This is a genomic window from Peptoniphilus sp. HMSC062D09 (assembly GCF_001811425.1).
In the GTDB taxonomy this organism is placed as follows: domain Bacteria; phylum Bacillota; class Clostridia; order Tissierellales; family Peptoniphilaceae; genus Peptoniphilus_A.
This window is the reverse complement of record NZ_KV804745.1, coordinates 25249-82364: the sequence shown is the minus strand read 5'-3', so window position 1 is coordinate 82364 and position 57116 is coordinate 25249. Positions and strand designations below refer to the sequence as shown.

Sequence of the window (57116 nt, the reverse complement as noted above, 5' to 3'; positions counted from 1 at the left end):
TGACATTATTTCTATTGGACCAGATATTAGAGGAGCTCACTCACAAAAGGAAAATCTTTCAATTTCATCAACAAAGAGAGTTTATGACCACCTTGTAAAAGTTTTAAAGGCTCTTTAATAAAAAAATTATGGCTGTCATGAGGCAGCCTTTTTTATTGCAAAAAAAGAAACCCCTAGGGGTTTTCTATGTAGTAAATATGTATTGGTTTATAAATTTTTTATGGCTATGACTTCGTTGTCATTTAAAATCAATTGGTCAGTAAGGGCCTCAACTATTAAAAGTCCCCTGCCATTGCATCTTTTTTGAGTACAGTCATATAGAGCCGTGTCGAAGTCCACGCCCCTGCCCTCGTCTTTTACAATTATTTTTAAAGAATCCCTGTCCAAAATTAATTTTAAACAAACTTTTTTGTTTAGGTCTTCTTCGTTGCCATGCATTGCTCCATTGACAACTAATTCATTTAAAATAACTTTTATATCAAATAATTTTTCTTGGTCTCTTATAAAGGGATTTAAATCCTTCATAGCTGAATCCAAAAAATTTTTTATTAAAGATAAATCGCTATTAACAAATCCTTTAAATTTATATAAAGTATCCATAGTTCTCACTCCATCTACTTAGAAATTACCCAATACTTCTGCCCTTTAAACTCAAAAGATTTTGTCTAATTTTATTAATTTTAAAATTTTACTGTATTATATTTATCAATTTGTTATAATTGAATTAGGCTTGAAAGAGCAAGAATTTTATTAGGAGGAAGATAGAATGAAAAAATACGAATGCTCACTTTGCGGATACATTTACGATCCTGCAGTAGGCGACGAAGACAATGGAATCAAAGCAGGAACACCTTTTGAAAAACTTCCTGAAGATTGGGTATGCCCACTTTGTGGAGCTGAAAAATCTGATTTTGAACCAGCTGAATAATAATATTAAAGGAGGCTCATGCCTCCTTTTTTTGTGTAAGATTTTATAAATTTATAAAATATTTTAGAATTTTGCAAAAAGGAACCTCTCTACATATTGTAAAGAGGTCCTTTATTAATCTTCTTCTAAAATTTTTTTCCATTTGTCTAAGCTATCTAGCTCTTCTTTTGATAGTTCTGGAAACTGTGGATCCATTTCCCTTAGTTTTTCCACAATAACTTCTGAAACTAAATATCTTGAAAACCATTTTCTGTCGGCTGGCACAATATACCATGGCGCTCTCTTTGTAGATGTGTTCACAAGCATGTCGGCATAGGCCTTCATGTAGTCGTCAAAATATTTTCTCTCTGTTATGTCAGAGGAGGCAAACTTCCAATTTTTTTCTGGTCTGTCAATTCTCTCCATAAGTCTTTCTTTTTGTTCTTCTTTGGAAACATGGAGAAAGAACTTAACAATCTTTATTCCATTATCGGAAAGATATTCTTCAAAATTATTTATCTCTTCAAATCTCTTTTCCCAAATATCCTTAGTGACTAAGTTCTTTGGGAAGGGTTGGTCTAAGACAAGCTTGTGAACTCTTGATACAAGAACATCTTCGTAGTGACTTCTGTTAAAAATTCCAATTTCGCCTCGTGGAGGAAGTTCCTTGGCAACTCTCCAAAGATAATCGTGGTCTAGTTCATTTTCACTTGGCTTTTTAAAGGATACAACCTTTGTGCCCTGTGGATTTACTCCCGTCATAATATTTTTTATGAGGGAGTCCTTGCCTGCAGCGTCCATGGCTTGAAGGACTATGAGTAGGGATTGATTGTTTTCTGCGTAAAGCCTTTCGTGATATTCACGCATCTTTGCAATATTCTCCGGAATTAAAACTTCCTTTACCTCTTCCTTTTGTAGTTTGCCATTGTAGGAAGTTGGCACATCGTACAAGTTTAATTTTTTATTTTCACTTACTAAATATTTTTCAGTATTCATTAGAAGCCCGCCCTCTCCTTTGAAAATATAATTGCTGCTTCCAGCATTTGCGTCGTGATTTGATGGGAAGTCATTTCAAAAATTTGAAAGTCTAAAAGTTTTTTGTCCCTATAAAATTTTTCGATTTCCCTTACAAAGGACTCTTGCCCTCTTGGATCAATTACATCGTCATCTTTCCCGTTGTATAAAACCATGGGTCTGTCCTTAAAAATTTCTGGGCTAGCCATGGGATCCATGTCTAGGAAAAATTCATTGATCCTAAATTCTTCTTCCTCTATTTTTTCTTGGTCCTTAATTTTATTTACTGAATCAACAAGGGTCTCCCAATTGTTTACGCCATTAAAGATAAATGCCATCTTCAAATCCTTCTTAAAGGCATAGAGACCACCAGCAGTTATGGCACCCATAGAATGACCGCCCACTGCAATTTGGCTGTCAGGATATTTTTCCTCTACATATTTAAAAATTGAGGGAGCCTCTTCAATATTGTGCATGATGACCCTTAAAATATATTTTGCCTCCATGGACTTGTCCTCGTAATCCAGGTCAATGTCATTTCTCTCTCCGTGATATCTTGCTTCAGGAAGGATTACCCTATATCCATAGCTGGCAAGAATATTGCCGCGAAAAATTTGATTTTTCATTGAAGACCCCCAGCCGTGATAAAAAATTATGGTCTTATCTGTTTTTTCTCTAGGCTCAATTATAAGGGCTGGCACATCGCCTATCTTTACCTTGTCTATATTTGAATAATTCATTTTTAAATACTCCATAATACACCTCACCTACATTATAACCAAAATATTCTTAAAATAAAATTTTTCCATATTTTATTTTAAGGACCCCCATTAAGTGATATATTATTAGCGGTGATATTTTGAAATACGAATTAAGATATGATGAAATTCATGAAATGATAAAAGGCGGGAAAAAAATAATCTTTGTGGACATGAGAAGTCCCAAAGAGTTTTGTGACTATAGAATTCCTGGCGCAATAAACCTTCCCATACTTGAGGATGACGAAAGAGAAGTTGTTGGAAGGACTTATGTAAAAGAAAGCGTGGAGAAGGCAAAATACCTGGGCATAAATTATGCCAAGGACAAACTCCCAGCCTACTACGAAAAAATTATTGATTTGAAAAAATCTTGTGACGACCTAGTCCTTTACTGCTCTCGCGGTGGCTACAGATCCAATGTATTTTTTACTTTTCTTAGAGCTTTAAATGTTGATGTAAAAAAATTAATTGGAGGCTACAAGTCCTACAGAAAATATATCCGAGAAAATTTAGATTCTTTAATAAGAGAAAAAGAATTGATAGTTCTTTGCGGCAAAACTGGCGTGGGAAAAACTGAAATTTTAAATAAATTAAAAAGTGCTTATCCTGTCCTTGACCTTGAAGAGCTTGCCAACCACAGAGGCTCAAACTTTGGTGGCATAGGACTTAGTAATCAACCTTCCCAAAAATATTTTGAGTCCCTACTATTTGATTCCTTAAATGGATTCGGTGAAGATGAAAAAATTATTTTCACTGAAGGAGAAAGCTCAAAGATTGGAAATATTCAGCTGCCAAAAACTTTAATAGAAAAAATTTCTTCTGACAGAAAAATAATTATTGAAGACCAAATAGATAGTCGCATAAAAAGAATTAAGAGAGACTACAATTTATCAGATAGAGATGAAATTTATAAGTCCCTTTTGGAAATCAAAAAATTTATTTCTCCTGAAAGGGAAAAATTATATTTAGAAAAATTCCAGGAAGACGACTACGATTTTTTAATAAGAGATCTTTTAGTCAATTATTACGACCCCCACTACAAAAAAAATTACAGCAAGGATGACTTGCACTTGGCAAATGATTCTGCTGTAATAGAAAATATTTTAAATTTTAAAAATTCTATTTAACTTCCCATGAAGGTGGCGTAACTCCTCTCTCCAATAAAAATTTATTGGCACGGGAGAAAGGCCTTGAGCCAAAGAAACCTCTGTTGGCAGAAAGTGGTGATGGGTGGACGCCTTCTATTATGAGATGATTTTCATTATTTATAAATTTTTTGCGAGCCTTGGCATGATTGCCCCAGAGTATATAGACCACAGGCTCTTTTTTTTCGTTTATTTTTTCTATAACTGAGTTGGTAAAAATTTCCCAGCCAATTTTTGAATGGCTCATGGGTTCATGTGCCCTTACAGTTAAGGTTGTGTTTAAGAGCATGATGCCCTCATCTGCCCAGGACTTTAAGTAGCCCGTTTGTGGTATGGCTAGTCCTAAGTCAGAATTTAATTCCTTATAAATATTTTGGAGTGAAGGTGGAATCTTCACTCCTTCCTTTACAGAAAAGGCAAGTCCATGGGCTTGACCCACATTGTGATAGGGGTCTTGACCAAGTATTAGGATCTTTAAGTCCTTGTAAGAAGTGTAGTGAAAGGCGTTAAAAATATCTTGAGCTTGTGGAAATATTTGGTGATGTCTGTACTCTTCTATTAAAAGTTTTCTCAGGTCCTTGTAGTAGTCTTTTTCAAATTCTTCTTCCAATATTTCTTGCCAGTCATTTTTAAAAATTTCCTTCACAAAATCACCTCCTGAAAAAATCAAAAATACTTTTCTTTAAAGTTGGGTCAATGAGCTCTTCCAATTCCTTTCTGCTTTCATTAGTTGAGAAGATGACAAGTCTATCGCCCTTTTCAATTTTTGTGTTGCCCCTTGGTATTACTGCTGAATTGTCGTACCTAATTATACCGCCAATAATAATTTCTCTGTGAAGATTGATTTCAGATAATTTTTTGCCAATGTAGATAAAGTCGTCGGGGATTTTTATTTCATAAACCTGTGCCTTGCCGCCAAACATATAATTTATTGAGACCTTCATGTCAGTGTTAATTGCTTTTATAATTTCATTTGCCACAATGACCTTTGGGTCCATGACCCTATAAATACCCAGGCTCTCTAAAATGCTGTCGTAATTGTTGTCACCTTGAATTATTATATTTCTTGAAATGCCGTGGCTTCTCGCCAAGAGTCCAAGAACTATATTTAACTCGTCAGAATCCGTCATGGAAATAAAAACTGCATCCCTTGAAATACTTTCTTCCTCAAAAATTTTGTCATTCTTTAAACTTTTATTGACAACAAAGGCTCTTGGAAGATTTCTTCTAAGGTCTTCAAATTTTTCTCTATTGGATTCGATTATTTTCAAATTAATATTTTCAAGGTTAGAGATCATTCTGTTAAAGGTCATGTCACCTGATGCAATGACTACATCGCGCACATCTTTTTTTTCCTTTATCTCAAAGTGAGAGTATTTGAAGTTTCTTATGTCAGAAGAAAGACCCATGAGATACATATAATCGCCGCTCTTTAGAGTAGTTTCACCATCTGGCACAATTAAGTCTCCCTCTCTTAGTATTCCAACGACTAAAATTGTGGATAGAGATCCTATGTCCTTTATCTTTAAATTTTCAAACTCTTCGTCCATGTCAATATAGTGACCTGTGACTTCAATCTTGCCCTTACCAAAATAATCTGCCTCATAATAATTTGAAGATCCAATTAATTTTGTGGCAAGTTTTGCTGACTCAAGGCTTCTGTTAAAAATATTTACAACATTTGGAAGAGAATTTTTTATAATGCCAATTTCAGAAATATTTTCCATTTCGTCAAGACGCAAAATAATTTTTACATCAAGGCCCTTAAAAATTGATGCCATTATTAAATTTGTCTTGTCGCTATTTGTTGCTATAATTGCGTAATCATATTTTTCTAAATCAAAATTTAGCATAAATTTTTCGTCTAATACATCGCCTTTTATTTTTGTCACAGTGTTGGTGATGGTGGCAAAATTTAACTCATTCCTATCAACTATATCTATGTCAAACTTTTCTAGGCTAAGAGTATTTGCAATTGTAGAGCCAACTTTTCCTGAACCGATAATTAAAATTTTCATTATAATTTAATAATTTCCTTTCTTCTTCTGCCCTTGGAGAATAGTGCGAGAATAGTAAAGAATTCAAGCCTTCCAAGTAGCATGAGAGCACTAAAATATAATTTAAAAAAGTCATTGTAAAAGGCAAAATTTTTCGTTGGACCAATGTCGCCAAAGCCTGGTCCCACATTTGAAAGTGTAGTTGCAACAGAAGAAAATCCTGTTATTACATCTACACCAGAAAGTGTAACTACTGCAGTGGAAGCTAAAGCTATAACAAAGTAAGTCCCAAGATAGGCGTTTATGCCAAGGACAACTTCATCGGACAAGGTCTTTCCATCAGCAATAATAGGAAGGACTGCCTTTGGGTGTGTCGCCTTTCTCATTTCCCTTTTGATTAATTTTAACAAAATAGAAATTCTCGTAACTTTAATTCCACCGCCTGTGGAACCTGCGCAGCCTCCAAAGATCATGAGGATTAGCAAAATAAATTTAGAAAAACTTGGCCACAATTCATAATCTGCATTGGCAAAACCAGATGTAGATGATATGGATGTAACTTGAAAGGCTGAATCTCTAAAGGCCAATAAAAGTGAAGGATAACCCTTGGAGAATAAATCAAGAGTAATAAAAGCAATGGCAGCGAGAGTTATTAAAATCCAAAGTTTTAGCTCGTCGTTTTGTAAAACTTCCTTAAATTTTTTTCTCGAAATAAGAGAATAAATTGTAAAGTTTGTAGCACTTAAAAACATAAAGAAGGCGAGGATAAAGTGAACTGCATTGCCTTCATAGGACATGAAGGAGTCGTTGTAAGAGGAGAATCCTCCAGTTCCAAGTACGCCAAAGGTATGGACAAGGCTGTCAAAAACTGACATGCCTGCAATTTTTAAGCAGGTAAAAAGTGCCGCTGATAAAATAATGTAAATGATGTATAGTCTTTTTGATGATTGAGAAATTGTGGACTCAATCTTTCCTGCCACTGGTCCCGGTGACTCTGCCTTAAAGATTTGAAAACCACCTACGCCAAGTTTTGGAAGAAGACCTACTGTAAAGACAAGTATTCCCATACCGCCGATCCAGTGGGTAATAGATCTCCAAAACACCACTGATCTTGGAAAGGATTCTATACCTGATATAACTGTGGCACCGGTCGTCGTAAATCCTGATACAATTTCAAAAAAGGAATCAACATAGGTCATATTTGCTGCTATAAAAAGAGGAATTGCGCCAACAAGAGATACTAGTACCCAAGATGCAGTTACTATTAAAATTCCATCTCTTGGAGATAGTGATCTCTTCTTAACTTTTAAGTTAATTAAAATTAATCCCAATAGGATAGCTATTGCCATTGGGATTAAAAAACCAGGGGCACTTCCATCCTTCTCCACTAAAGAAAGTATGAGTGATGGCGCCATAAAGGCTGTCTCTATTAATAAAATATAACCCAGTAATTTTGAAATAAGTTTATAATTCATAAGAAGAGCCTCGATTCCTAATTGAATTTAGAGCATCCTTAAATTTCCCTTCTGAGGTAAAAATCTTTTGCATCTTAGGTGCAACTTCGTGCATTGAGAATAAAACTATTCTATCGCCTGCTTCAAGGACTGTCTTTCCATTAGGAACTAACATTTCATTATTTCTTATAACTGCAATAATTAAAATACCTTCAGGAAGATTTAAGTTTTCAAGAGCCTTGCCGCAAACCAAGTGTTTTTCCTTTATAATTAATTCAATACATTCCACTTGTCCATTTAAGAGAAGATTAAGTGAAAGGGAAGACTTACCCCTAATTTCCTTTAATATTTCTGCAGCTGTTATATAAGCAGTGTTAAAAACTGCGTCTATGTCTAATTTGTCCAAAATCTTGTCGTAATTAGTTCTGGAAATTTTTGCGACAGACTTATAAATCCCCGTTTGCTTTGCCACAAGACTCATAAGTAAATTTGCCTCGTCAATACCTGTAGATGCTACAAAGGCATCGTAAGTGTGGACCATTTCCTCTTCAAGAATGGCAAGGTCTGTTCCGTCGCCATTTATTATTTCTGCACCTGGAACCATTTCCTTTAGCTCCAGACATCTCTCTCTATTTATTTCAACTATTGTGACGCGGATATTTTCCTTTAATAAGAGCATGGCAAGGTAAAGACCAGTCTTTCCTCCCCCTAAAATCATTGTGCTTCTAAGGGGTCTAGTCTTACTTACGCCTGTATGCTCTTTGTCAAAAATTTCTATATTTTCTGATTTGCCTGCTAGGATTATTACATCATTTTCTTCAAGAACTGTACGACCATTTGGGATGATTGCATCTCCACTTCTTGAAATTGCAGAAATAAGTAGGTCGTTAATCTTTTCGATGTCCATAATTCTCTTGCCAATAAAGTTTGGGTCCTTGCCAATATTAAATTCAACAAGAGAAACTTTCCCGCCGGCAAATTCGTCAGAGTAAAGTTGGTATCTCTTCATGAGATACTTTACTATGGACCTGGCAGTGGCATTGTCTGGATTTATAATTTTATCTATCTCTAATTCTTCAGATATAAAGTCTAAATGCTTTCTGTATTCTGGGTCTCTGACTCTAGCTATGGCATATTTTGCGCCAAGTTTTTTTGAAATTGTGCAAAGTATTACATTTGCCTCGTCATTAGTAGTAGTTGCTATGACATAATCAAATAGGGAGATGTCAAGCTCTTCCAAGACGCCAAAGTCTAGTGCATTTGCACAAATACTTAAAACATCTAGTGAGTTTGAAATATATTCAATTACATCTTCATCATTGTCTACTACAGTTACTTCATAATCTTCATCTATAAGTGAAGCTGCAAGCCTATAACCTAATTTTCCAGCACCTACAACTAAAGCCTTCATATTTCCTCCTAAAAAATCGCATCAAGAATTATTTCGAAATCATAATCCTTGTAAATTGATTTTAATTTATCAATAAGCTCTTTTTTCAGAGCCTCTTTTTCCCTTGCATTGGAAACAGCATCGGCATTGTAATCAATGTCGATGTAAATTTTCTTATCTTCAAGCACTATGTCGTGAAAAGAATAAATATTTAAACTTTCCCTAATAATTTTTTTGAGATCTCGCGAAACTGATCTAATAATATCTGAGCTAGATCCCAGTGGGTCAGCGTGAATAATGAGTTTTATGCCCAAAAGTTCAGATACTTCTCTTTCTACCTTATCTACTATATTGTGTGCCTCTTCCAGTGTCAAATTATAATCTAGGGCTGCATCAATTAAGACGATAATATTGTCTGGTCCAAAGTCTGTCACCATCATATTGTGGACATTGGAGATTCCATCATAAGTTGAAACCTTGGACTTTATCTCGTGCTTAGTCTCTTCACTTAAGCCCCTGCCAAGTATAATGGAAATTGTTTCGTAGATGAGAGAGATTGCAGTGTATAAAATAAATAGGGCAACTAGAACTCCCACATAGCCATCTAAAATTTTTCCAGTAAACTTTTCTATAACTATGGCGACAATTACAACGAGAGTTATAAGAGTGTCGCTAAGTGAATCCTTCTCCTGTGCCTTTAGGGTTGTTGAGTCAATTGCCCTTGCCACTTGGGCATAAAATGAGGCTTGCCAAAATTTTATAAATACAGTAATTATTAAAACTACTATTGTAGATTTTGGATAAGTTATGGCAAGAGGGTGAAGAATTTTTCCTACAGAAGTCCTCAAAAATTGAAAGCCCACGCTAAGCACGATTCCACTTACAACAAGTGATATTAAATATTCAAGCCTGCCATGACCATAGGGGTGGTCTCTATCTCTTGGCTTTGAGGCAAGTTTTATGCCAAAAATTGAAATAATTGAGCTCATGCAGTCTGTAATATTATTTACTGCATCGGACAAAATAGAAATAGATCCTGTAAAAGTATATAAAATAACTTTTAAAAGAGCTGCCATTATATTTGATACAAGTCCAAGAAAGGAAGTCTCCTTGGCAATTTTTGCCCTGTCATAGCCATAGGCGTTGTGACCTCTTTTTAAAATTAGCTTTGCTAACATTAATCCTCCATAAATAAAAACAGGCTGTCCGCCCATATTTAAAGATTTGTTTTAGTTACAGTTATTATAACACTGAAATATGAGTAATAAAAGGAAAAGAAGACACTTTAGCTTTTGATAAAGTTTTATATTTGAAAGTTTTAAAAAATTTTTGCGAAAAAAATGTACCAAAAATTTTCTGGTACATTTAAAATATTTTTTTAATTTATTTTCGTCTCTTAATTTTAACTTACAGCTTAAATAAATTTTTTAATCTTAGGTAGAAGTAGTCCCTCTGAAACTTCTTCTGCCTTCTCCTTTGAGCCTAAAATTTCTACTAGCTTTACTCCAAGTAAAATTGCAAGGGCTGGACCCATGGCTGTTATTATATTATCTTCCACTACAACAGCTTCATCTAAGGGATTGTCCACCTTAAGTCTAGCTTCAACGCCTGGGTAACAAGTGAACTTGCCGCTCTTTAAAAGGCCTGCTGCATCAAGAACTTGTGGACCTGCACAAATGGCAGTGACAATTCTTTCGTCGTCGTTAAATACATTGGCACACTCAACAACTTTCTTGTCTCTCATTAAATTTGTTGCGCCAGGTTGTCCTCCTGGGATGTACATTGCCCTGTAGTCTTCAATGTTTATTTCGTCAAAAGTTTTGTCAGCAAGGACTCTTACATCGTGAGCTCCTCTCACTTCATTTCTGTCTGTAATTGAAACTGTATCAACTACTAAGTCAGCCCTTCTCAAAACATCTACAATAGTTAGTGCTTCAATTTCTTCAAAACCATCTGCCAAAAATACTAATAAATCTTTCATGTCGACCTCCTATTTATTCATAATAGAATCCACTGCATTTATAATTGCAGATCTAAAACCGTCTCTTTCTAAAGATTTTACTCCCTTAATAGTTGTGCCAGCAGGTGTAGTAACTTGGTCCTTTAACTCACCTGGGTGAAGACCAGACTCTCTTACCATCTTGGCAGAGCCTGCCACTGCTTGTGAAATTACCCTATAAGCCATATCTCTAGTCATGCCATGAGACACTGCTGCATCTGCTGCCGCTTCTATGTACATGTAGACATAGGCTGGCATGCAACCAGAAACTGCCTCATAAATTTTTATATTTTTTTCTTCCACGATTTCAGTTTCGCCAAAGGAAGATAAAATTTCCCTAAGCTCACTTAGTTCATCCTCAGAAATATTTTCGCCAGGACAAATTCCCGTCATTGAAGATAAAATTTTCGCAGGCGTATTTGGCATTGCCATTAAAAGTTTTTTGCCTGGAAGTTTTGCCTCAAGTTTTTTCAAATCGTAACTTGATGTAACTGAAATTATAATTTGATTTTTAACTTCATTTTTAATTTTATCTAGGACCTCGTCATAGACATAGGGCTTAATTGTTAAAATCACTGCGTCAGCATTTTTCACTACATCAACTTCTGAATCCATTATTTTTGCCTTTTCAAAATCCTTAAAGGCTTCTCTCTTTTCCTCACTCCTATCGTAAAGAAAAGTTTCTATATTATTATTTAAAAGACCATGTGCCATGGCAGAACCCATATTGCCAAGACCTATTATTCCCATCTTCATCTCTATCACTCCTTAAGTAGATTATACACGATATTACTTAAATTTTCATTTCTGTGCTATAATTAATGCGGTGATTTAATGAAAAATATTTCAATCTTAAAATTATTTTTAACATTTTTTAAAATAAATGCCATTACCTTTGGTGGCGGCTACACAATTGTGCCTGTCATAAAGGATATTTTTGTACAAGACTTAGAACTTATTGAGGAAGATGAAATGATGGACATAGTTGCCATCTCCCAAGGTGGACCTGGCGCCATGGCAATTTCTTGCTCAGTATTAACTGGCTACTACCTAAGGGGACCTCTTGGGGCGATAACTTGTCTTGTGGCATCATCCCTTCCCTGCCTAATAATTCTATCTGTGATTTCAAATTTTTATCAAGAGTTTAAAAGTAATTTTTTTATAAACTCTGCCCTTGAAGGCATAAGTGGAATAATCTCTGCAGTTTTATTCATCACAGTTTTTCGCATGGGAAAATCTTCCTACAAAAAGAACCCAAGATTTAGTGCTGTTATGATTATTCTGGTCTTCTTAGTTGCCTTCTTCACAGATATAAACACAGGACTTATTATTTTATTCTGTGCCCTTGCAGGAATTTCTTATTTTAGTGTGATGGAGAGATACAAAAATGTTTGATTTGTTTTTTATTTTCTTTAAAATTGGATGCTTTGCCTTTGGCGGTGGCTACGCAGTAATCCCTCTCATATCAAAATATGTAGTGGAAGAAAATGCCTGGATATCCACCAGAGAATTTATAGACTTAATTTCAATTTCACAAATGACTCCAGGACCCATTGCCATAAATTCTGCAACCTTTGTAGGTCAAAGCGTAGGCGGCATTGTTGGCTCTATTGTTGCTACAACTGGCCTCGTCCTACCACAGTTTATACTCATGATGATCCTGGGCTACTTTCTCTTTAGCAAAAATAAAAAATTTAAAATTATGGACTACTCCCTTCTTGGCATAAAGGCAGGAGTTGTTTCCTTAATTTTTATCACTACCTTAAAACTATTTCATTCATCAGTTTTTCCTCAGGGAATTAATTTAGATGGCATAAGCCTTGCCGCCCTAATTTCCTTTGTCCTTGGCTTTCTTTTATACCTAAAAAAAATAGACCTATTTAAGTTAATAGGTCTCGGTGCAGTCATTGGCATCGCCGTCAATCTTGCCCTAAATTATGTTTAAGATTAATCCTCCTTTTTATTTCAGGAGGATTTTTTAAAATAAACAATCTTCAATTAAGTCTTTATTTTTTAACTTGTCTATCCAGTCCCTTGGAATTTCATCAAAGCCATAAATTATTCCAGCAAGTCCACCAGTTACAGCTGCCGTTGTGTCTGTGTCGTCGCCAAGGTTCACAGCCTTAAGGACTGCATCTTTATAATTATTAGTCTTTAAGATGCACCACAAAGATGCCTCTAGGGTGTGAAGGACAAAGCCAGTGGATTTAATTTCATCTTCACTTTTATTTTTTAAATCATCAAGTCCCAAGCTTTCTAATTTTTCTCCTTCTATTAATTTTCTAGCAAGATGAACATAATCAAGACAAGCCTTCCTAGAAATTTCGTGAGCGTGAGTTATGCTAGAAACTTTTTCGATTTCTTCATCACTGGCATCAGTAAAGGCAAGGGGTAAAATTCTCATGAGAGACCCGTTGCCATTGGAATAAAAATCATCCATGCCACGATTTAAAGTAAGGGCCTCTCTAGTTGTGCTGCCAACATCAAAGACCTTACCATCAGCTGTAAAGTCATCATCAAAGAGCCAAGCCTTAAAATTTTTCCTAATGTCTTCGATGTCAACCCTGCCTTTGTCCTTAATTGACTTGCAAGTGGCAAGAGTCATGCTGGTGTCATCAGACCAAGTGCCTGCTTCCTTATTCCAAGTTCCAAAACCAACACAGTCACTGCAAATAAAAGTTCCCCGCTCTTTAAATTCAAAGGGAACGCCAAGGGCATCAGCAACAGCAAAGCCATATATGGCATCTCTTAACTTAGTCATAAAAACTCCTTTCATAAAAATTTTTCCATAAAAAAAACTAAAACTCAAAAAGAATCTTACTTTTTAAATATTTCTTCTCTGTCTCCTGTTAATGGCAAAAATAATTAATTTGTCGTCGTCAATTTTCGCAAGAAGCCTATAGGAACCTATCCTATAACGCCAAACCCCCTTAAAATTTCCTGTGAGGGGCTTTCCAGAAAATTTAGGCTCTTCACAATTTAGTAAATTATTTTCTACCCAGTTAGTTATAATTTTTTGAGCTTGTATATCTAACTTTCTTAAACTTTTTAAATATTTTTTATCATAAATTAAATCATACATGTCAGAAATCTAGTTCCTTCATCAACTCTTCATGAGTAATATATTCAACTTCGCCCCTAGCTTCCCTTTCAAGAAAATCTTCAGCCACCTTCATGTCGAACTCATCTTCAAGCTTCTCTTCCATTAATTTTTTAAAAAGAGTAGAAAGAGGTTCCCCCATAAGATCAGCATAGGCAGTAAAGGCCCTCTCCTCTTCAGCATTAAGTCTTACAGATACAGTTTTCATACCATCACCTCTAAGCTAATTGTATTACATTGTGTTACACAAATCAAGAAAAAGCTTCATTTTTCTAAAACTATCTTTGCATAAACTTTTTCTGTGAATTTGTATATACCAAGATAAATAATTATATAAATCAACATCACAAAAATCATTGATTTTATAAATAATGGAATATTCATAAGCCCAATTATCATTAGCATATTTTTTAAGCTTGGAAATGCAAAAGATGTGTGAACTATACAAAAAATTATTGGTAAAAATAATAATGTCGCCATTTGTTTCTTTATACTTCTCTCTGCCTCAATATCTCCAAGACCAAGCTTTTTTAAAATTCTAAATCTTTCTACATCCTCATATCCCTCTGTTAGTTCTTTATAATATATTGAAAGCCCCATTGTAACTAAAAATGCTAAAGAAAGTATTAAACCAACAAAAAATATTACACCATACATTCTCAAAAATTCTAACTTGGTTTCTCCCCTATCTATGACTTTTATTTTTTGATTTTCATTTACTTTTAACTTTTCTATGTTTTCTTTAAGACTTTCTGCAAAGTTTTCTTCATTTGCTCCATTAATCATTGTCTTAACTGATGGCTCTATGCTAAATATATTAGAATTTTTCACTTCATACTTTTTAATTATCTCTTCTGCAATTTTGTAGTCTTTTACAAATATTTTATTCTTTTCAAATATACTTATTAAATTCTCAATGGGTACGTCATTTTCTTCTTCCCTTATGCTTTTTGCTTTATAATCTAATTCTCCTATCCAATCTTTTATTCCCTCGTCTTCAAAATACAGTATATCTGCATCATCAAATTTTAAATTGCCATCTCTTGTATAAATAACTTGTAGGTCGACTAAATTATTTTTAAATGCTGCCTTATCTATATCTTCACTTTTTAAAGATTCTACTCCACTCTCTGTCTTTAAAAGTGGAACATTCCATTCCATTGTAGTAAATGGTTTTGCATTAAATCCATTTTCATCAAGATATTTGTTTACCTTATTTCTATATTTTTCTAAGTTATTTATAGCTATAGAATTATCCTCTATCTCTAGAGTATAATCTGATGGAAATAATCTATTTACTACATCATCTATTCCTACATATAAACTTATTCCCGAAGTTAAAACTACGGTAAAAGCTGTAGAAAGTATAGCAATACTTGCCAGGGACCTTGAATTATTTTTCACTCTATACAAAAGCCCTGATATTGCAAAGAAATTATCTTTTTTGTAATATAAATCTTTTTTATTTTTTATTATTTCTAAAATCAAACTTACAATAACAGAAAAGGCACAATAAGTTCCTATTATAACAAGCAAAACTGCTAAGAAAAATTTTATAAAGGCTTCCATTGGATTTTTTGTTGTAATACTAATTGCATAACCTGACGCAATAAAAATTATCCCCAATAGAGCAATTAATTTTGTAAATTTATTTTTCTTCTCTCCTGCCTTGGACTCATTTACTAAATCAATTGGAGAATAATTTCTCATCTTAATAATTTGAATTGCAAATACAAAAATTAATATTGCAATAAATATTAAAGCTATGATGGTTGCTGCTAAAATATTGTTAAAAAATCCACCCTCAAATATATTTATAGGAATATTTATTAGCTTTACAAAAATGCCTAGAGACAATTTATAAAGTACAAGACTAAAAATGCTTGCTGGTACTATGGAAAAAATAATAATAAAAATTATTTCCCAAAATAAAATTATTCGCAAATGTCTTTTCTCAAGTCCAAGTATTAAATAAAGTCCTTGCTCCTTTAACTTTCTCTTTTGAATAAAGGAATACACGGAAGATAGCATTATAAGTGAAAAAATTGATAAAACTACAACTCCATAAAATAGAATTATCTTCATCGTATCCATTCCACTTGCTCCTGCAAGAGATTTATCTAAGACAAGGCTTAAACAAATTGAATTAAGTACAATTAGAAAAATTATAGTTCCAATGAGGGGCATAAAAATATTTTTATTTCTCTTTATACCAGACAATGCAAAATTCCTATAAAGTGATTTCATCTTCATAACTCCTTTGCAACATTTGCATTGTGTCTGCAATTTTCTTTTGCATATCAAAACTTTCTAAATTTCCTTTATAAAGTTGATGATAAATCTCCCCATCTTTTATAAATAAAACTCGATTTGCTTCAGATGCTGCCATAATAGAATGTGTAACCATTAAAATAGTCTGCCCCTCAAGATTTAATTCTTTAAAAACTTTTAAAAGTTCTCTCGTACTGTTGCTATCAAGTGCACCTGTAGGCTCATCTGCAAAAAGCATCTCTGGTTTTGTTATAAGTGCCCTGGCGATTGCTACTCTTTGTCTTTGCCCACCACTTATTTCGTAGGGATATTTACTTAATAAATCATTAATATTTAGTCTTGCTGCAATCTCTGATAACTTTTTTTCCATTGATGAGACCTTTTCATCTGCTAATACTAAGGGCAATAAAATATTTTCTTTAACAGTGAAGGTGTCAAGAAGGTTAAAATCTTGAAAAACAAATCCAAAATTTTCTCTTCTGAATTTTGCCCTTTGGCTGTCCCTTATCTCTTGTAAATCTTTGCCTCTTAAAATAACTTTTCCAGAAGTTGGTCTGTCAAGTAGTGCCAATATATTTAATAAAGTTGTCTTTCCACTTCCAGATTCTCCCATTATGGCAATATATTCTCCCGCTTCAACAGTGAAATTAATTGACTTTAAAGCCTCCAGGTCATTTTTACCAAAGCGACTTCGGTATATCTTTTTTATGTTTTGAACTTCTAACATCTTCCACCTCTTTAAAACTAATCTTCATAAATCACAGCAATTGGCTTTGCATAATAAACAAAAATCATTGCATCATATAAATCTTTTGGGACTTCCTTTACTCTATAACTTGTTGGAATAAATTTCATAAGTGGAGAATATCCTTCGCCCAAACTTCCCATATTAATCTCTCTATTTATAAATTCAAATGTTTCGCCATCTTGAACTTTTGTAAAATCTAAATAATATTTGCCCTTAAATTTTCTCGCACTGTAAGCTAAAGGATCTGCAGATATAAAAACATGGTTTGCCCTCTTATTATCTGGACCAATCTCATTAATATTTACAATGCCCTTATAAAAGTCTGTGCCAATAATAAAATACTTTTCTCCAAAAATTTCCTTTAAGTGAGAACCCATGGGCTCATAAAACTTTTCACTTTTCGCAAGATGACCATTGTGACCAGAAATTAAAAGCAGATCATTTCCCTTTGATTTTTCAAAATCACTTATCCACTTAACATTTTCAGCCATTAATTTATCTCTTAAATTATTCACTTTTCCATAGTCATTAAAATCCAATTCATAATATTTTACGCTGTCCAAGACATTTGTAAGAGCTCTTGAAACAAGCCTTGCAGAGTTAGAAGATAGGCTGTCGACATGAGCTTTTATTTCTAACAACAAATCTTCTCTACCTTTTATCTGTGAAATCTTAAATTTTTCATCTTTAATAAAGGAAAATTCCCTTTGCAAGTCTTTATCTTGTAAAATATTATTTTCTTCGCAAAAATCTAAAATTAACTCCATAGATTTTTCGGGGTTTTGCATATCAAAGCCGTAAAAGGAAAGTTTATCCTCTTCCTTTGCCCTTTGATTGTAGTCAAACATATAATTTATGAGGTCATTCATATTCCTTGTGTGATAAATATTAAAAGAAAAAACACTAGAAATATTTTCAACTCTTTTATTTCCATGAATGTAATTATTTATAATCATGCCCTCGCCAAAATCTGCTTCAAGGCAAAAACTTTTTAAATTATTTTTTTCAACTAAAGTCTTTAGAACTTCTAATCTTAAATCTTGAAAATCAGAATTCCCGTGAGTAGCTTCCCCAAGTCCCACAACTTTTATATCATCATTTAATTTTATTTGGCTTACTTTTTTGCCATAGTCCTCTATATCTGAAATATTTTTTCTTGCACTTAACTCAGGTATTTTAATCCATAAAAAATCTCCAAGCCCTACAAGAAAAATAATAGTTAATATAAAAATTAAAATTCCCTTAAAAATTTTCTTTATCATTTTCTCACCTCTTTCTACATTATAAATTGTACAAAAAAATAAATCCTTTTATTTACATAACAAATCAAGCTTTAATGTGACATTTTTGTAAGATATAAAAAAAGAGTGCTAAGCACCCTAATCTAAAATATTTTTTAAATTAATATACATCTTTGTGCCAATCTTTGGCTCTGATTCACATCTAAGTGTCACTCTTAAAGATTTACCAATATTCTTTGAAAGGGTAAGTCCCAATCCCGTTGACTTTTTCTCCAATCTTCCATTGTAACCAGTGTATCCCGCATCAAAAATTCGCGGTAAATCTTCTGGCATTATTCCAATTCCATTGTCCTCAATTACGAGTTCATCTTTCTTTAAATAAATTGCTACTCTTCCATTTTGCGTGTACTTTATTGCATTAGAAATAATTTGCTCTAATAAAAAAGAAAACCACTTGGCATCAGTTAAAATTATTTTCTTAGTTTCACAAAAGTCAAGGCTATTATTTTTTCCAATAAACTGAATTGAATATTTTCTTATTACACCTCTAATAATTTCGTCTAAACTGTATTTGCTAAAAACATAATCAGTGCTATCTGCATTCAGCCTTGCATAGCCTAAAATATTTCCCACATATTCTTCGATTTCAAAAATTTCTTTCTCGCATTCTATTTTATTTATTTCATCTTTTTTGAGTAGAAGCCTTAGTGCAAATATTGGGGATTTTATTTGATGAGTCCAAATGGTCAAATAATTTTTTACATCAGATCTTCTCTTTTCTTCACTATTTCTAAATTTTTTATTTTCTTCTACGCTTTTATAAAGAGCTCTTGATAATGGAGAATCCTTTATTTCTAGAATTTTTTCGTAATTTTTTTGATTTAAAAGAGCAATTTCTTCTCTGAATTCTCTGTCTCTTGTGGAATAAAGAAAAACCATATAAATAAAAAATAAAAATAGATATAAAAAAGATATGTAAATAGTCTTTACTCTTTCAAATTCAAAAACTAAATAAACTCCTAGAATATAAAAAAATATAAAAATCCCAAAAATTATTGTGAATTTTTCTCTCTTTAAAAAACTTTTAATTGGCAGGTGAGACATAATAGCCTACTCCTTTCTTAGTTTTTATGAGTTCAAAAATATTTATATCTTCTAACTTTTTTCTAAGACGCATTACATTTACTGTTAAGGTGTTATCGTCAATATAAGAGTCCGTTTTCCAAATTTTATCAATAATTTCATCTCTATTAACAACTTTGCCTGGCTTTTCCAAGAGAATTTCTAAAATTTTAAATTCATTTTTCGTAAGTTCTATCTCTCTGTTTTCTCTTGATATAATCATCTTGTCGCAGTCAAGCCTTATGTCTTTATAAAAAATATTTCTTGTCTCAACATATTCGTAAGCTCTTCTAAGTAAGGCTCTTATTTTTATTTGTAATAGCTCTAGTTCAAAGGGCTTAGTCAAATAATCATCTGCTCCAAGATCCATTGCCATTATCAAATTTAAGTTTTCATCGGCGGCTGAAATAAATAAAATCGGAACTTTAGAATTTTTTCTAATAATTTTGCACCAGTGATAGCCATTGTAAAAGGGAAGACTTACATCCATCAAAACTAAATCAGGATGAAAGTTTTTAAAGTCATCAAAAATATTTTGAAAGTCCTCGGCTATTTTTATTTCATAATTCCAAAAATTGAGGTGTCTTTCAATTTCTTCAGCAATTACTTTGTCATCTTCTACTAAAAAAATCTTCCACTTTTTGTTTTCCATATCTTTACAACCTACTCTTTTCACTAAAAATTACTTGACATCATTATATATATTAAGGGCAAAAAAATAAAGACTCCCCTAAGGAAGTCTTTAAGTCAAAATTTAATTTATAGAACTGCTTGTGCTGCTGTTATGATTGCTAGTGAATATACTTCGTCTTCTGAGCAACCACGAGATAAGTCGTTTACTGGGGCATTAAGTCCTTGAAGGATAGGTCCAATTGCTTCAAAGCCGCCAAATCTTTGAGCGATCTTGTAGCCAATGTTTCCTGCTTCAATGTTAGGGAATACAAATACATTTGCGTGTCCTGCAACTTCTGAACCTGGTGCTTTTTTCTTTGCAACGGATTCTACGAAAGCTGCGTCAAATTGTAATTCTCCGTCAATTGCCATGTCAGGATTTTTTTCCTTAGCCATTTTTGTTGCTTCTGCAACCATTGTTACTCTGTCGTGAGATGCTGAACCCTTAGTTGAGAAAGAAAGCATTGCAATCTTTGGATCCATGCCAAATTGTCTTGCTGTTTCATTTGATACTACTGCTACTTCTGCAAGTCCGTCTGCATCAAGGTCAATATTAATAGCACAGTCTGCCATTAAATACATTTCTTCGTCTCTAAGCATGATAAAGGCTCCAGAGCATCTCTTGTATCCTTCTTTTGTCTTTATGATTTGAAGGGCTGGTCTAACTGTATCTGCAGTTGTGTGTGCTGCACCTGATACAAGTCCCTTAGCTTTTCCCATGTAGATAAGCATTGTTCCAAAATAGTTGTGGTCTTTTAAGATTTCTGCTGCTTGTTCTTCGTTTACTTTTCCTTTTCTTCTTTCTACAAAAGCCTTAACAATTTCATCTTTAGCTTCATAGTTAGCTGGGTCTAGAATTTCAAGGTCTCCTAGTTTCACACCTTCTTTTTCTGCTAAAGCTTCAAGTTCTTTTTTGTCTCCAAGAACTATTGGTTTAATATCTCCATCTTCATTAAGTCTAATTGCTGCTCTTAAAATTCTTTGGTCATCGCCTTCTGGAAATACTATTTCTGGTTTTGATGCTCTTACTTTACTTCTCAAATTTTCAATTAATGACATAATGTCCCCCTTTTTTATTTATGCTTATATTATATATCTTATAAAAAATAATTTAAAGTGAATAAGGTTTGAAATTTACATCTTCTATAACTTCATTGAGCCTTACAGAGTCTGCAACGAGCTTTGCAAGTCTGTGATGCTTCATTGTGTGGACCCTCAAAACTTCCACGCCCTTGTAGGCTGCTAGTGTCGTAAGAGCAGCCGATGCTTCGTCTCTATTTTCAAAGCCTTCTTCATTATTTCCATCAGCGTCAATATTATTTTCTGTCAAAATATTTGTGATAAATCTCTTTCTTGATACTCCTAAAAATGTGAAGCAGCCCATTTCTCTTATGGCGTCAATTTTGTCTATTAATTTTAAATTTTCCTTTTTAGTTAGGGCAAAGCCAATGCCTGGGTCAAGCATAATTCTATCTCTTGTAATGCCATTTTTTTCTGCCCTTTCAAGGGATTTTTCTAGATACTTTTTCATGACTTCCACTATGTCCATGTCTTCAAAGGATTTTAATTCTTCATCAGTAAAGGCTCCCTCTCCACCAAAGGATGGAAAGTTGGCAGATGACTTGTGCTTTGGCCTTGCAATCTTTGGATTAAACATTAAAATTGCGCCCACATCACTTTTTCCTACCACTTCAGCCATTTTAGGGTCGCCCATAAAACCTGTTATGTCATTTACAAAGTCAACGCCTGCTTCTATTGCAGCCTGTGCCACATCTGCCTTCCATGTATCAATGGATAGGGGCACATCTGTCATAGTCTTTAATTCTTTAATAACTGGCACAACCCTACTAATTTCTTCTTCAATTTCTACATAAGTAGAGCCTGGTCTAGTAGATTCGCCGCCAAGGTCAATCATTTTTGCACCGGCATCAATGAGTTCCATTGCCCTCTTGATGGCCTTGTCCTTGCCATACCATTTGCCGCCGTCAGAAAAAGAATCTGGTGTAACATTTACAATGCCACATAAAATTGTTTCCTTGCCACTTTCAAAAACTTTGTCTTTATACTTACAAATTAAATTATTCATTTTTCACTCCATTTTTATTTTTCTCGTCATCATAATTCTATGTCTAATAACTTTTTAAATCAAATAAATTTTAAATCGCGTAGTAGTGCAAAACTCCATCCTCATCTTTTTCAAAATCAGCCTTGCCTAGGGCCCTTAGGTGTTCTAGATGAGCGTGAGCTTCTCCTGCTGCGAAAAACTTTTGCGTGTTTGGAAATTCAGAAAAGTCCCTTGCCCTCATGTCCCAGGACATATTCATAGCAATGTCACGAACTGTGCACTTGCCCCTAGCCTCTAAAGTCTTTAACGCCTCGTTAATTCTCTTTTCGTGATGAGCCTTTAGCTCGTCAATCCTCTTTGGCACATCTTCAATAAGTGCCCTGTGAGATGAATAAAGGTGGTCAATTGGAAGATTTCTTAATTTCTCAATATTTTTAAGATATCTGCCAAGGCTGTCGCCCACAGTAAAATTCCAAAAAGTAATATTTGGAGTGATGTCTCCCAAGAGGTGGTCGCCGCAAAATAAAATTTTTCTCTCCTCTTCATAGAGGCCAACCATGCCAGGAGTGTGACCAGAAAAATCCATGCCCTTAAAGATAAAGTCTCCAAGCTTTAGGGTGTAGTCAGGATTAAAGGAAGTGTAGGGAAACTCTGCCTTGGGTCTATACAGAAAGCCTGCATGCTCTTCAATTTTTAAATTGTCCTCATCCAGCCCTTGAAGGTGGGTAGTCGCCATGACATCTTTCCACCTCTTAGAATTTGCATCAGCCATAGAAGACATCATGCGGTAGTCAATGTCTCCCATATAAATTTCCACGCCAAGTTCTTCATGAAACCAAGTTGCAAGACCTGTGTGGTCAGAGTGAAGATGAGTCAAAAATAACTTTGTCCTCTTTAAATCAATTTCCATGTCTCTTATAAAAGATAACATTTCACTCCTGATCTCTTCAGTGTTAAAGCCTGTGTCGATAATAAGAGCTTCGCCCCTGGACTTTACCATATAAATATTTATGCTCTTTAGGGGATTTCCCTTTAGGGGAATAATTTTACAATAAACGCCATCAGAAAGTTTTTTAATACTAGACATATTTCCTCCCACAGCTCATTTCATGTATAATAAATACGAGGTGAATTATGAGCGATTTTTTATTAAAACTTTTTAAAGTTGAAACCATTAACAAACTGCCTATTGATAAATTATACCCTATTATAGAGAGTTTAGACGCTGACCAAAGACAACTCATTGCATCTTCCTATGACTTAGACCTTGAAGGGCTAAGTTTGTCAGAAGAAGTAGAAGAAATACATAAAAAAATTACCAGTGAATTTAAAAACACTCTCATGAACTTTGACGAAAAAGAGCATAAGTCCTTTTACGATTTTTATAATGGCGCTGTAGATTATTCCGACGAAAATGTCTATGTAAACATGAAAAAATTCACATCCCTGGGACTCATGTATCTCTTCCTATCAAAATCAGGCACCTACTTTAACTTCGTCATACCAGAAGAACTAATAGAGATGTATGAAGAACTTTTACAATCAAGCTAAAAAATTAAGAGGCGAAAGTCTCTTTTTTTATTTGCCAATAAAATAATTTCCAGCAAAAATAAAAAGCCATCCATAAGCATGAATGACTTTAAATTAAAATTTTGGTGGAGGCGGCGGGAGTCGAACCCGCGTCCGAAGACTTCTTACAGAAAGATTCTCCGAGTGCAGACTCCTCTTAAATTTCCCCTGTATTACTAGAGTGTCAAACTCATACAGAGTATCGCCATTAACCCCCTCTGCTATGGCGCATTACAGAGTTCGTTTGCCCGCTAATTTGAAACCCGGTTACAGTTCGCGGCGTCTGGCCGGATTGCTACCTAATTAGGCAGCTAGTGCGAAATTATTTTCGTCGTTTATTTTTTATAGACCATTTTAGCGTTGTGTGATCCATCAACGACTCGCTACTTAAAGCTCAAAATCCCCGTCGAAACCATTTTCGCCCCCATATGAAGTTAGACTAAAATTATACTAAAATTCCGCCTTTTTGTCAATTTTAGCCCATCTCAGTCTTCTTCAATTTTTTTCTCTTTTTCTTGGCAAATTTAAATCTTAAATTTTTCTTCCAAATAAAATATCCAATCACTGACCCAAGGACATTTAACATCAAGTCGTCAATGTCAACAGACCTTCCTATAAAAAATTGTATGAACTCAACAAAAAAGGAAGTGGCAAAAGTAATGCCAAGGATCTTTAAAATATTTCTCGCCTTTGAAAAAATTTCTGGAAGTAAAATTCCAAAGGGCACAAATATTATTACATTGCCCATTATATTTATCATTGTGTGAAGGAAACCTGAATATTTTATGTAATTTTTTATAGTTCTAAAGGGAACTAGGTTTACGCCCCAGGCTCCTGATGTTATCCTGTCTTTAAAATTTCCAACGAAGTCAAAGTTTTCGTTAGTTAGATTTATTCCTGAGTTGGCAATATAGGAGTTTGGTGTAAATAACATTATTACTAGAAAGGCAAGGTAGCCTGCAAAAAGACTCAAGAGAAATTCCCTAAAGCCAGAAGAATTTATTTTTCTGTGGGAGAAAAATTTTACTCTCACCATGGAAAAGACTACAAAGGTAATTATGAAGGCAGGTATTGTCCTTGCCGCAAAAAATAAAAATAATCTCATATATTTTTTAGTTCTATTAAATTTGTTATGGAATATTTATTTTCTTCTACAACTAAGTGCCACTTGTCCTTGGAATTTTCATCGTAGACGCCCACTGTCTCAAGACCTGCACTTTTGGCAGTCCTCAGGGCAAGATAGGAGTCGTCAATTAAATATACATCCCTTGGATCTTCCTTTATTTCAGAAGTTATTGTAGTGAAAAATTTTTCTTCGCCCTTTATGTGGCCAACTGAATCTGCTGTGTAAAGTCCTTCAATGTAATTGTCTATGCCGTATTTTTTTATTACTATGTCTGCAAAGTGCTTTGCTGTTGATGTTCCTATGACAATTTTTTTATCCCTGTCCTTAAAATATTTTAAAATTTCAAGGGCATTGTCCTTTAACTTAACTTTGTTAGAATAAAAATCTATAACTGTGTCGCTAAAACCTTTATAAAGTTCTTCAAAGCTTTCGCTTAACTTGTAATAGTCCTTTAAATACCTAAGGGAAGTGTTAAGGCTCATGGTAGTCATCTTGTGTTGCACACTGTCTTCTATGTCTATTCCCTTTGTCTTCATAAAATCGCGAGAAACTCTTCTCCAATATCCCATGGAGTCCACCAGGGTTCCGTCTAAATCAAATATAATAGCTTTCATGTTACCTCCTTCTTTAATAATACTTATATTTTAGTTGTAATCTTTTTATAAATCAACTATAATAGTTTTCTAAGTGCTTTTTAAAATTTTTTTAAAAAGTCTTTGACAAAAATTTTTTTCATGTTATAATAATATCTGTTCGAAAATTAAATAAAAAGAATATAAAATTCTTGTAAAATTTTCATTGTCGGGGTGTAGCGCAGTTTGGTAGCGCACGTGGTTTGGGACCATGGGGCCGGGGGTTCGAATCCTCTCACCCCGACCAATTTATTTTAAGGCGTAAGCCTTATTTTTTTGTCTAAAAACATCTTTATGGACCTATGTCCGTTAATCCTCTTAAGATTTTTCTAATTTTTCAAATTATTAAATGTTTTAAGTTCCAATAATATTTTTAATAAAATTTTACTTTTCTATAAGTTTTTTCATAAAAGCTCTCACAAAACTTTCCAAATAATATTAATAATTTTTAAATAAAGATTTTAAATTAAAACTTTGTAAAAACATTTTTACAAAATGTTCTGCAAACGATTGATGCGTTGAAATTCTTTAATGTTATTTCCTTGTATTTATAAGTTCATTGTTCTATAATTAAACTAAGAATAATAAAAGTAAAGGAGGATTTATATGTTACTATTTATTATTGGACTTATAATATTGCTTGGTGGCGGATTTTTCTACTCAAAATATGTAGAAAGTCAATTGGCACCAGACGACAGAGAAACTCCAGCTGTTAGAAAAGCTGACGGAGTTGACTATGTAGTAATGAGCGAAAAGAAAAACTGGCTCATCAATCTACTAAACATTGCAGGTATGGGACCAATCATTGGACCTATCCAAGGTATTCTTTTTGGACCTATTGCTTTTCTAGCAATTCCACTTGGATGCGTATTTGCAGGATCAGTTCATGATTACATGACTGGATTTATTTCAATGAGAAATGGTGGATCACAAGTTCCTAAGCTCGTTGGAAAGTACATTGGCGATGGAGTTCGTAAATTCTACAATATTGTTATTGCAATCTTACTTCTACTTACTGGTGTAGTTTTTGTCTACACTCCTGGGGACTTAATCGCAAATGATATTCTTAAGGTTGGAGCTGATTCAAATGTTATTTGGATTATCTATGCAGTAATTTTTGCTTACTACATCGCTTCAACTGTACTACCTATTGATAAATTAATCGGTAAAGTTTATCCAATCTTTGGTGGTTTCCTAATTGTATCTGCTATTGGAGTATTTATTGGAATCTTTATTAAAGGTTCAGGAAACTTAGCATTTGAAAATGCTGGTCTTCTTGCAGAACACCCACTTGGACAAAGATTTATACCATCATTCTTTATAACAGTTGCTTGTGGTATCTTATCAGGTTTCCACGGTTCTCAAGTAACACTTATTTCTAGAACTGTTAAATCTGAATCAGAAGCTAGAACAACTTTCTACTCAACTATGATCGCTGAAGGTTTCATCGCCATGGTTTGGGCAGCAGGCGCAATGGTAATTTTCTCATCTGGTATTGCTCCACTTGACACTCCGGGAACAATTATGGTTGGTCAAGTTTCTAAATACTTCATGGGTAATGTTGGTGGACTTCTTGCAGTTCTTGGTGTTATTGCACTTCCTATCACTTCTGGTGATACTGCTTTTAGGTCTCTTAGACTTATCATCTCTGAAGAATTAAATATTGACCAAAAATCTCCTTCAAAGAGAGCAGGACTTTCTGCTGTACTATTTATCCCAGCTTTTGCAATCCTATACTTTGCAAAGACAAATCCTAATGGATTTAACCTACTTTGGAGATACTTTGGTTTCACAAACCAATTCGTAGCAATATTTGCACTTGCAGTTGCTAGTATTTATCTAATCAACAACAACAAAAATTATATTATTACTTTGATTCCAGGTACTTTCTATACATTTATTGTATTTGCATTTATTATAAATGTTAAAGGTCTTGGACTAGGAATGCCATTCTCAATTGCTTACCCTGCAGCAGGCGTTTTAGCAGCACTATATGCTTACTTCGTTGTTAAGCTTGGCAAGAAAAATCAAAGTAGAATTCAATCTATTGTTTTAGATTAATTTTTTTAAAGTAAGAGGTGGCTGGACATGCCACCTTTTTTTATTAGGAGGTTTTATGAATTTTATACTAAGTGATAAGGCTCTAACTTATCTTAAAAATAAAAATAAGGATAAAATTTTTATCAATCCCGACCTTGATGCTAAGGCTTGTTGCTGCGGCGTGGGCACCTTTGACTTTGACATAAGCATAAGGGAGGATGAAGACATAAGTAGGTATAAAAAAGTTGACGTGTCGGGCATAGCTGTTTTTTATAATCCCACTATTGATCTTTACCTGGAAGGTCGAGAAGACATGGATATAATAATATCTGCAGTTGGTCTTGGAAGTTTTAAAAAATTATATGTTGAGAACGAAATAAATTCAATTGACCAGTGAATCGATGAGTGATTAGATGAAAAATAATAAAATTGACGAATTTATAAAAAATTATGACTTAGATGAAAAATATAAAAATAGAATACCAGATCCTCACTTCTTTTACTCTGGCGACGAAATTTTAAGGGAGGCAATCTCTGCAGTCTTGGCAGGCAAAAATATTCTCTTAGTTGGCGACAAGTCCACAGGCAAAAATGTCTTGGCAGAAAATCTCGCCTACATTTTTAAAAGGCCTCTTTGGAATTTGTCCTTTCACATAAATATTGACTCTTCCGTTTTAATTGGCGACGACACCCTAAAAAATGGAAATGTCCTCTTTCGTGAAGGACCAATAACAAAGGCCGCAAGCTGTGGCGGCTTTGTTGTCCTAGACGAAATCAATATGGCAAAAAACGAAGCCATGGCAGTCCTCCACTCCATCCTTGACTACAGAAGAATCATCGACATACCAGGCTACGACATCATTAAACTTCACCCTGCAACGAGATTTATTGCCACTATGAATTATGGCTACGAGGGCACCAGAGAGTTAAACGAAGCCCTCCTCTCTCGTTTTGTAATTATAAAGATGCCCCTTATCTCTCGCGAGAGACTTGTTGAGCTTATTAAAAAAGAATATCCAAAGATGAAAGATGAATATGTGGGAAACATTGCCTTTTTCTTTTACGATTTAAAACTAAAGGCAGAGGCAGGAGAAATTTCAAGAAATGCACCAGATCTTAGGGGGATCTTTGATGCCATTGACCTTGTGATAGAGGACTTAAGTCTAACTTCTGCTCTTGATCTCACTATTGCAAATAAGCTTTTTGATCCCTATGAAGAAGAAATTTTAAAGGACTTAATAAAGACGAGATTTAAAGAAAATTTATATTTTAAAGATATTTTCCAAGAGTGATTTTTACTATGACAAATAAAAATTCAAGAAAAGAAGAAAATCGAATAAAAAATATAATTTGGGACGGGTCCATGGACTATGATAAGGAGCCCTTTATCACTGGCGAAGACATCTCTGGCAATCCCGACTTTTATCTAAATTTAATAATTGGTCTTTCTGCAAAATATTTTGGCAGCGAAAATTTAGAAAAAATTTTTAATAATTGGCAGTACAATCTCTACAGAGATAAGTTTGATTTATTTGCCATTTTTCTCCTAGAAGATTTGGTCTATGAAAAAGAAGTTCAGTCTCGACAAGTCTTGACATCTCTTCGCAAGCTTTACGCAGAAAAATTTTTGGAAGACAAATATGATTTGCAGAGAAAAAATTTGGCTCTAAAAGAAAATTTATTTTTCGAAATGCAGCTTAAAAAGGTCCACAATATTTTAGGCATGCCCTACAAGTTAAACGACAAGAGAGAAAGTATTTTTGAAAATTTAAGACTTCCGGAAGACACTGATGAGAAAAATTTAGAAGAGAGAATCTTAAATATTTTTCGTGAAAATTTAAATTACAAGGAAAATGAAGTCTTAAAATTTTCTCCCATAAAAAATTTCGCCCTCTTTGACAGCCTGGGCTTTGTCAAACTGGAAAGGTCCAATAGTCCAACTATTTTCGGCGATTTTCAAGCTAAAAAGACTTCTGGTCTTACAGGTTTTTTCTATTCCCTTGCCCTAAAAAGGCGAAGAGAAAAGGAAAAATACATTGAAGACACCTTTGGCAAGTCAATTTATTCTGATGATGAGATGAAAGTAATCCAGGAGAAATATTTATATGGAGCCCACAAAAAGTCAAGGCTTCACTACACAAGAGGGCAAAGCCACAAAAATATTGATGAGGAAAATTTTGACGACCAGGCAATAAATAGGCACCTCTTAAAATTTAAGGAAAACAGAAATTTTTACAACAATGAAATTAAAAGTCTATCCAAAAAAATTAGGCTGGCTCTTTCCAATCACTCTGGCATAGAAGAAGTGGTGACTAATAGCGGCAAACTCATTTCAAAGCTCGCCTACAAGTCCATGATTTCTGACAGGGTAAATATTTTTTCCAAGAAAATTTTAAATCTCAACTCCTACTTAAAGGTAGACCTAGTCCTAGATGCCTCTGCCTCCTTAATGGACCTAGAAAGCGACATTGCCATTGAGGCATACATCGTGTCCAAATCTCTTGAAAACAACGAAATATTAAATCGTGTGATTTCCTACGAGACTGTAGGGGACTATACAGTCATCACTATCTTAAAGGAATATGAAGATAAGTGCGACTTTGAGAAAATTTTTAGGTATAGGACTGCCGGTTGGAACCGCGACGGACTATTTTATCGTGCCTATCAAAATTTAATTGATTCTAAAAATGAAAATCATCTTTTGATTGCCCTAACTGATGCCCATCCACGCGACATAAGGCCCCTGGCTTCAAAAAACTTTTTTAGCTCAAAAAATTATTCTGACCAAAGCTCTTTAGAGGACACAAAAAAGGAATTGGACAAACTTAAAAAACTGGGCATTCACACATCGGCAATATTAAATAGCGACAAAATAGAAAACGCAAAATTTTTGTTTGGACGAAATTATATTAAAATCAAAAGCGTAAAGGAAATTGCCAACGTGGCTGGCCGCTTTATTCAAAGAGAAATTGCAAATATCGAAAAAAAATAAAAACTGCAGCTGTCAAGGTGGCCGCAGTTTTTTTGATGGATTTGAAATCTAATTAGGATTATCAAATATTTGGATTTATTAAAATTTTTATTATTTTACTAGGTCAAAAGCTTTTTGTGGAACATATACGGATCTTGTGCTGTAAATTGTAAGTCCGCCAAGTTCAACTTTTTCGCCATTTTTAATTGCGTAGTTCTTTGATACTGGGAATACAATTTTGTCTTCGCCCTTTGTTACAATAGCTTCGTAATCATTTTCGCCCTTCTTCACAAAATTAACCTCTGCTCCCTTGTCTTCGAAGCCCTTTCTAATTGGTTGGTAAAGTTCTTCAGTTAACTTGTCAAGGTCTAGGTCAAGTACATCTTCAAGGTATCTTCCAATTTCATAGTTGTGAACTGTTCCAATAAGTCTTTCTGCCTTTTCAGCTGTTGAGTAAGAGTAAAGTCCTATATCTCCGCCAACGTGTCCGCCAGTTGTCCATGCAATGTGGCTTCTTGCTGAGATAATTCTTCCCATTGCTGAAACTACATCTTTTTCAGTCTTGATTAAGTTCATCTCTTCTTCAGTTAAATCTTTTATGCCAAAATCTTTTGCCATTACTTCTTTTACATTTGATTTGTCTTCTTTAACTTCTTCTGCTGCCTTAGTTACAGAAATTTTTGCAGATAAAATTAAATCTGTAAATTCATTAAGAGGAGTCTTGTCATAACCCTTAGTGATGTTTCTATGTCCAAAAGTTATTCCGCCAGTTCCATGGTCTGCTGCAATTACAATAACTGTGTCCTTGTGTGAATCAGCAAAGTCTTTTGCAACTTTTACTGCATCGTCAAAGGCTTTGATTTCGTGAATGAGTGCAACTGGATCGTTGGAGTGAGCTGCCCAGTCAACTTCTGAACCTTCAACCATTAAGAAAAATCCCTTGTCATTTTTTGAAAGGACCTTTAGTGCCTTGTCAGTCATTTCTGCAAGAGAAGGCTTGTTGACTTTATCTCTGTCAATTTCATAAGGGAAGGATTTGTCTTCGAAAAGTCCCCAAATCTTATCGCCCTTTGAATCTTCCATTGCCTTTTTATTTGTTACATAATCGTAGCCCTTGTTTTTAATTTCAGCAAGAAGGTCTTCCTTGTCCTTTCTAGTTTCTTTACTTAAATAAGTGCTGCCTGCTCCTAGAACCACTTCCATGTCTTGGTAAACTTGTTGTTCGCCAAGGTCTTCATAGTTGTTTCTGTCAGGATTGTGAGCTGAGAAGTCCGCTGGTGTTGCGTGTTGAATATTTGAAGTTGAAACAATACCAGTGGATCTTCCACTTCTCTTTGCGCCTTCAAGGACATTTGCTATAGGTTGTTTTGCCCTATCCTTTTCAAGTTCAGCAGCACCTGGCATGCCTGCCTTTGTTGGATAACATCCTACAAAAGGTGATTCTGTTTTTATTCCTGTTGCCATAGCTGTTCCTGCTGGAGCAGAGTCTGCAATAGGTGTGTTTGAATTGTTTGTTCTAACAAGACCTGTTGCCATATCGTCCATAACAAATTTTTTGTCCTTAGTCATCCATCTTGCTGTAGTAAGTGCTTCTATACTCATGCCATCAGGTATCATCATGATTACATTTTTTGCACTGCCATAATCTTTCTTTTCAGCAAAGGCGAAACTTGGTGCAAGAGTTGCCACTGCAAGTGTCACTGCCAAAATTTTCTTAAAACTTTTCATTTATTCCTCCTAGATTTTCTTTAGCTATAATGTAACAGAGGAATGTAAAATTAATATTTATCTTATGTAAAAATATTTTTTATCTGCATAAATAAAATTTATTGGCTGCAAAAATTTTTACACAAAATTCCATAAAAAAAGGACGCCTAAGCGCCCATAAATTTTTATTTTATACTTCAATCTTTCCGTAATTGCCATCTTTTCTCTTGTAGACAATAGAAACAGCTTCAGTGTCTCCATCTAAGAATACGAAGAAATTGTGATTTAAAAGTTCCATTTGAAGAATTGCTTCTTCTTCGTTCATTGGACTAAGTTCGAAATTCTTTCTTTTAACGATTTTGTTTTCAGCTTCTTCCTTTTCCTTTTCAACAATTTCATCGAATCTAATAGTTTCGTTATTTTGGTATCTTCTCTTTAATTTAGTCTTGTGTTTTCTAATTTGTCTAGCAAGTGCATCCACAGCGTTGTCCATTGAAGAGTACATATCGTCTGTAGTTTCTTCTGCTCTAATAATTGTCTTAGGTAAAAATATTGTAACTTCTACAGTTTGTTCTTCTCTTACAGTAGAAAATACAACTCTCGCGTTGGCTTCTTCAGAAAAGTATTTATCCAATTTGGAGAATTTTTTTTCTGCCACATTTTTTAAAGATTCTGTAAGTTCAATGTTTTTTCCAACAAAGTTCAATAACATAAATGTCACTCTCCTTTTCTTTGTTAATTGTTTACCCAATTTTTACAAATAATATCAAGACTTTGGCAAATTATCAAAATGTACTTTTATATCCATTATTGATATAATTATCTTGCATATTAAAAAAATAGATGGGAGGATTACATGGCTATCAAAAATAAATTTGATTACAAATACAGAATTGGCATGCGTGCAATTAAGACGGCCCTAGCTGTTGTAATTGGACTTTACATCTCCTACCTTTTAAATTTAAATTCGCCAATATTTGTATCCATCGCCGCAGTTTCTTCCATGAAGCCATCAATGTCAGAATCACTTAGCGACATGAAGAAGAGACTTTTTACCTGCGTCTTTGGAGTAATACTTGGCTATATAAGTTCCAAAATATCTGTGCCCAATTTAGTTGAGCCTCTTATAGCTGGACTTGGCATTTTAATTACAATCTATATACTTTCTGTAATAAAGATGCGTGACATGGCACAACTTTCTTGCATAGTTTTCGTTGCAAGTTTTTGCTCTGATTCAAATAAGGCTCTCTACGCCGTAAATAGGATCCTAGGAACAGTTATAGGAGTTGTTGTTGGCGTCCTTGTAAATTACTATATATCCTCACCCAATATCGGGGAAGATTTTATTGCAGTTTCAAAAAAATGCTACCAATCAGCAAATAGAGTTTTGAGAGAAATAATTTACGACAAGAGGGCAAATTTATCTGATTTTAACGAAAATTTATCTAATGCAAATACTCTTTATAAACTTTTGGAAAAGGAAATAAAGACTCCTTTTCATCACGACCATTCTCTTGATAAAGAAACAAAGATCGTCTCTCTGCTTGAAAGCATATCTGTTCGGCTAGAAGTAATAAATAATATGAACGCAAATTATTTGAGCGAAAAAATTTCCGAAGATGTCAATAGCCGCTACAACTTAGATGAGCCCTCTTCTCATAACTTAACTGAAGTGGATAGCGTCTATAATTATCACATAGAATATATTTTGCGATACATGGATGAACTAAAGGAATTAGTTGAAGAATAGGTGAAAAAATGAATTTAACTACAAGAGAAATTTATGAAATAGGAAAAAAACTCTTGAGCCAAGCAAGCATTGGCTTTGAAAATTTTATAAATGAAATTGAATTTGCTCCCATTACAGAAAATCCCTATGTAATGGTAAGAGATAGAGACGAACTGGCAGCCTTTATGCTCTTTGACTTTAAAGAGTATGAGGATAATGCAAAGAGAGTTTTAAAAAGCATGCTAGAAGAGCTCGAAGTCCCTGAAGAAAATTATGCTTATCTTATAAAAATTTTCAGGGACTCTTATGTGTCCCTTTTTAGGATAAGGAAAGAAGATGACCACTTTACCTTTTACGATGTCCTTTTAGATGAATATATAGAAGTTGAAAATTACACAAAGATCAATATTAGCAAAGATGAATTTGGTCTCTACAGGATTTTTGGTCATGAAAATAAAAAATCCATACTTCAAGTCATTCAAATTATGGAGGAGAAAGTCTTTTTTTCTTTTTCAGAAAACCTCATTAGCTTATTCAGACACATAGAGGACAATTACGGTCCCATAAAAATGAATAAGGACTTCTTAAAAAGAGAATTTTTAAATATCATTGCCGTCTTTGGCGTAACTTTAGAATCTATAAATAATTATTTTCTCCATCCCAATGAAGACCTAGAAGATTTAGATGGCTTGGAAGATTTTGGTCACTTGCTAAGGTCTTTTTATGAAGAGGATCTGCTTATAGCCCAAGACACACAGTTATTTCAAAAAATTTTCCCTGGTGAGGATGTGGAATTTATAATGGGCTTCTTCTTCACTCTCTTCTCAAAGTTAAGTCGATGCCTAAGCCTTGGTGACTATGAAGAAGAAAAGACCTTCAAGGATTATGACCTAGACTACAAGGAAATGATTAAGGACCTTTGCGAGGCTGGAGACTTCTTGTCGAGAGAAGACTTAATAAAGTCCATAGACTTTTTGCTTGTCTTTTATGGACAGCTTCAAATCATGGGCAGGGGCGTAAAAAATATTTTAAAAGATTTAGGCGAAATAAAGAACAACATTTTTTATTATATGGAACTTTTGAAAAACAGTGAAAGCGGCTTTTACTCTGATGACAACCTACTAGATATACTTTATGACAACAAAAAAGCAGTCTTTGGCAACAGTTTTATAGAAAATTTCGATAGCTTTATCACTTTCCTCGACATGAACTATGTGAATTTGTTAAAGTCAGGGGACCTTTCTCCCGCTATGTTAAAAGAATTTTCATCTGCCATAAATTTAAAGCCCACAAAGGATGTTAAGACCCTAAAAAATAAGCACCTTCCACTAATTGAGCTCTACCTAAACTTTATGCTTAAAAAAAATTTGACCTTAATAAGCGGAGATTACTTTCCACAAGAACTTTTTCTCACAGATTATGCCGATGAATACCAAGCCCTTGACGACATAACTAAGCTTTCCCTTTGGGTTGAATCCTTGACTAATAAAAATTTTCTGGAAAGCTCCTTTGGTATAAACTACGATAAATATAGTGGCTTTGTGAAAGATCTTTTGAAAGACTTAAAAGATGGAGAGGTCATAAAAAATAGAGCCTTTGCAGAAGATGAGGTCGCCCTCTTAAATATTTTAAAAGATTTGGAAGTTATAAAGATAAAGGAATCTGATAAAAGTATAAGAATCACAAATTTTGGCAAAGACATTTATAATTACTACACAACAGAAGAAGTAAATGCCGACAATATTATAAAAGTTAACTTCAATGATGAAAAATAAAAATTTTGAGCTCGTCCATAGCTTTGGCGAGCTCTTTTTTTTTATGAAATTTTAAAAAAATTGCTCTTATCTTAAATAACTTTTAAAAAAAATAAGTTGAAATTTAGTCAACTCTCGTTTTATCTGCTAATACTATGGTATAATAAAGCTTAACCATAGTATATTAATACAAATTAAGGAGGACATTATGGAAAAGAAAAAATTCAACTCGACGGACATTGCACTATTTATTTTTTATTCACTTTTTGGAATTTTTATGTTCTTTGTGCCTATTACAATAGGCGGAGCAAAGAGTATACCAATTGACCACATAACAACACTTGTAAAAAAACTTCCAAATTATAATTTAATTTTTGGCGTTTTCATGGTGCTTGCTGGTATAGCCTATGCAATAAAAACTAAATCTTGGCAAAAAAGTAAACTTCACTCAGTATTCTTTGCAATTAAACTTGTAGCTTTAGTCTTTGTTTTTATGTATGTAACTAATAAAGGCCCTGCAAGAATTTTTGATGGAGATATGCTACCACTTATTTGGAATTCAATCATGGTTTCAGTAGCTACAATCGTGCCAATTGGATCAGTTTTCTTGGCATTCTTAACTGGCTTTGGACTAATGGAATTTATTGGTGTATTTATGGAACCAGTAATGAGACCAGTATTTAAAACTCCAGGTAGGTCAGCAGTAGATGCCGTTGCATCCTTTGTAGGCTCTTATTCATTAGCACTTTTAATTACAAATAGAGTTTACTTGGAAGACACTTACACAAAAAAGGAAGCAGCAATTATCGCAACAGGTTTCTCAACAGTATCTGCAACATTTATGATTATAGTTGCAAAAACTTTGGACTTGTTAGACTACTGGCTAGCCTACTTCTGGATTACACTTTTCGTTACATTTATAGTAACAGCAATTACAGCAAGAATTTTCCCACTAAATAAAAAACCACAAGAATATTATTCTGGAAAAGAATATATACCTGAAGAAAAGAAAAAAGTTACTTTTGGCGAAGCCCTAGATGCAGGAATGGAAACTTACAAAAATTCTGGCTCCTTAGCAGTTGTTATAAAAGATAACTTTATTGACGGATTTAAAATGGCACTTAACATTGCCCCATCACTTCTCGGCGTAGGTATGATAGGACTTTTACTTGCAGAGTACACTCCAATCTTTGACATCATTGGCTACATCTTCTATCCATTCACACTAATAACTAGAGTAGAAGAACCGCTTATGGTTGCTCAAGCCCTTGGCATGAGTATTGCAGAAATGCTTTTACCAGCACCAGTGGTAGCAAACGCAGGACTTGGACTAATAGCAAAGATGCTAGTAGCAGTAGTATCAGTTTCAGAAATCCTATTCTTCTCAGCATCAATTCCTGTAATGATGGGAACAGAAATACCTCTAAAATTCTCAGATTATATTATAATTTGGATTGAAAGAGTTATTTTAAGTATAGTAATCACTATGCCAATACTTTATCTATTCTTTAGATAAGTTAAAATAATTTAATATTTTTTAAAAACCAGGTTTATTTCATTTGCCTGGTTTTTTTTTACGCTCATTTTACAAGAACTTGTTACAATAATTTTGGTGATAATATGAATTTTTACTTTATTATAAAATCTATAGCTTATGTAATATTAGAATTTTTATATGGCTACAAACTAGAAAAATCAAAATTATGCAAGAGAAAAAATTTCTATCTCTTAAGCCTCCTTGTTCTTATTTTAGAATTTCTAAAAATAAATTATTATAGGTCTGACTTCTGGGATAGACAGTCGATTGGCTTTCTGATTGGCTATAATTTGTATTTCTTTATAAAAGTCAAAATAAAAAAGACTAGCCTAAGCTAGCCTTCTTATAAAAATTATTACTTATAGGGATTGTAAGACATTTCTCCCAAAATCTTTAAAAGCTTTTCAACATCCTTTTTATCAGCCTTAATAAATTTTACCTTCTTTGGCTTAGAGACAATATCCTTAACTTCCTTTAACATTTCTGGAGCATCGCCTTGATAGTGTAGAGGGAGCCTAAAATAATTAAAAGTACCATCAAAATTTAAATAATAATCAAAATGTTCAAGCCCTGCCATTGATGGACCAGAGCTTACGCCCATGAGTTCTCTTGTGTATTTCTCATCCTTTTCGTAGTCATCGAAGCTAGACATGGATTCTCCTCTTTCAGTTAAACCTATGTCGAGTCCATCCTTATTAGGATTTAAAAAAGGATTTTTATTTAAGTCAGCTTCAAAAAATTCTCCAGCCTTGGCAAAGGATAACCAAGCAAGACAAGCCTCAACTTCACCATTTTTTCTGCCCTTAAAAACTTTTGAAGGCATATTTCTCATTTTATTTTCATAAGTTGCCTTTTCTTCATCAGATTTTCCTGCCATGTCCTTCTTGTAAAGGTAGTCAAGACCTAGAGGATCTTTTGTCTTTTCTATCTCATCATTTTTTATTTTCTTAGAATCATAATTATCGCCAATTACAACGACTCTCTTGTCATTATCCCAATGAACCCTTTCGCCAAAGGCTTCGGCAATTGCCCTTATAGGCACAAAGGTCCTGTCATCCTTAATTACAGCTGGCGCATCAAGCTCTATCCTTCTATTTACATTGCTGGAAAGGTCTTCCATAAATTTTTCATTAATAACAAGAGAAAACTCATTGCCCTTTTCATCCTTAATAATAACTTTTTTATCATCATTATTCCAAGTAACGACCTTTCCCAAATTTTCTGAAATAACCCTTATAGGCACCATAGTTCTGCTCTCAGAAATATAGGGCGCCACATCAGAATTTACAATTTTGCCCTTGACCCAAAGCCTAATATTAGAATTTGCAAAAACAAGACTTGGAATAGAAAGAGCAAGTAAACTTAGTCCCAAAATAAATTTCTTCTTCATAAAAACCTCCTTATAAATTAAATTTTTAATTATGTAACTCTTTAAAGCAATTATATATGAGTGGGTATAAAAATACAAAAGAAAAACAAAAAAACTGCTGGGATAAGCCAGCAGTTTAAGTCTAATTAGTCAGCGCTATATGGAATAAGTGCGATTTGTCTTGCTCTTTTTATAGCAACTGTCATTTCTCTTTGATGTTTTGCTGTTAAACCTGTGATTCTTCTTGGAAGAATTTTGCCACGGTCAGAAATATAATTTCTTAGCATATCAACATCTTTATAGTCAATTTTTTTAGTTTTATCTTTTTCAAAAGGATCTACTTTTTTCCTTCTGCCAAATCTTCTTTGCATTTTTACCCTCCTTAAAATGGAATATCGTCATTATCAACAGGGAAAAATCCATCTTCATCGTCATTATCGTTTTTTGAAAAGTCATTTCCGTAGGCTGAATTTACTGGTTGATCATTATTAAATCCACCTTGATTAAAACCACCTTGGTTAAATCCACCTTGGTTTTGACTTTGGAAATTATTTTGATTAAAGCCGCCTTGGCTTTGACCTTGGCTTGAGCCTATGAAAGTTAAATTATTTACTACAACATCTGTTGTATAAATAGTTCTTCCTTCTTTTTCGTAGCTTCCTGTTTGGATTCTACCTTCAACTCCAATTTGACTTCCTTTTCTATGGTAATTGGCAATAAGTTCAGCTGTTTGACCAAAAGCTGTGCAGCCAATAAAATCAGCAGTTTGTTGATTATTAGCTTGAGCTTCTTGTCTCTTTTGCTTTGACATTCTTCTGTCAACAGCAAGAGTGAAACGACAAATAGCTGTTCCATTTTGCGCATAACGAAGTTCTGGATCTCTTACTAGTCTTCCTATTAAACTAACACAATTCATAAAAACTCCTTAGTCTTCAACTTTTATAATCATTTGTCTCATAACTGGGTCCATGATCTTTGCGACTCTGTTGATTTCAGCAATGTCTTCTGGTTTTGTTTCGAATTCAACGAAAATATAATAAGCTTCTTTTTTGTAGTCGATTTCGTAAGCTAATTTTCTCATGCCCCATTCATCAACGTTATTAATTTTACCGTCTTTTTCGATTACCTTTTTAAGTCTGTCGAAAGAAGCATTTCTTTTTTCTTCTTCCACTTCAGGATAAAACATAATCACCGCTTCGTATTTGTTCATACTTTCACCTCCTCATGGTCTACGGCATAGCTAAAAAAACTATGCAAGGATTTCAATCTTTGATATTATATATTAAAGAAAGAGCTTAGTCAAGATTTTTTAAAAATTCGAGGTACTTATGCAAGTTAAAAAAATTAAAGTGAAGGAAAAGAAAAACATAGCCCTTGTTGCCCATGACCACAAGAAAAAAGAACTCCTGGCTTGGGTTAAAAGGCACGAAGAAAAATTAAGAGGGCACAATTTTATTGGAACGGGGACCACTGCTGCCCTCATCTCTCGTGAGACATCTCTTGATGTCAAACGCCTTGTTTCTGGTCCACTTGGTGGCGACCAACAACTTGGTGCAAAAATTTCTGATTCAAAAATTGATATTTTGATCTTCTTCTGGGATCCTCTTGAGGCGCAACCTCACGACCCCGATGTAAAGGCATTACTTAGGATTTCCACCCTATACAATATTGCCATGGCAACATCTCCTACTACTGGCGACTATATTTTGTCTTCGCCAATGTTTAATGAGGAGTATGATGTGGAAATTTTGGACAACGAATACTCTGTAGAAGATAGAATTTCAAAAAATGATTTTGATTAATTTTTAAAAACTTTTGGTAAAATTAATTTAAAGAAGTTAAAATTTTTCAAATGTTTCGATAATAAAAATAGGAGGAATTATGGATTACAAAAGATTTGGCGACAAAATTATCGCAAGGATTGACAGAACTGAAGAAGTTCACGAAAAATTAAAGGATCTTGCTTTAAAGGAAAATATTAAACTTGCAAGCATTTATGGAATTGGAGCCACAGACGACTTCACTATTGGACTCTTTAGCCTGGCAAAAAGAGATTACAAGGAAAAAAATTTCAAGGGCGAATTTGAAATTTTATCTCTAATTGGTAGCATCACAACCCTAGATGGCGAATACTATCCACACCTTCACATATCTGCATCTGACACTGACGGAAAAGTTTATGGCGGCCATTTAAAGTCTGCCAAGATAAGTGTAACTTGCGAACTAACTATTAATGTAATAGAGGGCACTGTGGAAAGACAAAAGGACGACTACACTGGCATAAATATTTATAAGTTTGATTAATTTTATTAAAATTTTTAAATAGAAGTGGCTTTTGAAGTCACTTTTATTTTTTTGCATTTTTTTGATAGAATAATTTCATTGGAGGTTATTATGACAAATATTTTAGATAGATTTTTAAATTATGTTTCCTTTGAGACAACAAGTGACGAAAGTTCCCCTACTTGTCCATCAACAGAAAGACAGTTAAAGCTTGGGAATTTCTTGGTGGAGGAATTAAGGTCCCTTGGCATTGAGGCTGAGATTGATGAAAATGGCTATGTCTATGGGAAAATCCCTGGCAGGGTAAAAGCCAAGAAGACTGTTGGTTTTATTGCTCACATGGACACTGCTCCCGACATGAGCGGTAAGGATGTAAGGGCAAGGGTTATTGAAAATTATGATGGCTGCGACATAAAATTAAATGAGGACTTCACCACATCTGTCTCTGACTTTCCCTTTTTAAATGACTTAAGGGGCGAAACTCTTATAACAACAGACGGGACTACACTCTTAGGTGCTGACGACAAGGCTGGCATAGCCATAATTATTTCTGCTGTGGAAGAACTTTTAAAGGACAAGGATGCCAAATATGGCGACATAAAAATTGCCTTTACACCTGACGAAGAAATCGGCAGAGGTGCAGATAAGTTTGATGTGAAAAAATTTGGGGCAGACTTTGCCTTTACCGTTGACGGCGGACCTCTTGGCGAGCTTGAATACGAAACCTTTAACGCGGCCTCAGCAAAAATCGAAATCCAAGGCAAAAATGTGCATCCTGGTTCTGCCAAGGACACCATGGTAAACTCCCAGCTAATAGCCATGGAATTTAATTCAATGCTCCCAGCAGGCGAAAGACCTGAATACACAGAAGGCTACGAAGGCTTCTCCCTTCTTCTTGGCATAGAGGGATCTGTTGAGTTCACAAAAATGAACTACATCATAAGAAATCACTCAAGAGAAAAGTTTGAAGACATGAAAAAATTATTTGAGGAGATTGCAAGCTTCTTGAATAAAAAATACGACAAGTGCATAAAACTTGAAATAAAAGACCAATATTATAACATGAGAGAAGTTTTAGAGGACCACATGGAAATAATTGACCTTGCAAAAAAAGCATTTGAAAAATCTGGCGTCACTCCAAAAATTGGCCCAGTAAGAGGCGGAACTGATGGCTCAAAATTATCCTTTATGGGTCTTCCAACTCCAAACATCTTTACTGGTGGCTACAATTATCACGGTCGCTACGAACTTGTGAGCCTTGACCAGATGCAAAAGTCCAAAGAAGTTGTAAAAAATATAATAGAGCTTTTAGCTCAATAAGAATTACATTAAAAAAGACCATCATGCACTTTGATGGTCTTTCTTTATAAAATAATTTTCCCTATTTAATTTTCATCTTTAACTTCATTTTCATTAGAATTAGAAACAGAAGTAGAATTTTCTTCTTTCACAGCCTCTTCCTTTAATTTTTCCCTAAGCTTTTTGTCTCTAATTTTTTGCTCAATAGCCGCCCTTTCTTCTTCTGTCATATTCTTAAGCTCTTCTTCGGTATAATTTAAGTCTTCTTCACTTGCTTCAGACTCCTTATCTCTCAGTCTTACAAGTTCATGGGCTTCATAAGTTGCACTATCTTTATCCACAAAATATAGGGGTGAACCCTTTTTAGTAGTGCCTTCCACAGTTTTCATACCGATATTTTCCTTGTCCAGAGTTATGCCATAGTAGGCAAGATAGGAAAGCTGACCATAGTTCATGTCCGTCTCAATGTGTTTATTGGCAATGGAAACAAGTTTTGGAACTTTTAAAAGCATTTTAGGTGACTTCATCTTGTCAAAAATCTTCATGATGAAATCTTGTTGTGCCTTAATCCTGTCAAGGTCTTGGTCCTTGTAAATTTTTCTAATTCTAAGATATTTCACAGAGTCTTCTCCATTTAAGAGGTGAAGACCTTCTTCAAAATTAATTTCTAGTGGCGGTATAGTCGATGGGTCTGTGTACTTGTATTCTGGCGTGTAAACTTCCACTCCGCCAATGGCATCTACAAGCTCCTTCACTGCCTCATAGTTGACTGTAACATAATGGTCAATTTTTACTCCCATAAAGTCTTCTACACTTGAAACTTGAAGATCAATACCTCCACGAGAATAAGCTGCATTCATCCTATAATTGTCATAGCCCTTTAACTTGTAGTATGTATCCCTTGGGATGGATAAAAGTCTAACTCTGTCGTACTTTGGATCAATGGATAAGAGCATAATTGTGTCTGCCCTCTTAGAGTCCTCGTCCTTTTCATAAGTCACTTGGCTGGAATCAAGTCCAACTAATAAAATATTTACAATGTCCTCATCGTCATTGAAGACAGTAATTTTTTCTGGCTCAGCAACTTCTTCTTTATTTATAATTTTTTTATTGTCATCTAATTTTTTTCCCCTTGGCATAAATATAAATGTAAGTCCTAATGCTCCAAGGAGGAGTATAACTGTAAGGAATACAAATATTCTATAAATATATTTCATATTAACCTCCTAAACTAAGTCTATATAAAAATTAATAAATTTTCAATACTTTTTGCTTGCATGATATTGTGAAAATACTTTGGGTAAAAGATAAATATGAAAATATTATTAGACGCAGACGGTTCACCAGTGCGCGAAATATGTGAAAGGCTCTGCCAAAAATACGGGGCAAGGCTTCTCTTGGTAAAAAATTACAGCCAGGACTTCTTGCCAACTTATGGCGAAGTCATTAGCGTTGACATCTCCAAGGAAGCAGCCGACATCTACATTGCCAATCATGCAACAAGTGAAGACTTAGTCATAACAAATGACAAGGGTCTATCTTCCCTTGCCCTTTCAAAAAAGGCAAGAGTCATGGACTTTCAAGGTAACTTCATAGACGATGACAACATAGTAGCCATGCTAGAAAGCCGTCACTTTAAGAGAAAAATGCGAGAGAGACAAGTTTATTTTAATATTGCAAAAAGAGATAATAGTGCCGATGAAGAATTTTATAGGGCCCTAGATAAATTTTTGGAGGAAAATAATATGCTTACACTATTTGTTTCAAGCCTCTGCCCAGACTGTCCACCTGCAATTACAGCAGTAAAAGAAAAAAATTTGGACTGCGAAATTGTAGACATAACGGCATCAATGGCAAACTTGAAGAGATTTTTAAAGGAGAGGGACTTCTCCGAGGACTTTGACGAAATTGTTGAAGAAAATCGCGTTGGCGTGCCTGCACTTAAGCGCGACGACGAATTTTACTTTTTTGATGGAAACTTAGATGAATTTTTAGAGGGATAATATGGATTTTAATGAATTTAGAGAATTGGCGAAAAAAAGAGAGTCATGTAGAGACTATGACCCAGATAGAGAAGTTGAAATAGAAAAAATTGAGGCTTGCCTTGAAACTATGAAGCTTGCACCATCAGCTTGCAATGCACAGCCCTACTACTATTACCTTGTCCACGGCGACGATGCAAAAAACCTTTCAAAATACTTTCAACTTGGCAAGATGAACTCCTTCACCAAAGATGTATCTGCCTTTGCCATTGTCACAGAAGAAAATTACAACTTGTCTGCCAAGATTGGCTCAAGTGTAAAGAATCAAGACTACAAGTCCATTGACATAGGCATTTCTGCTGCCTACTTTACAGCAGAAGCCACAAGCCTTGGACTATCAACTTGTATAATCGGTTGGTTTGACGAAGAAAAGTTGCAAAAATTTTTAAAGACCAAGAGCAAAATCAGACTTGTAATAGCTATTGGCTACGCAAAAAATGACGATTTGCGCGAGAAAAAAAGAAAGACATCTGATGCTTTATACAAAATAATTACAGAAGACTGATAAAAAGAAGGTGATGTTGCATAATAGATGATTCTACTCTGCAACATCACCTTAAAATTTATTTTTTAGTTTTTAAAGCTGTGTACTGGAGCAGGAATAAATCCTCCTCTTGCGGCAAATCTTTCACTGCTTCCCACATGGACTGGAATTATTGGAGCTGAACCAAGTAATCCGCCAAAGGTTGCTTCTTCGCCAACGCCCTTTCCTATTACTGGGATGAGTCTTACAGCCGTTGTCTTTTGATTTATAATTCCAATCATGGCTTCGTCGGCAATTATGGCAGCAAGTGTTGATGCCTTAGTGTCTCCTGGAATTGCAATCATGTCGAGACCAACTGAACACACGCAAGTCATTGCTTCAAGCTTATCTAGTCCAATGTGACCATTTCTTGCAGCTTCAATCATGCCCTCGTCTTCACTTACTGGTATGAAGGCACCAGAAAGTCCGCCAACATGGTCAGATGCCATGATTCCACCTTTTTTCACTGCGTCATTTAACATGGCAAGGGCAGCTGTAGTTCCATGTCCTCCTGCAAATTCTACGCCAATTTCTTCTAGGATTCTTGCAACAGAATCACCAATGGCTGGTGTTGGTGCAAGGGACAAGTCAATTGTGCCAAAGGGAACTCCCACCTTATTGGCAACTTCTGTGCCGATTAGTTCGCCAAGCCTTGTGATTTTAAAGGCAGTCTTCTTAATAGTTTCTGAAACTACATCAAAGCTTTCGCCCTTAACTTTTTCTAGGGCATACTTAACAACACCTGGACCAGAAACTCCAACATGAAGGACTACATCCCCCATGCCAACTCCGTGAAAGGCTCCTGCCATAAAGGGATTGTCTTCCACTGCATTGGCAAAGACAACAAGTTTTGCACAGCCAATGGAGTCTGCATCCTTAGTATTTTCTGCAGTGGCAACAATTTTTTCACCAATTAATTTAACTGCATCCATGTTTAGACCTTTTTTTGTTGTCCCAACATTTACTGAAGCACAAACTTTTTCTGTTTCAGCAAGGGCGCGAGGAATTGAATTTATTAAAATTTCATCAGATGGCGTCATCTCTCCATGAACTAGGGCAGAAAAACCACCTATGAAGTCAACGCCAATTTCCTTTGCAGCCCTATCTAGTGTCCTTGCAAATTCTGTGTAGTCTTTTTCTTCAGTTGCCCCTGCTATAAGTGCAATAGGTGTAACTGAAACTCTCTTGTTTACAATTTCTACGCCATATTTTTTACCGATTTCATTGGCGTATTCAACTAAGTGCTTGCCGTACTTAATAATTTTATTGTAAATTTTTTCGCGAGCAGCCTCTCCATCTTTATCTATACAGTCTAAAAGTGATATGCCAAGAGTTACGGTCCTAATGTCTAGGTTCTCTTGGTCAAGCATCCTAACTGTCTCTAATATTCTTCTCTTATCCATAATAGCTCCTTAAATTTGGTGCATCTTGTCGAAGATACCTTGGTGTTGAACCCTAATAGAAAGATCTAATTCTTCGCCAAGTTTTTCGTAGGCGTCAACAACTTCTTGGAACTCAACATTCATCTTAGTCAAGTCAACTATTACAATCATTGTAAAGTAGTCGTCTAAAATTGTTTGTGTGATGTCCACAATATTTAAGTCAAATTCCACCATCTTCTTTACTACTTCGTATACAATACCGATTTTGTCACTACCAATAACAGTTATTACAGCTCTCATAGCATCCCCCTTATTTAAAATTACAACCATTATACCATAATTTAAGCCTTTAATATTATTTTTGTAATTGAATCTCCTCTTGCTTTATTATATTATAAGTTAAAAGGGTGGTAATATGAAAAAATTTAAAATCATTATAATTTCTTTAATTGCAATTTTATTTTTCACTGCTTGTGGCAAAAATAAAAATTCCAACGAAGAAGATCTAGCTGAAAAAAATAAAGTTGAAGAAAGTGAAAAGGAAAAAGTAAATGAGCCAGAAATAAAACTCCTTATTGCAAGAGAAAATCTTGGCGAGTCTAGTGAAAAATTTCCTCTTGCAGAAATTCTTGGCGACTTGACTTTAGATGACTACGAAAGAATTTTTATGGGAGTGAGCTTTAATAACAAGGACACACAAAAGACTGAAGATAAAGCAGGAGATCTAATGATTTATTCTCACGGTAGAATAGTTAAACTTTCCAAGGAAAAAGTAGATGGTATTTATAAAAACGAAGAAATTAGAAAAGAAAATTCAAAATTAATTGAGTCAAAGGATAATTTAAGGGACAAGGTCCTAGGACTTTTGCTTTCAAATCAAGTTCAAAATATTGAAACTATGAAGAACCCTGGCGACTACCAAATTTATTATACTCATCTTGTTAAGGACTTCTTTGAAGATGGAAAATTAATTTTTCTTGCAATTGTAACTAATGAAAATTATTCCTACAAGAATGGAATTTTTAATGACGAATCTGGCTACACTGTTCCTATGGAACTTCGCTATGTCCTAGACCATGATAAGAATTTTGTCTTTGATGAAAAGATTGAAGCTATGGATGGGGCAGGATACGGACCTTCTATTGAAAAAATGGCTCGCGGTGACGATGACATCTCTGGCAAATTGATGTTTTCTGATAGAAGAAAGGAACACTACGATAGATTAATGGAAGAATTATTTTACAAGGCTCAGGAAAGTGGACTAAAGGACTTCACCCACAAGCTTGAAGAGATTCCTGGCTACGAAAAAGATGTGGTCTACATTGAAAATGGACCAAACCATTACCCAGGCACAATAGAAATTGCCAAGAAAAAGGACTACGAAGAGGCAAAAAAGAAAGTGGGAACAGAAAACTGGCCTCACTGCGACGGAATCCTCTACCACGAAAAAACAGGAATAGCAGTAAAATGGACAGTTGATTATTTTGAATAAAAATAATTTAAAAAAATTAATAAAAATCTAGGATTTTTTTATTCAATAATATGTATTTTTATTATTAGGAGGGGGAGTAATACCCATTCGGGCACACAGAGGTCATCGGAAGGCCCTTTCCTACTCCTAAGAATCTACAAGAAAAAGCAAATGTTGGGGAATCAAAATCAAAGGCTTTGACATTAAAAGAAATTAATAATATTCAGAACGTAGGACTATCTGTGTTTACAGTTTATCAAAATGGAGGATATTATCCAAAATATTTTGCAAATGATAGCCAGGGAACAATAGACGCTCAGATTGGATATATTTTTGTATTAAAGTTTAATCTTAGTTGAATTGTATCATTAACTAGTGTATAGTTAGTTAGTTAATTAATGATGATGTATTTTTAACGGTTTTCATAAATACATTGTATCAAAAAAAGACGAGGATTTTTATGTTTCCTCGTCTTTTTTCTATATAGGGGTCTTTATAGGGGTCTTTTTCAACAACACCTTTTATTAAAATCACGTATCCCATTTTAAAAATAAAATTTCATTTTTTCTTCATCAAATATAATGGCTATAAAATTTCCATATACATTTTAGTCATTATATTTGAAAATTTAAAAATAAAACTTCATTTAATGATTTTCAATGAATTTTTATTGTTTTTTAATAAAGAATTGGATAAAAATAAACCTCAGCTCTTACACTGAGATTTACTTTAACTTGTGATTTTATTTAATCATGTTTACAATCATTTGAGCGACTTCTGCCCTAGTTAAATTATCTTTAGGTCCAAAAGTTCCATCATCACGTCCAACTAATAGACCCTTTTCTGTTGCTTCTTTTACATCTTTTGATGCCCAGTCAGAAATCTTATTTTGATCCTTAAATTTAGGAGCTTCTAGATTCTTTACTTTTATATCAAATTTTTCAGCAAATAAATTTAGTATTCTCGCAATTTCTTCACGAGTTATCTCTCTATCTCCTCCAAAAGTATTATCTTCATAGCCTACTATAATACCATTTTTGATTGCCCAATTTACATAAGCAGATTCTTCTGAATTTGCATCAACATCTTTCAAAGACTTGCCTTTATATTTTTCCACATCAATTTTTTTGAATCTTCCCAATGCCTTTACTACACTATATCTTGTAGCATTTTTATTTGGTTTAAATTCATTTCCTATTAAGTCAATTAAATTATTTTCAAGTGCGTAATTTATTGAATCTTTAGCCCAATGTCCATCAATATCAGTAACTTTTCCAGAATTTTTTGTTAAATTTTTATTTGCAATTTCCTTTCCCTTTTTTAATGCATCTTCTTTTGTGAATATACTTGATTTTGATACATAAACAGGATGAGTTTCTGTTCGATCATGATGTCTAGGGAAGAGTCTTATTGGTTCTTCTCTTGTGTCATCTTTTTCTGGTTGAGTAGGAGTTGGTTTAGTTGGTTCAACTGAATTATCTTCTTCTGGTTCTGTTTTTTCTACTTTTTCAAATATAGCATTTATTGTTAAATCTTGGTCTAATTCGCCTACAAACTCTTTGTCCCAACCTTTAAATTTATATCCATCAAGTCCTTCTACTTCTGGTGCCATTTTTTCTAATTTTGTTGCATCAAAATTCATTGGAAGAACTCTTGTATTTAGAATTACGCCATCTTCATTTGGTACGAATTTCCCTTTGTTTTCATCAACTTTAAAAGTAACTCTAACTTCTGATGGCTTTACTGGTGTTGGATCTTCTTTTATAATTTTAAAGCTATCTACAATATTCTTGTCGCTAGTTCTATAAGTTGTTACTTCAATAGAATTATCTGTGATTTTTAGGTTTGAAATATTTGGAATATATTCTTGATTTTTAAATGCTGAAAATTCAAAGTTTTGATTCTTCATTATATTGTAATGTTTGGAGCCTGATGCCGAGTTTGTTGTTACATATATAATTCCCTTTGGATTTACATATTCACTCGGTGCTTTTCCTTCTTCTCCATTTTCCCATTCAATTATTGGTTTTGTTCCATCCATTACATGAGTTCTTGTATAAACGTGATCGTGTCCATTTAATACAAGATCAATTTTGTTTTCTTTAAATATAGGAACAAGTGTTGATCTCATATTACTAATATATCCATCTAATGCATGAGAGGCTACTGTATATGGAGGGTGGTGGAATGCCACTACTTTCCATTTTACATTTGGATTTTCTGCGATTGCTTTTTTAATTGTCGATTTATGCTCAGCATAATCTCTATTATTTGAGTTTAAGCAAATAAATAAAGTATTATTATAAACATAGTAGTAATTGCTTCCTGCTGTTGTTTTACCTTCTTCTTGAACATTTGAAAATTTAAAATGTTCAGTGTAGGCCCTGTTTCCAGAGTCATGATTACCAATTACTGTTGCAAGTGTAAGGCCTTTAAATCCTTCTCTATTAATGTATTCATCATATTGTTCTTCATCAGATGATGTATTTACTTGGTCTCCAAGTGATAGTAAGAATGACGCATTGGGATCTATACTTGGTAAAAGTTTTAAAGTTTTATCCCATCCTTCTTTACCATTTAAATATCCACCTGAACCTATTTGAGGGTCCCCTGCAATAAAGAAACTAAAATCTTCTGTTCCTTGTGTTTTAAAATTTACTACTTCAGAAACTGTTTCTCCATTAGAATATCTATACATATACTCAGTATTTGGTTTTAATCCTTCAAGTGTAACAGAATTACTTGAGAATCCTTTTTTATTTACTTTTTCGATTACATTTGCATCTAAAACTGTTGCACCTGTAAAGTCTTTATCTACATTAGCTTCTTTAAATTCAAACTTTCCTGGTACATTAGTATTTGAATACCATGTGAAATTTCTTTCAGAAGGATCTTTTCCTATTGTCAATATGGCATTTGTTTGAATACTTCCTGCTTCTGGTTCTGGTGGTAATTCTTTAAAATAACCATCATAAGCTGCAAAAAATATATCTGAGGATGTTGCTCTTCCTTGATGGATTTCAACTGCTATATAATTATCTCCATTATTATTCCAAAACTCTTGTAACTGTTTTGGTGTAATTGTAACCTCTTCTCTTATTGGATCTCCTTGATTTGATCCTCCATAAGATAAATTAGTAGGATATCCACCTTCTGGAACTGATCCTTCAAAAACAACATTCCCATTTAAGTAAACTATTGCAGCGTCGTCATACTCAATATTAAATATTGCAGCCTTACCTTCTTGTGGTTTTTCAGTTTCAAGCTTATGAAGGAAGAAGTACGCCTCTATGTCCTCTTTATTTTCTTTATATTGTTTTAGTAAAACACCTTCATTATATGGTTGGATAGTAGATAGCTCGCCTCTCTTGGCCGAAAAATCAGACTTAGTTGTTTCTTTTAATTCTGTTCCCTCTTTAAAGTCTCCCTTTGTCCAAGAATATCTATCATTTTCCTTTCCAGGATCTTGACCAGAATCTACATAAACCCATTTAGTTTCATTATATTTGAAAAAATCTGGTTCATCTAAATAATCTCCTGCTGCTTCTACTACATTTGTGTTAATTGCTACCTTATTATCATTAATTTCTAAACCAAGTGGCGAAAACACTGATAATAACATTAACACAACTAAAAATAAACTGAATTTTTTTCTCATCTTTTTACCTCCTCTTCAGTCAAATTTATTATTTCATAAATTTGTAAAGATAAAGAATTTTTCTTGTAATAGATTTATAAATATTTTGTAAATTTATCTTCTTTTTAATTTGATTTTTTCTTTTTTATAGATTACTCCTGATAGATAAGCACTAACTGGAACCATTATAATTACTACTGCTGTACCTATGAGCGAATTGACAAGTTCAACAGCAAAAAAATCTGAACTAACTAATTGATTAAAATCAACTCCATAGGATATTAAAACTAAAACTGTAGCTATGGAGCTTCCCAAAAATGCAAATACCAAAGTATCGACCATAGTACCTATAATATCCTTTCCTATTACCATCCCAGATTTAAAAAGTTCTATTTTTGTTATTTTAGGATTTTTCACATATATCTCATGAAGTGCAGAAGATATTGAAACGGAAACGTCCTTACAAGCTCCATAGGTTGCTATGGCAACACCTGCAAACATAAGAGGATATATTTGTAATCCTGTTTTTGAATTTATAAGTAAGAGTCCTTCTACATCAGCTAAATTATATCCACTTAAATGTGTGAAATAAGATGAAATATAAAAACATATTGCAGCAGATATAAATCCAACTGACACACTTATTAAGTTTACAAGTCCAATTAATGTGTAACCTTGGAGTATTACAACCGAATAAATACTTCCCAAGACACAGGTTAATATTGTAATCCATACTGGCGAATGTCCCAAATATATTAGAGGGATCATAAAACAAAACATTAAATATAAACTTATAAAAAGTGATGCCGCAGATTTTATCCCCTTTGACTTTCCAATTGCATATAACATTATTAAAAATAAAATTAACATAATAGCTATTGGGACAGATCTGTCGTAATTATAAATTGTATAATATGGCTCAATCCCCTTTGGTTCGTCCACATAAACTATTACCTTAGAACCTTCCTCTAAGTACACAGAATGTTCCGAAAATAAATTATTTTCTATAGTTATTGGTTTATCAAACCTTTTATTTTTCATTTCAACCAAAACTTTTTGGGATCCAGTCTTTAAATTTGGATAACTCTCAACTGTATCTTCATCTAAAACTTTTATAACCTTACCCTTCTCATAAGAAACTGCGTTTTGAACTATAACTGTATCTCCAAAGTCTACATCTTTCCAAAAAATAAAAATTAAAATTAAAATTAAAACTAACGCCCCGTTACAAATATATTTTATTTTTTTACTCATCCTTTCACTCCTTCTGCAAAATTATTGCATTCAAAAGTAAATTCTATATATATTTAATGTAAAATAAAATCTATTATCCCATCACTTATATAAAAAGGCTCTATGTCAAATATTGGTGAGACTCGTTAATTCGAGTCTCTCTTTTCATTTGATAAGTTGTAAAATTAAATGCGACACAAATAAAAAATAAAAACTCATACTAACTTCGTGTAAAGTGTTAATAACGGCAAAAACACACACGGAGGTTAATATGAGCTATAAAAATCTTACACTAAACGAAAGAAATAATATAGAGGTGTTAAACAAATAAAAAACCTCCTGTTATTTTTGTGTTCTGGTAAACCACAATTTATTTCAACATGGATGTCTTTTTTTATTAGTTTTTCATCGCTAAAGCTAAATTGAACCCCTGGTCTAACCAGGGATATTCTAATTACAAAAAGACGAGGATTTTTATGTTTCCTCGTCTTTTTTCTATATAGGGGTCTTTTGCAACAACCCCTTAATTTTCTCAAAAATTTATAAACTTACTTGCAAGCGTCAATAAATTTTTCAAAAATCATATTCATTTCCTTGTCGTCGTACATCATTTCTGGATGCCACTGTACTCCTAGGACGAATTTTTTGTCCTCAAGATAAGCTGCTTCAACAAGTCCTTCTTCTGAAAGTGCGGCAACCTTTAAGCCCCTTCCTAGTTCATTTATGCCTTGGTGGTGGTAGGAGTTTGTCCAAATTTCATCTCTCTTAAATATTTCATAGAGAGGAGAATTTTCAAAAATTTTTAATAAATGTGAGGGCTCATTTCTCAGCGAATTGTTAAGTGAATGGGCAGGGAAGCCTGCTGAAGGCAAGTCTTGGTGAATGGATCCGCCAAGTGTTACATTTAAAATTTGAAGACCTCTGCAAATTCCAAGTATAGGTAGGTCCCTTTCAAGGGCATATTGTGTCATAAAAATTTCTTGATGGTCTCTTAGGTTGTCAAAGTTGCCTGCCTTTCCACTGTTTCTTTCCTTATAGATTCTTGGGTTCACATCGTGACCGCCAGATAAAAGTAGTCCGTCAAGCTTATCGAGGATAAGACTCATGTCCTCTATGCTCTTTATGTTAGGAATTAAAATTGGCAGACCTCCATTTCTTTCTATGGCCCTAATATAATCAGTCGTCAATAGCTGCCAGTCTTGACCCTCTGCTCCAATCTCGCCAACATCTTTTTGAGAAAGTTCCCTAAGTGAATTCACAGAAATTCCTATAATTTTTTTCATAATTTTCCTCCCTTAAATTATCTTTAATTATATCAAAGAGAATCCTTATTGATAATAGGTAAGCTTCCATTTTGTCTTTCTTGATTAAAAAATAGGGCTGATATATAATTTAGGAATCAGAGGTGTTTTATGAACTTAAAGAGACAATTTTTCAAATTTGTTATCCCATCTATAATTGCTATGTGGGTCTTTTCAATTTACACAATTGTCGACGGATTTTTTGTAGCAAATTTTGCAGGTGAGTTAGAATTATCTGCAGTGACAATAGTTATTCCCTATGTGAATTTTCTCTTTGCCATTGCCATCATAACAGGCGTTGGCTCTCAAACCATAATTGGCATTGAGCTTGGCAAGGGAAATCGAGACGAGGCAAATAAGGTCTTTACCTTTATTCTTATTTTTATACTTGCCTTTGCAGGTCTTCTTGCCGCCCTTGCACTGATTTTTATGGATAAAATAATTTTATTTTTGGGGGCAAACTCAACCTTATTTCAACTGTCTCACGATTATTTATCTGTAATTGTATTCTTCTCGCCCTTTTATATAATTTCCTATGCCTTTGAAGTATTGGTAAAGGTGGATGGCTTTCCAAGGACTGCAATAATAGGTGCAGTTTCTGCCTGCCTTACAAATATTATTTTAGATTATATTTTAATCGACAAGTTTCACATGGGAGTGAGAGGTGCCGCTCTTGCTACGGGCATTGCACAGTTCTTATCTTGCGTCATTTTTTTCATTCACTTTAGGGCTGCCAAGGGCTATCTTCGCTTTGTGAAAATAAAAATGAGGGCAAAAGAAATTTTGTCCTATTTAAAGACAACTATTGCCTATGGCTTTGGCGAATTTATTTCTGAACTTAACACAGCAACCTTCGTCTTTATCTTTAACTTATTCATAATAAAATATATTTCGCCAGAATTTTTATCAGCCTATGCAGTTATAAATTACCTCTCCGTCTTTGCAAACTCAACCTTCCAAGGAGTCTGCCACGGAACTCTGCCACTCCTTTCCTACTATCATGGATCAGAAGAGCGAGAAAAAAGTTTAAAAATTATAAAAATGAGTTTCATCTTTATCTCTATAATTTCCATAATTATGTATGCCATATCATATTTTGGGGCAGAAAAATTATTTAATATGTTTTTAGAAAATAAAACTATGATTTCATCTTCCATTAGACCCCTAAGGCTTTACGCCTTGATGTTTTTATTGGCAGGACACAATTTATTTATAGCAACACTTTCTTCTGCCATTGGAAATCCAAAATATTCCATAGTAATAAATATAATGAGAGGATCAGTGGCCCTCTTCTTCTCCATTTACCTATGTGTAAGGCTTTTTGGAGCAAGATATTTATTCCTGGGAGCCTTTATATCTGAATTTATAGTATTTTTAATTGCAATGTATTCTCTAAAGAAGATGACAGAAAAACCAAAATTACAAAGAGCTTAAAAAAAGGAAGTCAAACATGGCTTCCTTTTACTTTGCATTATTTTTATTTTAAATTTTATTTTAGTCCAAATATTTTTTAAATTCTTCAGGAATATTTTCAGCCAGATAACCCAATCCACAAATGTCTGGACCAACATGGGCTGCTATTGTTTGACCTATCTCCAGTGACAAATATTTGTGGTAATTCTCTTTTTCTAGTTTAGAAATAAGGGGATTTAAAATTTCCTTGTCGTCTGCATAAACTGGGAAGACTCTGTCACTTCCATCTGATGTGGAATTTTCAGAAATAATTTCCACCATCCTTCTGTAGGATTTGTTTTTACCGCGCACAATTTCTGACACAAAAAGTTTTCCCTCTTCATCAACTTCAAGGATTGGCAAAATATTTAAGACGCTAGAGATTTTTGCCTTGGTCCTGGAAACTCTGCCGCCTTCATAGAGATATTTAAGGTCAAAAACTGTAAAGATGTGTTTGGTATTTTTAACTAAAAAATTTACCAGGCTAGTTACTTCTTCAAAGCTCGCTCCATTTTTTGCTGCAAGCCCTGCAAAGTATGTTATTTGACCAAAGCCAACTGAAGCTGCAAGGGAGTCAATGACTTCAATTTTTACAGGATATTTTTCTTCTATTTCCTTTTTTGCCATGCAGGCATTTTGAAAAGTTCCACTAAGTCCTGATGAAAGTGTGATGCAGATAAAACTAATGCCTTTACTTGCCAGGTCTTCAAATTTTTGTAAGTATTCGTAGTAAGTTATTTGACTAGTTTTAAAAAATTTGCCATCTCTCATCTCTTGGTAAATTTCTTTATTAGTCATTTCTTCTGGCAGGTCTTCTCCATCTTGATCTGTGCTTTTTATTTTTAAAACTTCTATATCAAGTTCTTCAATTGTCCTCATATCTAAGTCGCATGAAGAATCAGATATTATTTTAAATGCCATTTGTCCCTCCTGTGTGCTTATTTTAGCTTTTTTATTGTCTCTATTGTCTTATCTATTTCATCCTCATTGTTAAAATAGGAAAGTGAAAGTCTCACTATGCCCTGATTTTTTGTTCCCACTCTCTCGTGAAAGAGTGGCGCACAGTGGATTCCTCCCCTTGAGGCAATCTTACTCATCTTATATAATTTTTCTGAGATTTCTGATGAGGCATAGTCCTTATAGTTAAAGGAAACTATGGATGTATTTTTTTCATTTGAGTATAGTTTTATGCCAGGAATATCTCTTATGCCATAATAAAGTTTTTTGCGAAGACAGTGAATTTTTTCTGAAACTTCATCTATGCCTACTTCATCAATAAACTTTACCCCAGCGCCTAATGCAATAATTGAGTGAAAATTAATTGTCCCATATTCGAAGACATCGGGCATGTCTACTGGGTTAAATCTGTCAAAAGAATTTACTCCGCTGCCGCCAGTAAAGACATTTTTAAATTTTTCGCCAGACAAATCTATTATTGCCCCAGTGCCACTTGGACCAAAGAGAGCCTTGTGACCTGTTATGCAAAAAATTATCCTTGGATATTTTCTCTCATTAAATTTTATTTTCACTGTGCCTGCAGCCTGTGCTCCGTCAATTATTACTAAAAGATCATGGTCTATGGCAAAGTCATAAAGGTAATCTAAATCTGTCATAGCTCCACTTACATTGGATTCTGCAGTAATAACTATTGCCTTAGTGTTCTCCCTTAAATATTTATCCAATTCCTCTAATTTTAAATTAAAATTGTCATCAATGTCTATAAAAGAAAGTTCTACTCCCCTATCTTCAAGTTGATAGAGAGGCCTTAGGACAGAGTTGTGCTCTGTTAGGCTTGTAATAATGTGGTCGCCCTTTTTAAATAGAGAGGACAAAATTAAATTCAAAGATGTAGTTATATTTGCCGTAAAGGCAATATTAAGTGGATCTTCTATGCCAAAAAAATCTGCAATAATCTCCCGAGTATCGTAGACTGCCTGACTTGAATTTATAGCTTCATCATAAAATCCACGAGATGGATTGGAAAATTTTTTGCTGGCAAGAGCCTCATATAAAGTTTTTGCCACCACATCCGGTTTTATTAGGCTGGTAGATGAATTGTCTAAGTAAATCATTTTTCACCAATCCTTATAATTTTTCTAGCAGAATTTTCTTCTAGGAACTTATAAATTCCCTTGGGACAAATATTTTTTTCACACAAAAAAATTTTTGCCTCTTT

The 57116-nt window shown here is 34.0% G+C and carries 57 protein-coding genes, 1 tRNA gene and 1 other RNA gene (1 of these 59 running past the window's edge); 21 read left to right on the top strand and 38 right to left on the bottom strand.

The window, feature by feature from the left end:
* On the top strand, positions 1 to 118 hold the 3' end of the coding sequence (pepD, locus tag HMPREF2801_RS08190) for a beta-Ala-His dipeptidase (protein ID WP_070611759.1). Its footprint begins 1274 nt before the window's first position; 118 of the gene's 1392 nt are visible here — the last part of the coding sequence; its start codon lies off the left edge, out of view; the stop codon is at positions 116 to 118.
* An 89-nt stretch (positions 119 to 207) separates the two neighbouring features.
* Here the strand turns inward: pepD and HMPREF2801_RS08185 are convergent, their stop codons facing one another.
* A complete protein-coding gene (locus HMPREF2801_RS08185) occupies positions 208 to 600 on the bottom strand; it encodes an ATP-binding protein (RefSeq protein ID WP_070611757.1) in 393 nt (130 codons plus the stop codon).
* Positions 601 to 766: 166 nt separating this feature from the next.
* Here HMPREF2801_RS08185 and rd point away from each other — a divergent pair, with 166 nt between their 5' ends.
* Complete coding sequence (gene rd, locus HMPREF2801_RS08180) at positions 767 to 928, top strand: rubredoxin (RefSeq protein ID WP_019125235.1); 162 nt, start codon at positions 767 to 769, stop codon at positions 926 to 928.
* A gap of 114 nt (positions 929 to 1042) precedes the next feature.
* On the opposite strand, the gene HMPREF2801_RS08175 is transcribed toward rd, so the two are convergent.
* Together HMPREF2801_RS08175 and HMPREF2801_RS08170 are read right to left on the bottom strand one after the other, a co-directional pair.
* Positions 1043 to 1903, bottom strand: coding sequence for a polyphosphate kinase 2 family protein (locus tag HMPREF2801_RS08175; RefSeq protein ID WP_070611755.1), 861 nt, complete (start codon positions 1901 to 1903; stop codon positions 1043 to 1045).
* Positions 1903 to 2661, bottom strand: coding sequence for an alpha/beta fold hydrolase (locus HMPREF2801_RS08170; RefSeq protein ID WP_246830007.1), 759 nt, complete (start codon positions 2659 to 2661; stop codon positions 1903 to 1905). The genes HMPREF2801_RS08175 and HMPREF2801_RS08170 overlap by 1 nt, the downstream gene beginning before the upstream one ends.
* Positions 2662 to 2780: 119 nt before the next feature.
* On the opposite strand from HMPREF2801_RS08170, the gene mnmH reads away from it, so the two are divergent.
* A complete protein-coding gene (gene mnmH, locus HMPREF2801_RS08165) occupies positions 2781 to 3806 on the top strand; it encodes a tRNA 2-selenouridine(34) synthase MnmH (RefSeq protein WP_070611750.1) in 1026 nt (341 codons plus the stop codon).
* Here mnmH and HMPREF2801_RS08160 read toward each other — a convergent pair.
* From HMPREF2801_RS08160 to proC, 7 genes are all read right to left on the bottom strand, one after another.
* On the bottom strand, positions 3799 to 4470 hold the full coding sequence (locus HMPREF2801_RS08160) for a uracil-DNA glycosylase (RefSeq protein WP_070611748.1): 672 nt from the start codon (positions 4468 to 4470) through the stop codon (positions 3799 to 3801). The genes mnmH and HMPREF2801_RS08160 overlap by 8 nt on opposite strands.
* Before the next feature lie 4 nt (positions 4471 to 4474).
* Complete coding sequence (locus HMPREF2801_RS08155) at positions 4475 to 5842, bottom strand: NAD-binding protein (protein ID WP_070611746.1); 1368 nt, start codon at positions 5840 to 5842, stop codon at positions 4475 to 4477.
* Complete coding sequence (locus tag HMPREF2801_RS08150) at positions 5842 to 7296, bottom strand: TrkH family potassium uptake protein (RefSeq protein ID WP_070611744.1); 1455 nt, start codon at positions 7294 to 7296, stop codon at positions 5842 to 5844. Before HMPREF2801_RS08150 ends, HMPREF2801_RS08155 begins: the two co-directional genes overlap by 1 nt.
* Positions 7286 to 8686, bottom strand: coding sequence for a Trk system potassium transporter TrkA (gene trkA, locus HMPREF2801_RS08145; protein WP_070611742.1), 1401 nt, complete (start codon positions 8684 to 8686; stop codon positions 7286 to 7288). The genes HMPREF2801_RS08150 and trkA overlap by 11 nt, the downstream gene beginning before the upstream one ends.
* An 8-nt stretch (positions 8687 to 8694) precedes the next feature.
* A complete protein-coding gene (locus tag HMPREF2801_RS08140; protein WP_083303738.1) occupies positions 8695 to 9843 on the bottom strand; it encodes a cation diffusion facilitator family transporter in 1149 nt (382 codons plus the stop codon).
* Between the two features lie 236 nt (positions 9844 to 10079).
* The gene (locus tag HMPREF2801_RS08135; RefSeq protein ID WP_070611739.1) at positions 10080 to 10646 is read right to left on the bottom strand and encodes a DJ-1 family glyoxalase III; all 567 of its coding nucleotides are present in this window, start codon (positions 10644 to 10646) and stop codon (positions 10080 to 10082) included.
* Between the two features lie 9 nt (positions 10647 to 10655).
* Positions 10656 to 11420, bottom strand: coding sequence for a pyrroline-5-carboxylate reductase (proC, locus tag HMPREF2801_RS08130; RefSeq protein WP_070611736.1), 765 nt, complete (start codon positions 11418 to 11420; stop codon positions 10656 to 10658).
* Positions 11421 to 11498: 78 nt separating this feature from the next.
* Between proC and HMPREF2801_RS08125 the strand changes: the two genes are divergently transcribed.
* The gene (locus HMPREF2801_RS08125) at positions 11499 to 12059 is read left to right on the top strand and encodes a chromate transporter (protein ID WP_070611734.1); all 561 of its coding nucleotides are present in this window, start codon (positions 11499 to 11501) and stop codon (positions 12057 to 12059) included.
* Positions 12052 to 12609 (top strand): chromate transporter, encoded by a 558-nt coding sequence (locus HMPREF2801_RS08120; RefSeq protein ID WP_070611733.1) that lies wholly within the window; start codon positions 12052 to 12054, stop codon positions 12607 to 12609. Before HMPREF2801_RS08125 ends, HMPREF2801_RS08120 begins: the two co-directional genes overlap by 8 nt.
* Before the next feature lie 33 nt (positions 12610 to 12642).
* On the opposite strand, the gene HMPREF2801_RS08115 is transcribed toward HMPREF2801_RS08120, so the two are convergent.
* The 11 genes from HMPREF2801_RS08115 to HMPREF2801_RS08065 form a co-directional block, all read right to left on the bottom strand.
* Entirely contained in the window at positions 12643 to 13425 is a 783-nt protein-coding gene (locus tag HMPREF2801_RS08115; protein ID WP_148130099.1) for an ADP-ribosylglycohydrolase family protein, read from the bottom strand.
* 63 nt (positions 13426 to 13488) lie between these two features.
* Positions 13489 to 13746, bottom strand: a complete 258-nt coding sequence (locus HMPREF2801_RS08110) for a type II toxin-antitoxin system RelE family toxin (RefSeq protein ID WP_070611730.1) — start codon at positions 13744 to 13746, stop codon at positions 13489 to 13491.
* 1 nt (position 13747) lies between these two features.
* A complete protein-coding gene (relB, locus tag HMPREF2801_RS08105; protein WP_070611728.1) occupies positions 13748 to 13972 on the bottom strand; it encodes a type II toxin-antitoxin system RelB family antitoxin in 225 nt (74 codons plus the stop codon).
* Between the two features lie 56 nt (positions 13973 to 14028).
* On the bottom strand, positions 14029 to 16011 hold the full coding sequence (locus HMPREF2801_RS08100; protein WP_070611726.1) for an FtsX-like permease family protein: 1983 nt from the start codon (positions 16009 to 16011) through the stop codon (positions 14029 to 14031).
* Complete coding sequence (locus HMPREF2801_RS08095; protein WP_070611724.1) at positions 15995 to 16762, bottom strand: ABC transporter ATP-binding protein; 768 nt, start codon at positions 16760 to 16762, stop codon at positions 15995 to 15997. The genes HMPREF2801_RS08100 and HMPREF2801_RS08095 overlap by 17 nt, the downstream gene beginning before the upstream one ends.
* Before the next feature lie 17 nt (positions 16763 to 16779).
* Positions 16780 to 18045 (bottom strand): erythromycin esterase family protein, encoded by a 1266-nt coding sequence (locus HMPREF2801_RS08090; RefSeq protein WP_070611722.1) that lies wholly within the window; start codon positions 18043 to 18045, stop codon positions 16780 to 16782.
* Positions 18046 to 18162: 117 nt separating this feature from the next.
* Positions 18163 to 19128, bottom strand: a complete 966-nt coding sequence (locus HMPREF2801_RS08085) for a sensor histidine kinase (protein WP_070611719.1) — start codon at positions 19126 to 19128, stop codon at positions 18163 to 18165.
* Complete coding sequence (locus HMPREF2801_RS08080) at positions 19109 to 19798, bottom strand: response regulator transcription factor (RefSeq protein WP_070611717.1); 690 nt, start codon at positions 19796 to 19798, stop codon at positions 19109 to 19111. Before HMPREF2801_RS08080 ends, HMPREF2801_RS08085 begins: the two co-directional genes overlap by 20 nt.
* 107 nt (positions 19799 to 19905) lie before the next feature.
* On the bottom strand, positions 19906 to 20877 hold the full coding sequence (pta, locus tag HMPREF2801_RS08075) for a phosphate acetyltransferase (protein ID WP_070611715.1): 972 nt from the start codon (positions 20875 to 20877) through the stop codon (positions 19906 to 19908).
* A gap of 52 nt (positions 20878 to 20929) precedes the next feature.
* Positions 20930 to 21904, bottom strand: a complete 975-nt coding sequence (gene folP / locus HMPREF2801_RS08070) for a dihydropteroate synthase (RefSeq protein WP_070611713.1) — start codon at positions 21902 to 21904, stop codon at positions 20930 to 20932.
* A 70-nt stretch (positions 21905 to 21974) separates the two neighbouring features.
* Entirely contained in the window at positions 21975 to 22970 is a 996-nt protein-coding gene (locus HMPREF2801_RS08065; protein WP_083303737.1) for an MBL fold metallo-hydrolase, read from the bottom strand.
* Between the two features lie 47 nt (positions 22971 to 23017).
* Here HMPREF2801_RS08065 and HMPREF2801_RS08060 point away from each other — a divergent pair, with 47 nt between their 5' ends.
* A complete protein-coding gene (locus HMPREF2801_RS08060) occupies positions 23018 to 23434 on the top strand; it encodes a hypothetical protein (protein WP_070611711.1) in 417 nt (138 codons plus the stop codon).
* Positions 23435 to 23536: 102 nt separating this feature from the next.
* Here the strand turns inward: HMPREF2801_RS08060 and ssrA are convergent.
* The 3 genes from ssrA to HMPREF2801_RS08045 form a co-directional block, all read right to left on the bottom strand.
* Positions 23537 to 23878: a transfer-messenger RNA gene (gene ssrA, locus HMPREF2801_RS08055) on the bottom strand.
* A 49-nt stretch (positions 23879 to 23927) separates the two neighbouring features.
* Positions 23928 to 24557 carry a VanZ family protein gene (locus HMPREF2801_RS08050; protein ID WP_070611709.1) on the bottom strand — a complete coding sequence of 210 codons (630 nt, stop codon included), beginning with the start codon at positions 24555 to 24557 and terminating at the stop codon, positions 23928 to 23930.
* Positions 24554 to 25192 carry an HAD family hydrolase gene (locus tag HMPREF2801_RS08045; RefSeq protein WP_070611707.1) on the bottom strand — a complete coding sequence of 213 codons (639 nt, stop codon included), beginning with the start codon at positions 25190 to 25192 and terminating at the stop codon, positions 24554 to 24556. Before HMPREF2801_RS08045 ends, HMPREF2801_RS08050 begins: the two co-directional genes overlap by 4 nt.
* A gap of 188 nt (positions 25193 to 25380) precedes the next feature.
* Between HMPREF2801_RS08045 and HMPREF2801_RS08040 the strand changes: the two genes are divergently transcribed.
* From HMPREF2801_RS08040 to HMPREF2801_RS08020, 5 genes are all read left to right on the top strand, one after another.
* A tRNA-Pro gene (locus HMPREF2801_RS08040) sits at positions 25381 to 25457 on the top strand.
* A gap of 359 nt (positions 25458 to 25816) precedes the next feature.
* Positions 25817 to 27271 carry a carbon starvation CstA family protein gene (locus HMPREF2801_RS08035; RefSeq protein WP_070611705.1) on the top strand — a complete coding sequence of 485 codons (1455 nt, stop codon included), beginning with the start codon at positions 25817 to 25819 and terminating at the stop codon, positions 27269 to 27271.
* A 55-nt stretch (positions 27272 to 27326) separates the two neighbouring features.
* Complete coding sequence (locus HMPREF2801_RS08030; protein ID WP_070611703.1) at positions 27327 to 27647, top strand: hypothetical protein; 321 nt, start codon at positions 27327 to 27329, stop codon at positions 27645 to 27647.
* Positions 27648 to 27663: 16 nt separating this feature from the next.
* The gene (locus tag HMPREF2801_RS08025) at positions 27664 to 28542 is read left to right on the top strand and encodes an AAA family ATPase (RefSeq protein ID WP_070611701.1); all 879 of its coding nucleotides are present in this window, start codon (positions 27664 to 27666) and stop codon (positions 28540 to 28542) included.
* Between the two features lie 8 nt (positions 28543 to 28550).
* Positions 28551 to 30242, top strand: a complete 1692-nt coding sequence (locus tag HMPREF2801_RS08020; RefSeq protein WP_070611699.1) for a hypothetical protein — start codon at positions 28551 to 28553, stop codon at positions 30240 to 30242.
* A 90-nt stretch (positions 30243 to 30332) separates the two neighbouring features.
* On the opposite strand, the gene HMPREF2801_RS08015 is transcribed toward HMPREF2801_RS08020, so the two are convergent.
* Together HMPREF2801_RS08015 and hpf are read right to left on the bottom strand one after the other, a co-directional pair.
* Positions 30333 to 31949: an alkaline phosphatase gene (locus HMPREF2801_RS08015; protein WP_070611696.1), complete on the bottom strand. Its 1617-nt coding sequence runs from the start codon at positions 31947 to 31949 to the stop codon at positions 30333 to 30335.
* A gap of 169 nt (positions 31950 to 32118) precedes the next feature.
* Positions 32119 to 32640: a ribosome hibernation-promoting factor, HPF/YfiA family gene (gene hpf, locus HMPREF2801_RS08010; protein ID WP_070611694.1), complete on the bottom strand. Its 522-nt coding sequence runs from the start codon at positions 32638 to 32640 to the stop codon at positions 32119 to 32121.
* 144 nt (positions 32641 to 32784) lie between these two features.
* Between hpf and HMPREF2801_RS08005 the strand changes: the two genes are divergently transcribed.
* The 3 genes from HMPREF2801_RS08005 (at position 32785) to HMPREF2801_RS07995 (ending at position 36927) form a co-directional block, all read left to right on the top strand.
* Positions 32785 to 33678, top strand: coding sequence for an FUSC family protein (locus HMPREF2801_RS08005; RefSeq protein ID WP_070611693.1), 894 nt, complete (start codon positions 32785 to 32787; stop codon positions 33676 to 33678).
* An 8-nt stretch (positions 33679 to 33686) separates the two neighbouring features.
* Entirely contained in the window at positions 33687 to 35432 is a 1746-nt protein-coding gene (locus HMPREF2801_RS08000) for a hypothetical protein (protein WP_070611691.1), read from the top strand.
* Between the two features lie 187 nt (positions 35433 to 35619).
* Complete coding sequence (locus HMPREF2801_RS07995; protein WP_070611689.1) at positions 35620 to 36927, top strand: YjiH family protein; 1308 nt, start codon at positions 35620 to 35622, stop codon at positions 36925 to 36927.
* A 376-nt stretch (positions 36928 to 37303) separates the two neighbouring features.
* On the opposite strand, the gene HMPREF2801_RS07985 is transcribed toward HMPREF2801_RS07995, so the two are convergent.
* The 4 genes from HMPREF2801_RS07985 to rpsF form a co-directional block, all read right to left on the bottom strand.
* Positions 37304 to 38338, bottom strand: coding sequence for a copper amine oxidase N-terminal domain-containing protein (locus HMPREF2801_RS07985; protein ID WP_070611685.1), 1035 nt, complete (start codon positions 38336 to 38338; stop codon positions 37304 to 37306).
* A gap of 125 nt (positions 38339 to 38463) precedes the next feature.
* The gene (gene rpsR, locus HMPREF2801_RS07980; RefSeq protein WP_019108153.1) at positions 38464 to 38688 is read right to left on the bottom strand and encodes a 30S ribosomal protein S18; all 225 of its coding nucleotides are present in this window, start codon (positions 38686 to 38688) and stop codon (positions 38464 to 38466) included.
* An 11-nt stretch (positions 38689 to 38699) separates the two neighbouring features.
* A complete protein-coding gene (locus tag HMPREF2801_RS07975; protein WP_070611683.1) occupies positions 38700 to 39233 on the bottom strand; it encodes a single-stranded DNA-binding protein in 534 nt (177 codons plus the stop codon).
* Positions 39234 to 39242: 9 nt separating this feature from the next.
* A complete protein-coding gene (gene rpsF / locus HMPREF2801_RS07970) occupies positions 39243 to 39527 on the bottom strand; it encodes a 30S ribosomal protein S6 (RefSeq protein ID WP_019108155.1) in 285 nt (94 codons plus the stop codon).
* Between the two features lie 118 nt (positions 39528 to 39645).
* Between rpsF and HMPREF2801_RS07965 the strand changes: the two genes are divergently transcribed.
* The 3 genes from HMPREF2801_RS07965 (at position 39646) to pepT (ending at position 41920) form a co-directional block, all read left to right on the top strand.
* Positions 39646 to 40119 carry a methylglyoxal synthase gene (locus tag HMPREF2801_RS07965; protein WP_019125275.1) on the top strand — a complete coding sequence of 158 codons (474 nt, stop codon included), beginning with the start codon at positions 39646 to 39648 and terminating at the stop codon, positions 40117 to 40119.
* A 79-nt stretch (positions 40120 to 40198) separates the two neighbouring features.
* Positions 40199 to 40621: a PPC domain-containing DNA-binding protein gene (locus HMPREF2801_RS07960; RefSeq protein WP_070611681.1), complete on the top strand. Its 423-nt coding sequence runs from the start codon at positions 40199 to 40201 to the stop codon at positions 40619 to 40621.
* 90 nt (positions 40622 to 40711) lie between these two features.
* Positions 40712 to 41920 carry a peptidase T gene (gene pepT / locus HMPREF2801_RS07955; RefSeq protein ID WP_070611679.1) on the top strand — a complete coding sequence of 403 codons (1209 nt, stop codon included), beginning with the start codon at positions 40712 to 40714 and terminating at the stop codon, positions 41918 to 41920.
* 65 nt (positions 41921 to 41985) lie between these two features.
* On the opposite strand, the gene HMPREF2801_RS07950 is transcribed toward pepT, so the two are convergent.
* Positions 41986 to 43116, bottom strand: a complete 1131-nt coding sequence (locus tag HMPREF2801_RS07950; RefSeq protein ID WP_070611677.1) for an LCP family protein — start codon at positions 43114 to 43116, stop codon at positions 41986 to 41988.
* A gap of 96 nt (positions 43117 to 43212) precedes the next feature.
* On the opposite strand from HMPREF2801_RS07950, the gene HMPREF2801_RS07945 reads away from it, so the two are divergent.
* Positions 43213 to 43902, top strand: coding sequence for a DUF188 domain-containing protein (locus HMPREF2801_RS07945; protein WP_070611675.1), 690 nt, complete (start codon positions 43213 to 43215; stop codon positions 43900 to 43902).
* Between the two features lies 1 nt (position 43903).
* Positions 43904 to 44446: a nitroreductase family protein gene (locus tag HMPREF2801_RS07940; RefSeq protein ID WP_070611673.1), complete on the top strand. Its 543-nt coding sequence runs from the start codon at positions 43904 to 43906 to the stop codon at positions 44444 to 44446.
* A gap of 65 nt (positions 44447 to 44511) precedes the next feature.
* Here HMPREF2801_RS07940 and HMPREF2801_RS07935 read toward each other — a convergent pair whose 3' ends face one another.
* Both HMPREF2801_RS07935 and HMPREF2801_RS07930 read right to left on the bottom strand, forming a co-directional pair.
* On the bottom strand, positions 44512 to 45867 hold the full coding sequence (locus tag HMPREF2801_RS07935) for a PFL family protein (protein WP_070611671.1): 1356 nt from the start codon (positions 45865 to 45867) through the stop codon (positions 44512 to 44514).
* A 9-nt stretch (positions 45868 to 45876) separates the two neighbouring features.
* Positions 45877 to 46146 (bottom strand): ACT domain-containing protein, encoded by a 270-nt coding sequence (locus HMPREF2801_RS07930; RefSeq protein WP_019125287.1) that lies wholly within the window; start codon positions 46144 to 46146, stop codon positions 45877 to 45879.
* Positions 46147 to 46261: 115 nt separating this feature from the next.
* Here HMPREF2801_RS07930 and HMPREF2801_RS07925 point away from each other — a divergent pair, with 115 nt between their 5' ends.
* Entirely contained in the window at positions 46262 to 47338 is a 1077-nt protein-coding gene (locus HMPREF2801_RS07925) for a hypothetical protein (protein WP_070611669.1), read from the top strand.
* A 721-nt stretch (positions 47339 to 48059) separates the two neighbouring features.
* Here HMPREF2801_RS07925 and HMPREF2801_RS07920 read toward each other — a convergent pair.
* The 3 genes from HMPREF2801_RS07920 to HMPREF2801_RS07910 form a co-directional block, all read right to left on the bottom strand.
* Entirely contained in the window at positions 48060 to 50975 is a 2916-nt protein-coding gene (locus HMPREF2801_RS07920; protein WP_070611667.1) for an S-layer homology domain-containing protein, read from the bottom strand.
* A gap of 93 nt (positions 50976 to 51068) precedes the next feature.
* Positions 51069 to 52208, bottom strand: coding sequence for a YibE/F family protein (locus HMPREF2801_RS07915; RefSeq protein ID WP_083303736.1), 1140 nt, complete (start codon positions 52206 to 52208; stop codon positions 51069 to 51071).
* Positions 52209 to 52735: 527 nt separating this feature from the next.
* The gene (locus HMPREF2801_RS07910; protein ID WP_070611666.1) at positions 52736 to 53470 is read right to left on the bottom strand and encodes a gamma-glutamyl-gamma-aminobutyrate hydrolase family protein; all 735 of its coding nucleotides are present in this window, start codon (positions 53468 to 53470) and stop codon (positions 52736 to 52738) included.
* A 129-nt stretch (positions 53471 to 53599) separates the two neighbouring features.
* Between HMPREF2801_RS07910 and HMPREF2801_RS07905 the strand changes: the two genes are divergently transcribed.
* Positions 53600 to 54922: an MATE family efflux transporter gene (locus tag HMPREF2801_RS07905; protein ID WP_070611663.1), complete on the top strand. Its 1323-nt coding sequence runs from the start codon at positions 53600 to 53602 to the stop codon at positions 54920 to 54922.
* 60 nt (positions 54923 to 54982) lie between these two features.
* On the opposite strand, the gene HMPREF2801_RS07900 is transcribed toward HMPREF2801_RS07905, so the two are convergent.
* Positions 54983 to 55861 (bottom strand): DegV family protein, encoded by an 879-nt coding sequence (locus tag HMPREF2801_RS07900; protein ID WP_070611662.1) that lies wholly within the window; start codon positions 55859 to 55861, stop codon positions 54983 to 54985.
* Between the two features lie 17 nt (positions 55862 to 55878).
* Complete coding sequence (locus HMPREF2801_RS07895) at positions 55879 to 57012, bottom strand: aminotransferase class V-fold PLP-dependent enzyme (RefSeq protein ID WP_070611660.1); 1134 nt, start codon at positions 57010 to 57012, stop codon at positions 55879 to 55881.
* Positions 57013 to 57116: the final 104 nt, after the last annotated feature.

Excerpts from the sequence above, each read along its gene's own strand:
- pepT (WP_070611679.1), top strand. The coding sequence starts at position 40,712 with ATGACAAATATTTTAGATAGATTTTTAAATTATGTTTCCTTTGAGACA.
- HMPREF2801_RS07925 (WP_070611669.1), top strand. The coding sequence starts at position 46,262 with ATGAAAAAATTTAAAATCATTATAATTTCTTTAATTGCAATTTTATTT.
- HMPREF2801_RS08155 (WP_070611746.1), bottom strand. The coding sequence starts at position 5,842 with ATGAAAATTTTAATTATCGGTTCAGGAAAAGTTGGCTCTACAATTGCA.
- hpf (WP_070611694.1), bottom strand. The coding sequence starts at position 32,640 with ATGTTATTGAACTTTGTTGGAAAAAACATTGAACTTACAGAATCTTTA.
- HMPREF2801_RS07895 (WP_070611660.1), bottom strand. The coding sequence starts at position 57,012 with ATGATTTACTTAGACAATTCATCTACCAGCCTAATAAAACCGGATGTG.
- HMPREF2801_RS07910 (WP_070611666.1), bottom strand. The coding sequence starts at position 53,470 with ATGAAAAAAATTATAGGAATTTCTGTGAATTCACTTAGGGAACTTTCT.
- rpsR (WP_019108153.1), bottom strand. The coding sequence starts at position 38,688 with ATGCAAAGAAGATTTGGCAGAAGGAAAAAAGTAGATCCTTTTGAAAAA.
- HMPREF2801_RS08095 (WP_070611724.1), bottom strand. The coding sequence starts at position 16,762 with ATGTTAGAAGTTCAAAACATAAAAAAGATATACCGAAGTCGCTTTGGT.
- HMPREF2801_RS08045 (WP_070611707.1), bottom strand. The coding sequence starts at position 25,192 with ATGAAAGCTATTATATTTGATTTAGACGGAACCCTGGTGGACTCCATG.
- HMPREF2801_RS07905 (WP_070611663.1), top strand. The coding sequence starts at position 53,600 with ATGAACTTAAAGAGACAATTTTTCAAATTTGTTATCCCATCTATAATT.
- proC (WP_070611736.1), bottom strand. The coding sequence starts at position 11,420 with ATGAAGATGGGAATAATAGGTCTTGGCAATATGGGTTCTGCCATGGCA.
- relB (WP_070611728.1), bottom strand. The coding sequence starts at position 13,972 with ATGAAAACTGTATCTGTAAGACTTAATGCTGAAGAGGAGAGGGCCTTT.
- HMPREF2801_RS07900 (WP_070611662.1), bottom strand. The coding sequence starts at position 55,861 with ATGGCATTTAAAATAATATCTGATTCTTCATGCGACTTAGATATGAGG.
- HMPREF2801_RS08170 (WP_246830007.1), bottom strand. The coding sequence starts at position 2,661 with ATGAATTATTCAAATATAGACAAGGTAAAGATAGGCGATGTGCCAGCC.
- HMPREF2801_RS08035 (WP_070611705.1), top strand. The coding sequence starts at position 25,817 with ATGTTACTATTTATTATTGGACTTATAATATTGCTTGGTGGCGGATTT.
- HMPREF2801_RS07920 (WP_070611667.1), bottom strand. The coding sequence starts at position 50,975 with ATGAGAAAAAAATTCAGTTTATTTTTAGTTGTGTTAATGTTATTATCA.
- HMPREF2801_RS08135 (WP_070611739.1), bottom strand. The coding sequence starts at position 10,646 with ATGAAAGATTTATTAGTATTTTTGGCAGATGGTTTTGAAGAAATTGAA.
- HMPREF2801_RS08110 (WP_070611730.1), bottom strand. The coding sequence starts at position 13,746 with ATGTATGATTTAATTTATGATAAAAAATATTTAAAAAGTTTAAGAAAG.
- HMPREF2801_RS08080 (WP_070611717.1), bottom strand. The coding sequence starts at position 19,798 with ATGGAAAACAAAAAGTGGAAGATTTTTTTAGTAGAAGATGACAAAGTA.
- HMPREF2801_RS07965 (WP_019125275.1), top strand. The coding sequence starts at position 39,646 with ATGCAAGTTAAAAAAATTAAAGTGAAGGAAAAGAAAAACATAGCCCTT.
- HMPREF2801_RS08100 (WP_070611726.1), bottom strand. The coding sequence starts at position 16,011 with ATGAAATCACTTTATAGGAATTTTGCATTGTCTGGTATAAAGAGAAAT.
- HMPREF2801_RS07930 (WP_019125287.1), bottom strand. The coding sequence starts at position 46,146 with ATGAGAGCTGTAATAACTGTTATTGGTAGTGACAAAATCGGTATTGTA.
- HMPREF2801_RS08015 (WP_070611696.1), bottom strand. The coding sequence starts at position 31,949 with ATGAAAAGTTTTAAGAAAATTTTGGCAGTGACACTTGCAGTGGCAACT.
- HMPREF2801_RS08025 (WP_070611701.1), top strand. The coding sequence starts at position 27,664 with ATGAAAAATAATAAAATTGACGAATTTATAAAAAATTATGACTTAGAT.
- HMPREF2801_RS08140 (WP_083303738.1), bottom strand. The coding sequence starts at position 9,843 with ATGTTAGCAAAGCTAATTTTAAAAAGAGGTCACAACGCCTATGGCTAT.
- HMPREF2801_RS07995 (WP_070611689.1), top strand. The coding sequence starts at position 35,620 with ATGGAAAAGAAAAAATTCAACTCGACGGACATTGCACTATTTATTTTT.
- HMPREF2801_RS07945 (WP_070611675.1), top strand. The coding sequence starts at position 43,213 with ATGAAAATATTATTAGACGCAGACGGTTCACCAGTGCGCGAAATATGT.
- HMPREF2801_RS08090 (WP_070611722.1), bottom strand. The coding sequence starts at position 18,045 with ATGATAAAGAAAATTTTTAAGGGAATTTTAATTTTTATATTAACTATT.
- HMPREF2801_RS07960 (WP_070611681.1), top strand. The coding sequence starts at position 40,199 with ATGGATTACAAAAGATTTGGCGACAAAATTATCGCAAGGATTGACAGA.
- HMPREF2801_RS07915 (WP_083303736.1), bottom strand. The coding sequence starts at position 52,208 with ATGAGTAAAAAAATAAAATATATTTGTAACGGGGCGTTAGTTTTAATT.
- rd (WP_019125235.1), top strand. The coding sequence starts at position 767 with ATGAAAAAATACGAATGCTCACTTTGCGGATACATTTACGATCCTGCA.
- HMPREF2801_RS08120 (WP_070611733.1), top strand. The coding sequence starts at position 12,052 with ATGTTTGATTTGTTTTTTATTTTCTTTAAAATTGGATGCTTTGCCTTT.
- HMPREF2801_RS08000 (WP_070611691.1), top strand. The coding sequence starts at position 33,687 with ATGAATTTAACTACAAGAGAAATTTATGAAATAGGAAAAAAACTCTTG.
- HMPREF2801_RS08125 (WP_070611734.1), top strand. The coding sequence starts at position 11,499 with ATGAAAAATATTTCAATCTTAAAATTATTTTTAACATTTTTTAAAATA.
- HMPREF2801_RS08030 (WP_070611703.1), top strand. The coding sequence starts at position 27,327 with ATGAATTTTATACTAAGTGATAAGGCTCTAACTTATCTTAAAAATAAA.
- trkA (WP_070611742.1), bottom strand. The coding sequence starts at position 8,686 with ATGAAGGCTTTAGTTGTAGGTGCTGGAAAATTAGGTTATAGGCTTGCA.
- HMPREF2801_RS08175 (WP_070611755.1), bottom strand. The coding sequence starts at position 1,903 with ATGAATACTGAAAAATATTTAGTAAGTGAAAATAAAAAATTAAACTTG.
- HMPREF2801_RS08020 (WP_070611699.1), top strand. The coding sequence starts at position 28,551 with ATGACAAATAAAAATTCAAGAAAAGAAGAAAATCGAATAAAAAATATA.
- HMPREF2801_RS07975 (WP_070611683.1), bottom strand. The coding sequence starts at position 39,233 with ATGAATTGTGTTAGTTTAATAGGAAGACTAGTAAGAGATCCAGAACTT.
- HMPREF2801_RS07985 (WP_070611685.1), bottom strand. The coding sequence starts at position 38,338 with ATGAAGAAGAAATTTATTTTGGGACTAAGTTTACTTGCTCTTTCTATT.
- HMPREF2801_RS07940 (WP_070611673.1), top strand. The coding sequence starts at position 43,904 with ATGGATTTTAATGAATTTAGAGAATTGGCGAAAAAAAGAGAGTCATGT.
- HMPREF2801_RS08065 (WP_083303737.1), bottom strand. The coding sequence starts at position 22,970 with ATGTCTAGTATTAAAAAACTTTCTGATGGCGTTTATTGTAAAATTATT.
- HMPREF2801_RS08115 (WP_148130099.1), bottom strand. The coding sequence starts at position 13,425 with ATGACTAAGTTAAGAGATGCCATATATGGCTTTGCTGTTGCTGATGCC.
- HMPREF2801_RS08150 (WP_070611744.1), bottom strand. The coding sequence starts at position 7,296 with ATGAATTATAAACTTATTTCAAAATTACTGGGTTATATTTTATTAATA.
- HMPREF2801_RS07950 (WP_070611677.1), bottom strand. The coding sequence starts at position 43,116 with ATGAAATATATTTATAGAATATTTGTATTCCTTACAGTTATACTCCTC.
- HMPREF2801_RS08185 (WP_070611757.1), bottom strand. The coding sequence starts at position 600 with ATGGATACTTTATATAAATTTAAAGGATTTGTTAATAGCGATTTATCT.
- folP (WP_070611713.1), bottom strand. The coding sequence starts at position 21,904 with ATGAATAATTTAATTTGTAAGTATAAAGACAAAGTTTTTGAAAGTGGC.
- HMPREF2801_RS08050 (WP_070611709.1), bottom strand. The coding sequence starts at position 24,557 with ATGAGATTATTTTTATTTTTTGCGGCAAGGACAATACCTGCCTTCATA.
- HMPREF2801_RS08005 (WP_070611693.1), top strand. The coding sequence starts at position 32,785 with ATGGCTATCAAAAATAAATTTGATTACAAATACAGAATTGGCATGCGT.
- rpsF (WP_019108155.1), bottom strand. The coding sequence starts at position 39,527 with ATGAACAAATACGAAGCGGTGATTATGTTTTATCCTGAAGTGGAAGAA.
- HMPREF2801_RS07935 (WP_070611671.1), bottom strand. The coding sequence starts at position 45,867 with ATGGATAAGAGAAGAATATTAGAGACAGTTAGGATGCTTGACCAAGAG.
- HMPREF2801_RS08085 (WP_070611719.1), bottom strand. The coding sequence starts at position 19,128 with ATGTCTCACCTGCCAATTAAAAGTTTTTTAAAGAGAGAAAAATTCACA.
- HMPREF2801_RS08060 (WP_070611711.1), top strand. The coding sequence starts at position 23,018 with ATGAGCGATTTTTTATTAAAACTTTTTAAAGTTGAAACCATTAACAAA.
- pta (WP_070611715.1), bottom strand. The coding sequence starts at position 20,877 with ATGTCATTAATTGAAAATTTGAGAAGTAAAGTAAGAGCATCAAAACCA.